The 56,548-nt window shown below is 66.5% G+C and carries 49 protein-coding genes and 1 riboswitch (1 of these 50 cut by a window edge); of the genes, 20 read left to right on the forward strand and 29 right to left on the reverse strand.

The features are described from left to right. Positions 1-157 precede the first annotated feature (157 nt). The 9 genes from recO to rpoE all read right to left on the reverse strand — a co-directional run bounded on the left by recO (position 158) and on the right by rpoE (position 8,826). A complete protein-coding gene (gene recO / locus AC0Z6F_RS13765; protein WP_012511807.1) occupies positions 158-877 on the reverse strand; it encodes a DNA repair protein RecO in 720 nt (239 codons plus the stop codon). 18 nt (positions 878-895) lie between these two features. Continuing rightward, positions 896-1,792 (reverse strand): GTPase Era, encoded by an 897-nt coding sequence (gene era, locus AC0Z6F_RS13770; RefSeq protein ID WP_006382863.1) that lies wholly within the window; start codon positions 1,790-1,792, stop codon positions 896-898. After that, the gene (rnc, locus tag AC0Z6F_RS13775; RefSeq protein WP_012511808.1) at positions 1,789-2,469 is read right to left on the reverse strand and encodes a ribonuclease III; all 681 of its coding nucleotides are present in this window, start codon (positions 2,467-2,469) and stop codon (positions 1,789-1,791) included. The genes era and rnc overlap by 4 nt, the downstream gene beginning before the upstream one ends. Continuing rightward, positions 2,459-2,842 carry a DUF4845 domain-containing protein gene (locus AC0Z6F_RS13780; protein ID WP_006382889.1) on the reverse strand — a complete coding sequence of 128 codons (384 nt, stop codon included), beginning with the start codon at positions 2,840-2,842 and terminating at the stop codon, positions 2,459-2,461. Before AC0Z6F_RS13780 ends, rnc begins: the two co-directional genes overlap by 11 nt. Positions 2,843-2,894: 52 nt before the next feature. Further along, positions 2,895-3,689 carry a signal peptidase I gene (gene lepB / locus AC0Z6F_RS13785; protein WP_006382890.1) on the reverse strand — a complete coding sequence of 265 codons (795 nt, stop codon included), beginning with the start codon at positions 3,687-3,689 and terminating at the stop codon, positions 2,895-2,897. A gap of 54 nt (positions 3,690-3,743) precedes the next feature. After that, complete coding sequence (lepA, locus tag AC0Z6F_RS13790) at positions 3,744-5,537, reverse strand: translation elongation factor 4 (protein WP_485617380.1); 1,794 nt, start codon at positions 5,535-5,537, stop codon at positions 3,744-3,746. Positions 5,538-5,717: 180 nt separating this feature from the next. Then, positions 5,718-7,253, reverse strand: coding sequence for a DegQ family serine endoprotease (locus tag AC0Z6F_RS13795; protein WP_012511810.1), 1,536 nt, complete (start codon positions 7,251-7,253; stop codon positions 5,718-5,720). 74 nt (positions 7,254-7,327) lie between these two features. Then, positions 7,328-8,209 (reverse strand): sigma-E factor negative regulatory protein, encoded by an 882-nt coding sequence (locus AC0Z6F_RS13800; protein ID WP_485617308.1) that lies wholly within the window; start codon positions 8,207-8,209, stop codon positions 7,328-7,330. Further along, complete coding sequence (gene rpoE, locus AC0Z6F_RS13805) at positions 8,206-8,826, reverse strand: RNA polymerase sigma factor RpoE (protein WP_006383094.1); 621 nt, start codon at positions 8,824-8,826, stop codon at positions 8,206-8,208. The genes AC0Z6F_RS13800 and rpoE overlap by 4 nt, the downstream gene beginning before the upstream one ends. Before the next feature lie 234 nt (positions 8,827-9,060). Here rpoE and AC0Z6F_RS13810 point away from each other — a divergent pair, with 234 nt between their 5' ends. The 4 genes from AC0Z6F_RS13810 (at position 9,061) to AC0Z6F_RS13825 (ending at position 14,130) form a co-directional block, all read left to right on the forward strand. Continuing rightward, a complete protein-coding gene (locus tag AC0Z6F_RS13810; RefSeq protein WP_485617310.1) occupies positions 9,061-11,124 on the forward strand; it encodes a 3-hydroxyacyl-CoA dehydrogenase NAD-binding domain-containing protein in 2,064 nt (687 codons plus the stop codon). 646 nt (positions 11,125-11,770) lie between these two features. Further along, complete coding sequence (locus AC0Z6F_RS13815; protein WP_006383170.1) at positions 11,771-12,634, forward strand: pirin family protein; 864 nt, start codon at positions 11,771-11,773, stop codon at positions 12,632-12,634. A 121-nt stretch (positions 12,635-12,755) separates the two neighbouring features. Then, complete coding sequence (aqpZ, locus tag AC0Z6F_RS13820; RefSeq protein ID WP_006383172.1) at positions 12,756-13,475, forward strand: aquaporin Z; 720 nt, start codon at positions 12,756-12,758, stop codon at positions 13,473-13,475. 196 nt (positions 13,476-13,671) lie between these two features. Next, positions 13,672-14,130 carry a hypothetical protein gene (locus tag AC0Z6F_RS13825; RefSeq protein WP_012511813.1) on the forward strand — a complete coding sequence of 153 codons (459 nt, stop codon included), beginning with the start codon at positions 13,672-13,674 and terminating at the stop codon, positions 14,128-14,130. Positions 14,131-14,258: 128 nt separating this feature from the next. Here AC0Z6F_RS13825 and AC0Z6F_RS13830 read toward each other — a convergent pair whose 3' ends face one another. Then, entirely contained in the window at positions 14,259-15,110 is an 852-nt protein-coding gene (locus AC0Z6F_RS13830) for a pirin family protein (protein ID WP_485617313.1), read from the reverse strand. 215 nt (positions 15,111-15,325) lie between these two features. On the opposite strand from AC0Z6F_RS13830, the gene AC0Z6F_RS13835 reads away from it, so the two are divergent. Further along, the gene (locus AC0Z6F_RS13835; protein ID WP_006383178.1) at positions 15,326-17,407 is read left to right on the forward strand and encodes a carbon starvation CstA family protein; all 2,082 of its coding nucleotides are present in this window, start codon (positions 15,326-15,328) and stop codon (positions 17,405-17,407) included. Continuing rightward, the gene (locus AC0Z6F_RS13840) at positions 17,407-17,631 is read left to right on the forward strand and encodes a YbdD/YjiX family protein (RefSeq protein WP_006383180.1); all 225 of its coding nucleotides are present in this window, start codon (positions 17,407-17,409) and stop codon (positions 17,629-17,631) included. Before AC0Z6F_RS13835 ends, AC0Z6F_RS13840 begins: the two co-directional genes overlap by 1 nt. Before the next feature lie 375 nt (positions 17,632-18,006). Here the strand turns inward: AC0Z6F_RS13840 and AC0Z6F_RS13845 are convergent, their stop codons facing one another. Further along, complete coding sequence (locus AC0Z6F_RS13845) at positions 18,007-19,257, reverse strand: DUF819 family protein (protein WP_006383182.1); 1,251 nt, start codon at positions 19,255-19,257, stop codon at positions 18,007-18,009. Positions 19,258-19,390: 133 nt separating this feature from the next. Between AC0Z6F_RS13845 and AC0Z6F_RS13850 the strand changes: the two genes are divergently transcribed. Then, positions 19,391-19,780, forward strand: coding sequence for a VOC family protein (locus AC0Z6F_RS13850; protein WP_485617316.1), 390 nt, complete (start codon positions 19,391-19,393; stop codon positions 19,778-19,780). 30 nt (positions 19,781-19,810) lie between these two features. Here the strand turns inward: AC0Z6F_RS13850 and AC0Z6F_RS13855 are convergent, their stop codons facing one another. Then, a complete protein-coding gene (locus AC0Z6F_RS13855; RefSeq protein ID WP_006383239.1) occupies positions 19,811-21,100 on the reverse strand; it encodes a sensor histidine kinase in 1,290 nt (429 codons plus the stop codon). After that, a complete protein-coding gene (locus AC0Z6F_RS13860; RefSeq protein ID WP_012511817.1) occupies positions 21,087-21,800 on the reverse strand; it encodes a response regulator transcription factor in 714 nt (237 codons plus the stop codon). Before AC0Z6F_RS13860 ends, AC0Z6F_RS13855 begins: the two co-directional genes overlap by 14 nt. A gap of 112 nt (positions 21,801-21,912) precedes the next feature. Here AC0Z6F_RS13860 and AC0Z6F_RS13865 point away from each other — a divergent pair, with 112 nt between their 5' ends. The 4 genes from AC0Z6F_RS13865 (at position 21,913) to AC0Z6F_RS13880 (ending at position 28,723) form a co-directional block, all read left to right on the forward strand. Further along, positions 21,913-23,634: an ArnT family glycosyltransferase gene (locus AC0Z6F_RS13865; RefSeq protein ID WP_485617382.1), complete on the forward strand. Its 1,722-nt coding sequence runs from the start codon at positions 21,913-21,915 to the stop codon at positions 23,632-23,634. Positions 23,635-23,745: 111 nt separating this feature from the next. Further along, complete coding sequence (locus AC0Z6F_RS13870; RefSeq protein WP_100435094.1) at positions 23,746-24,513, forward strand: phosphatase PAP2 family protein; 768 nt, start codon at positions 23,746-23,748, stop codon at positions 24,511-24,513. Beyond that, positions 24,510-26,159, forward strand: a complete 1,650-nt coding sequence (locus AC0Z6F_RS13875) for a phosphoethanolamine transferase (protein ID WP_012511820.1) — start codon at positions 24,510-24,512, stop codon at positions 26,157-26,159. The genes AC0Z6F_RS13870 and AC0Z6F_RS13875 overlap by 4 nt, the downstream gene beginning before the upstream one ends. Before the next feature lie 599 nt (positions 26,160-26,758). Further along, positions 26,759-28,723, forward strand: coding sequence for a M2 family metallopeptidase (locus tag AC0Z6F_RS13880; protein WP_012511821.1), 1,965 nt, complete (start codon positions 26,759-26,761; stop codon positions 28,721-28,723). 126 nt (positions 28,724-28,849) lie between these two features. On the opposite strand, the gene AC0Z6F_RS13885 is transcribed toward AC0Z6F_RS13880, so the two are convergent. From AC0Z6F_RS13885 to AC0Z6F_RS13895, 3 genes are all read right to left on the reverse strand, one after another. After that, positions 28,850-29,242, reverse strand: coding sequence for a hypothetical protein (locus tag AC0Z6F_RS13885; protein ID WP_065723943.1), 393 nt, complete (start codon positions 29,240-29,242; stop codon positions 28,850-28,852). Positions 29,243-29,311: 69 nt separating this feature from the next. Then, complete coding sequence (locus tag AC0Z6F_RS13890) at positions 29,312-30,208, reverse strand: siderophore-interacting protein (protein ID WP_046985106.1); 897 nt, start codon at positions 30,206-30,208, stop codon at positions 29,312-29,314. Between the two features lie 142 nt (positions 30,209-30,350). Then, the gene (locus AC0Z6F_RS13895; RefSeq protein ID WP_012511824.1) at positions 30,351-31,577 is read right to left on the reverse strand and encodes a multidrug effflux MFS transporter; all 1,227 of its coding nucleotides are present in this window, start codon (positions 31,575-31,577) and stop codon (positions 30,351-30,353) included. Between the two features lie 298 nt (positions 31,578-31,875). Continuing rightward, positions 31,876-31,978, forward strand: a riboswitch (glycine riboswitch). Positions 31,979-32,040: 62 nt separating this feature from the next. On the opposite strand from AC0Z6F_RS13895, the gene gcvP reads away from it, so the two are divergent. After that, positions 32,041-34,908, forward strand: a complete 2,868-nt coding sequence (gcvP, locus tag AC0Z6F_RS13900) for an aminomethyl-transferring glycine dehydrogenase (RefSeq protein WP_485617320.1) — start codon at positions 32,041-32,043, stop codon at positions 34,906-34,908. Between the two features lie 100 nt (positions 34,909-35,008). On the opposite strand, the gene AC0Z6F_RS13905 is transcribed toward gcvP, so the two are convergent. The 3 genes from AC0Z6F_RS13905 to AC0Z6F_RS13915 form a co-directional block, all read right to left on the reverse strand. Further along, positions 35,009-35,419: a VOC family protein gene (locus AC0Z6F_RS13905; protein ID WP_046985104.1), complete on the reverse strand. Its 411-nt coding sequence runs from the start codon at positions 35,417-35,419 to the stop codon at positions 35,009-35,011. A 106-nt stretch (positions 35,420-35,525) separates the two neighbouring features. After that, positions 35,526-36,893, reverse strand: a complete 1,368-nt coding sequence (locus AC0Z6F_RS13910) for an amino acid permease (RefSeq protein WP_100435096.1) — start codon at positions 36,891-36,893, stop codon at positions 35,526-35,528. An 82-nt stretch (positions 36,894-36,975) separates the two neighbouring features. Continuing rightward, positions 36,976-37,698 (reverse strand): AraC family transcriptional regulator, encoded by a 723-nt coding sequence (locus AC0Z6F_RS13915; protein ID WP_012511827.1) that lies wholly within the window; start codon positions 37,696-37,698, stop codon positions 36,976-36,978. A gap of 107 nt (positions 37,699-37,805) precedes the next feature. On the opposite strand from AC0Z6F_RS13915, the gene AC0Z6F_RS13920 reads away from it, so the two are divergent. Beyond that, positions 37,806-38,192 carry a hypothetical protein gene (locus tag AC0Z6F_RS13920; protein ID WP_485617323.1) on the forward strand — a complete coding sequence of 129 codons (387 nt, stop codon included), beginning with the start codon at positions 37,806-37,808 and terminating at the stop codon, positions 38,190-38,192. A gap of 9 nt (positions 38,193-38,201) precedes the next feature. On the opposite strand, the gene AC0Z6F_RS13925 is transcribed toward AC0Z6F_RS13920, so the two are convergent. Further along, positions 38,202-38,903, reverse strand: coding sequence for an alpha/beta fold hydrolase (locus AC0Z6F_RS13925; protein WP_006383527.1), 702 nt, complete (start codon positions 38,901-38,903; stop codon positions 38,202-38,204). A 132-nt stretch (positions 38,904-39,035) separates the two neighbouring features. Here AC0Z6F_RS13925 and AC0Z6F_RS13930 point away from each other — a divergent pair, with 132 nt between their 5' ends. After that, complete coding sequence (locus tag AC0Z6F_RS13930; RefSeq protein ID WP_153676015.1) at positions 39,036-39,323, forward strand: hypothetical protein; 288 nt, start codon at positions 39,036-39,038, stop codon at positions 39,321-39,323. An 86-nt stretch (positions 39,324-39,409) separates the two neighbouring features. On the opposite strand, the gene AC0Z6F_RS13935 is transcribed toward AC0Z6F_RS13930, so the two are convergent. Beyond that, entirely contained in the window at positions 39,410-41,533 is a 2,124-nt protein-coding gene (locus tag AC0Z6F_RS13935; protein WP_100435098.1) for a methyl-accepting chemotaxis protein, read from the reverse strand. A 235-nt stretch (positions 41,534-41,768) separates the two neighbouring features. Between AC0Z6F_RS13935 and AC0Z6F_RS13940 the strand changes: the two genes are divergently transcribed. Both AC0Z6F_RS13940 and AC0Z6F_RS13945 read left to right on the forward strand, forming a co-directional pair. Next, the gene (locus AC0Z6F_RS13940; RefSeq protein WP_485617326.1) at positions 41,769-42,731 is read left to right on the forward strand and encodes a L,D-transpeptidase family protein; all 963 of its coding nucleotides are present in this window, start codon (positions 41,769-41,771) and stop codon (positions 42,729-42,731) included. A 4-nt stretch (positions 42,732-42,735) separates the two neighbouring features. Next, positions 42,736-43,407 (forward strand): M23 family metallopeptidase, encoded by a 672-nt coding sequence (locus tag AC0Z6F_RS13945; RefSeq protein WP_485617328.1) that lies wholly within the window; start codon positions 42,736-42,738, stop codon positions 43,405-43,407. On the opposite strand, the gene AC0Z6F_RS13950 is transcribed toward AC0Z6F_RS13945, so the two are convergent. The 5 genes from AC0Z6F_RS13950 to hflK all read right to left on the reverse strand — a co-directional run bounded on the left by AC0Z6F_RS13950 (position 43,343) and on the right by hflK (position 48,095). Next, complete coding sequence (locus AC0Z6F_RS13950; RefSeq protein WP_485617329.1) at positions 43,343-44,011, reverse strand: hypothetical protein; 669 nt, start codon at positions 44,009-44,011, stop codon at positions 43,343-43,345. The two genes, AC0Z6F_RS13945 and AC0Z6F_RS13950, sit on opposite strands and share 65 nt — an antisense overlap. Positions 44,012-44,171: 160 nt before the next feature. Continuing rightward, the gene (locus tag AC0Z6F_RS13955) at positions 44,172-45,464 is read right to left on the reverse strand and encodes an adenylosuccinate synthase (RefSeq protein WP_485617331.1); all 1,293 of its coding nucleotides are present in this window, start codon (positions 45,462-45,464) and stop codon (positions 44,172-44,174) included. 384 nt (positions 45,465-45,848) lie between these two features. Then, a complete protein-coding gene (locus AC0Z6F_RS13960; RefSeq protein ID WP_005410640.1) occupies positions 45,849-46,034 on the reverse strand; it encodes a DUF2065 domain-containing protein in 186 nt (61 codons plus the stop codon). 67 nt (positions 46,035-46,101) lie between these two features. Next, positions 46,102-46,965, reverse strand: a complete 864-nt coding sequence (hflC, locus tag AC0Z6F_RS13965) for a protease modulator HflC (protein WP_006383787.1) — start codon at positions 46,963-46,965, stop codon at positions 46,102-46,104. Then, the gene (hflK, locus tag AC0Z6F_RS13970) at positions 46,962-48,095 is read right to left on the reverse strand and encodes an FtsH protease activity modulator HflK (protein ID WP_006383788.1); all 1,134 of its coding nucleotides are present in this window, start codon (positions 48,093-48,095) and stop codon (positions 46,962-46,964) included. The genes hflC and hflK overlap by 4 nt, the downstream gene beginning before the upstream one ends. A gap of 153 nt (positions 48,096-48,248) precedes the next feature. On the opposite strand from hflK, the gene AC0Z6F_RS13975 reads away from it, so the two are divergent. Both AC0Z6F_RS13975 and pilH read left to right on the forward strand, forming a co-directional pair. After that, positions 48,249-49,244 carry a YhdH/YhfP family quinone oxidoreductase gene (locus AC0Z6F_RS13975; RefSeq protein WP_100435101.1) on the forward strand — a complete coding sequence of 332 codons (996 nt, stop codon included), beginning with the start codon at positions 48,249-48,251 and terminating at the stop codon, positions 49,242-49,244. Positions 49,245-49,332: 88 nt separating this feature from the next. After that, a complete protein-coding gene (gene pilH, locus AC0Z6F_RS13980) occupies positions 49,333-49,704 on the forward strand; it encodes a twitching motility response regulator PilH (protein WP_005410644.1) in 372 nt (123 codons plus the stop codon). 88 nt (positions 49,705-49,792) lie between these two features. On the opposite strand, the gene AC0Z6F_RS13985 is transcribed toward pilH, so the two are convergent. Beyond that, positions 49,793-50,680, reverse strand: coding sequence for a DnaJ C-terminal domain-containing protein (locus AC0Z6F_RS13985; protein ID WP_197585419.1), 888 nt, complete (start codon positions 50,678-50,680; stop codon positions 49,793-49,795). A 261-nt stretch (positions 50,681-50,941) separates the two neighbouring features. Here AC0Z6F_RS13985 and AC0Z6F_RS13990 point away from each other — a divergent pair, with 261 nt between their 5' ends. Together AC0Z6F_RS13990 and AC0Z6F_RS13995 are read left to right on the forward strand one after the other, a co-directional pair. Continuing rightward, the gene (locus AC0Z6F_RS13990; RefSeq protein WP_006383828.1) at positions 50,942-51,424 is read left to right on the forward strand and encodes a peroxiredoxin; all 483 of its coding nucleotides are present in this window, start codon (positions 50,942-50,944) and stop codon (positions 51,422-51,424) included. Between the two features lie 29 nt (positions 51,425-51,453). After that, positions 51,454-52,029 carry a ferritin-like domain-containing protein gene (locus AC0Z6F_RS13995; RefSeq protein WP_485617337.1) on the forward strand — a complete coding sequence of 192 codons (576 nt, stop codon included), beginning with the start codon at positions 51,454-51,456 and terminating at the stop codon, positions 52,027-52,029. Positions 52,030-52,142: 113 nt separating this feature from the next. Here AC0Z6F_RS13995 and pbpC read toward each other — a convergent pair whose 3' ends face one another. Both pbpC and AC0Z6F_RS14005 read right to left on the reverse strand, forming a co-directional pair. Then, the gene (gene pbpC, locus AC0Z6F_RS14000; protein ID WP_100469279.1) at positions 52,143-54,524 is read right to left on the reverse strand and encodes a penicillin-binding protein 1C; all 2,382 of its coding nucleotides are present in this window, start codon (positions 54,522-54,524) and stop codon (positions 52,143-52,145) included. A gap of 64 nt (positions 54,525-54,588) precedes the next feature. After that, positions 54,589-56,548: the final stretch of an alpha-2-macroglobulin family protein gene (locus AC0Z6F_RS14005; RefSeq protein WP_485617339.1), read on the reverse strand. The gene runs 2,948 nt beyond the window's last position; 1,960 of the gene's 4,908 nt are visible here — the last part of the coding sequence; the start codon falls outside the window, past its right edge — the gene reads right to left on this strand; the stop codon is at positions 54,589-54,591.

A 56,548-nucleotide genomic window follows, 5' to 3' on the forward strand; every position in this document is an offset into this window, starting at 1 on the left:
GGGGGCGTGAGCCGCATGGATGCGGCGACCGAGCTTACATGGACGTACTTGCAGCGGCCCCCGCAACCGGACCCACCCCGCCTACCCACGGATAGCCAGCTTCTGCCGTTGACGTTGATTCGGCAGGTGCAGGGCTGCAAGCCCTGCCGAACACCCCTCAACGCTTGGGAGCGAGCTGCTCGAGCATTTCCCAGGACTTCAGTCCTCGTGGCCCGAGGTGATGGGCCAGCACCCGCCGCATCGGCAGGCGCAGGCTGGCCAGGTCGGCGGCATCGGGCTCTTCATCGGCGGCCAGCGCCAGCAGCGCCGAGCCGGTCGCGGCTGCGCGGCGTTCGCCAGCGCGCTCGCTGAGCAGGCGCTGCGCGCCCTCCTGTGGGTCCAGTTCGTAGCGCGCGGCCGGGTCGATCGGCTGACCGTCGCTGGCACTGTCCAGCTCAAAACCCAGGCCCAGCGAGGTCAGCAGCTCGCGTTCGAACCGGCGCAGGGTCCAGGCCAGGCCCGCCCCCACTCCCAGTCGCGCACGCGCTTCGCCGTAGGCCAGGTACAGCTCCGGCAGCGGGTCCTGGCGCGGGGCCAGGCGCAGGGTCAGTTCACTCAGGTAGAAGCCGGCCAGCATCGCCTGACCAACCAGACGCGGTGCCGCGTCCAGCGCCTCGGCGCCACGCAGCTGGGCCAGCTCACCGCGCTGCAATGCGCTGAAGCGGATCCACTGCAGTGGCTGCAGGGCGGCGCGCAGCACCTGGCCCTTGGCAGTGGACACGCCGCGCGCGAGCACGCCGATGCGGCCATGCTGCGCGCTCAATACCTCGACCAGCAGGCTGGTCTCACGGTAGGCCCGTGCATGCAGCACGAAGCCGGTGTCGTCCTCGATCAGCATCGAAGCGACCGTTCCGGGTTACTCGTAACCGAAGGCCTTCAGTGCGGCCTCGTCGTCGGACCAGCCTTCACGCACGCGTACCCAGGTTTCCAGGAACACCTTGGCCCCGAACAGACGCTCCATCTGCAGGCGGGACTTGGCCCCGATCTCCTTCAGGCGGGTACCACCCTTGCCGATCACGATAGCCTTCTGGCCCTCGCGCTCGACCCAGATCACCGCACCGATGCGCAGCAGGTTGCCATCTTCGGTGAAGCGTTCGATTTCCACGGTGGTGGCATACGGCAGCTCTTCGCCCAACTGGCGCATCAGCTGTTCACGCACCAGTTCGCCGGCCAGGAAGCGCTGGCTGCGGTCGGTGATCTCGTCTTCGCCGAACATCGGCGGCGCTTCCGGCAGCAGTGCCAGCACGTCGCGCACCAGCGCTTCCAGACCGTTGCGCTTCTGCGCCGAGATCGGATGCACGGAGGAGAAGTCGCGGCCGGCGGTGACTTCCTGCAGGAACGGCAGCAGCGCGCCCTTGTCCTTCAGTCGATCGATCTTGTTGACCACCAGCACCACCGGGATGCCGGCGTCACGCAGCACGTTGAACGCCAGGCTGTCTTCTTCGTCCCAACGACCCGCTTCGATCACCAGCAGGCCGGCGTCGACGCCTTCCAGCGATCCGCGCGCGGCGCGGTTCATCACCCGGTTCATCGCCCGCTTCTGCACCTTGTGCAGGCCGGGGGTGTCGACCAGCACCAGCTGGCCTTCCGGATAGGTGGCGATGCCCAGCAGGCGATGGCGCGTGGTCTGCGGACGGTTGGATACGATGCTGACCTTGGCGCCGACCAGGGCATTGGTCAGGGTCGACTTGCCCACGTTCGGGCGGCCGATGACGGCCACGCTGCCGCAATGATGGGGAGTTTGTTCGCTCACTTGGAATCCAGTTGTTCTAGGACGGCCGCAGCCGCCTGTTGTTCGGCAAGCCGCCGCGAGGCGCCTTCGCCCTCGGTGCTGGCGGCCGGGTCGGCTACGATGCAGCGTACCCGGAAGTGTTTGGCATGGTCGTCACCGGATTCTGACACCAGTTCATACTGCGGCAACGCCTTCTGTCGGGCCTGCAGCCATTCCTGCAGGCGGGTCTTGGGGTCCTTCTCGGGCCGGCCGGAGGCCGGCAATGCCTCGATCGAAGCGCTGAACCAGGGCAGTACCACCGCCCGGCAGGCCTCGAAGCCGGCATCCAGGTAGATCGCGGCCACCACGGCTTCCACCGCATCGGCCAGGATCGAGTCGCGACGATGACCGCCGGACTTCATTTCGCCCGGGCCCAGGGTCAGCCGTTCGCCCAGTTCCAGGGTGCGCCCGATCACCGCCAGCGCGCCTTCACGCACCAGCTCGGCACGGGCACGGGTCATCGCGCCTTCGTCAGCCTTGGGCCAGCGCCGGTACAACGCCTCGGCCGCCATCATGTTGACGATGCTGTCGCCGAGGAACTCCAGGCGCTCGTTGTGCGGCGCACCGGCACTGCGATGCGTCAGCGCCTGCTTGAGCAGGGCCGGGTCGCTGAAGGCATGACCGATCAGGTCGCCACGTTGGATGAATTTACTGGGCACCGCTTCGTGTCAGGTCCTGGGAAGAATCGAATTTGCCAACCACATCGAGGTTGCCGACCAGCGGCCGGCGCACTTCGTAGTTGACCTTGAGGGTCCAGCCATTGTCGCGACGATCAAACTTGACGTTGGCCGGCTTCACGTTGTCCGAGTAGTTGATGTACAGGCGCTTGAAGAACAGGTCCTGGATCCGCGACGGCTCCATGCTGCCCACCCCCGGCTCGTTGGCCAGGCTCTTCATCGCCGAGCGCACCGCGTAGTACTCCTGGTACATCGGGAACAGCTTCATGCCGATGTAGAGGAAGAAACCAACCACGATCAGGACCGCCAGGAACGAGGTCAGGGTCATGCCACGCTGCGTGTTCATCGTCTTCATTGCGTTCTCCCCAGATACGCGTTGGATGTGAAAATACTCAGTTGATGCCCGATCAGTTGATGCTCGAGCCGATCCGCGACGGCTCGAAGCCATCCTTGCAGAACCAGCCCTGGCAGTTGAGCCAGATCAGGAATGCCTTGCCGCGCAGGTTCTCTTCCGGCAGCAGGCCCCAGAAACGACCATCGTCGCTGTTGTCGCGGTTGTCGCCCATCACCAGATACTTGCCGGCAGGCACGGTCCACTGGCCCTGGCCGCGCGGATAGTCGGTCTCCAGCACGGTGTGGGTGCGGCCCGGCAGGTGCTCGACCAGCAGGTTGGCGCCTTCGCCCTGGCCCTTGTGGCCGGCGTAGATGCCCTTGTTGTCGTACTTCAGCGGCTCACCGTTGAGGATCACGCCGTCGCCTTCGAAGACCACGGTGTCGCCCGGCACACCGATCACGCGCTTGATGAAGTTCTCGCCCTTGGCCGGATCCTGGTCGCTGTGGCCCGGGAAGTGGAACACCACCACGTCGCCGCGCGACGGTTCACCGACAGGCACGAACTTGGTGTTGCTGATCGGCAGGCGCAGGCCATAGGAGAACTTGTTGACCAGGATGAAGTCGCCGATCAGCAGGTTCGGCATCATCGAGCTGGACGGAATCTTGTACGGCTCGGCGATGAAGCTGCGCACGATCAGCACGATCGCCAGCACCGGGAAGAACGCACGCGAGTAGTCCACCAGCACCGGCTCGGAATCGAGCAGGCCCGCGCGCTGGGCGCGGCGCTTGGCGAGGTACAGCTTGTCCGCGAGCAGGATCAGGCCCGAGGACAGGGTCAGCACGACCAGGAGGATCTCAAACAGTTTCATTCAGGGTCCTTTGCAACGTCACCAGACGACCGGCCCCGCAGGGCCGGTGCGGGCTTACTTGTTGTCCATCTGCAGCACGGCCAGGAACGCTTCCTGCGGGATCTCCACACGGCCGACCTGCTTCATGCGCTTCTTGCCTTCCTTCTGCTTTTCCAGAAGCTTCTTCTTGCGCGAAACGTCGCCACCATAGCACTTGGCCAGCACGTTCTTGCGCATGGCCTTGACCGTGGTACGGGCGATGATCTGCGAGCCGACGGCAGCCTGGATGGCCACGTCGAACTGCTGGCGCGGGATCAGGTCCTTCATCTTGTCGCACAGCTCGCGGCCGCGGCGATCGGCGTGACTGCGGTGCACGATCAGCGACAGCGCATCGACCTTGTCACCGTTGATCAGCACGTCCACGCGCACGAACGGGCCGGCATCGAAGCGCACGAAGTGGTAATCCAGCGACGCATAGCCACGGCTGACCGACTTCAGCTTGTCGAAGAAGTCCAGCACCACTTCGGCCATCGGCAGCTCATAGCTGATCTGCACCTGGCTGCCCAGGTAGTTGATGCCGATCTGGCTGCCACGCTTTTCTTCGCACAGCTTGATGATGTTGCCGATGTACTCCTCGGGGGTGAGCACGTTGGCACGGATGATCGGCTCGCGGATCTCCTCGACATGGTTCACCGGCGGCAGCTTGGCCGGGTTGTCCATGTTGATGATGGTGCCGTCGGTCTTCAGTACCTCGTACACCACCGTCGGCGCGGTGCTGATCAGGTCCAGGTTGTATTCGCGTTCCAGGCGCTCCTGCACGATCTCCATGTGCAGCATGCCGAGGAAGCCGCAGCGGAAACCGAAGCCCATTGCTTCGGAGCTTTCCGGCTCGAAGCGCAGCGCAGCATCGTTCAGGCGCAGCTTGTCCAGCGCTTCGCGCAGGTCCGGGTAGTCTTCGGCATCGACCGGGAACAGGCCGGCGAACACGCGCGGCTGCATTTCCTGGAAGCCCGGCAGCGGCTTCGGCGCCGGGTCGGCAGCCAGGGTGAGGGTGTCGCCGACCGGCGCACCGTGCACGTCCTTGATGCTGGCGGTGACCCAACCCACTTCACCGGCGCGCAGCGCCGGCAGCACCTTGCGCTTCGGGGTGAACACGCCGACGTTGTCGACCTGGTGGTTGCGGCCGGTGGACATCACCTGCAGCTTGTCACCGGCCTTGATCTCACCCTGCATCACGCGCACCAGCGAGACCACGCCCAGGTAATTGTCGAACCAGGAGTCGATGATCAGCGCCTGCAGCTTGTCGGTGTCACGCGGCCTCGGCGGCGGAATGCGGTGCACGATGGCTTCCAGCACGTCCTGCACGTTCAGGCCGGTCTTGGCGCTGACCGGCACGGCGTCGGCGGCATCGATGCCGATCACGGCCTCGATCTCGGCCTTGGCGCGCTCGATGTCGGCGGTGGGCAGGTCGATCTTGTTGATCACCGGCACCACTTCCAGGCCCTGCTCGACAGCGGTGTAGCAGTTGGCCACCGACTGCGCTTCCACGCCCTGGGCGGCGTCGACCACCAGCAGCGCGCCTTCGCAGGCGGCCAGCGAGCGGCTGACTTCATAGGAGAAGTCGACGTGGCCCGGGGTGTCGATGAAGTTCAGATGGTAGGTCTGCCCGTCCTTGGCCAGGTACGGCAGCGACACCGACTGCGCCTTGATGGTGATGCCGCGCTCGCGCTCGATCGGGTTGGAGTCGAGCACCTGCGCTTCCATCTCGCGGGCCTGGAGGCCGCCGCAGAGCTGGATGATGCGGTCGGCCAGCGTGGACTTGCCGTGGTCGACGTGGGCGATGATGGAGAAGTTGCGGATGTTCCGCATCGAATCAGAAGACATAGGTGGCGGCGGCGCGCGGCGTCGTCAGGGTAACGGTCGATTATCGCACGCCCGGGGCCCTGCCGCGAAAACGGCCTCATCGGGCCGGGGCCGGAATGGCCGAAGCCCCGCCAGGGCGGGGCTTCGGGGGAGCAGAGGTGGCCGCCAGGGCGGCCCCGCCAGGCCTTACTGGCCGGCCTTGACCGCCACGAAGGCACTGTTGCCGTTGCCGGTACGTACCAGCAGCATCACCACATCGTCCTTCTTGTAGCTGGACAGCGCGCGGTTCAGGGCATCCACGCTGCCGACCGTGGTACGGCCGACCTGCAGGATCACCATGCCCGGCGACAGGCCCGCGTCACGTGCCGCCTGGCCCTTGACCCCGGTGATGCGCACACCTTCGTTGCCGTCCAGGCCGAACTGCTTGCGCTGCGGCGCAGTCAGATCACTGACATCCAGGCCAAGCAGTGCATTGGCACCCGCCTGCGGCGCCGCATCGGGCTTGGGTCCTGCGGCCGTGCGGGCATTGCCCTGGCCGTCTTCGCTCAGCGCGGTCAGCGTGGCGCTCAGGTCACGCGGCTTGCCGTCGCGGATCACGCCCAGCGTGACCCGGCTGCCCGGCGCCATCGCACCGATCAGCGGCGGCAGGTCCGACCAGCTGTTGACCGGGCTGCCATTGACCGAGCGCACCACGTCACCGATCTGTACGCCGGCCTTTTCCGCCGCGCTGCCGGCCACGATCTGGTTGACCAGCGCGCCACGGCTGTCCGGCAGGCCCAGGCCCTGCGCCTTCAGCGCATCGATCGGCTCGACCACCGCGCCCAGCTGGCCACGGGTGACCTTGCCACTCTTCTTGATCTGCTCGACCGCGCTCATCGCCAGGTCGATCGGAATCGCGAAGCTGATGCCCATGTAACCGCCCGAGGCGGAGAAGATCTGCGAGTTGATGCCGACCACTTCGCCGCGGGTGTTCAGCAGCGGGCCGCCGGAGTTGCCCTGGTTGATCGCCACGTCGGTCTGGATGAACGGCACGTAGCGCTGATCAGCGCCACCGGTGCTGCGGCCCAGCGCGCTGACGATGCCGGCGGTGACCGAGTGGTCCAGGCCGAACGGCGAGCCGATCGCGACAACCCACTGGCCCGGCTTCAGGGTATTGGAATCGCCCACCCGCACGGTCGGCAGGTTCTTGCCGTCGATCTTCAGCAGGGCCACGTCGTACTGCTGGTCACTGCCCACCACCTTGGCGTTGAATTCGCGGCTGTCACCCAGCTTGACCTTCACCTCGCTGGCGTCAGCCACCACGTGGTAGTTGGTCAGCACGTAGCCGTCGGGCGAAATGATGAAGCCCGAGCCCATGCCGCGGCCCTTGATGCTGGGGCCACCGTCCTGCCCGCCCGGCCCCTGCCCCGGCATCGGGAAGTCAGGCCCGAAGAAGCGACGGAAGAATTCCGGCATGTCATCGTCGCCGCCCATCGGGCCACGCGAGGCCTGGCGGTTGTTGCGCACGATGGTGGTGTCGACGTTGACCACGCCCGGCCCGACCTGTTCGACCAGATGGGTGAAATCGGGCAGGCCGCTGACCAGCGGCTGCGCCGGCGCGCGCGGGGCTGCTGCAGCGGCGGCCTGGGGCTGGGCGGCAGGCGGCGCTGGCTGGGCACAGGCCACCAGCGGCAGGGTCAGGGCGAACAGGCCAATGGCCTGCGTGCGGAGTCGGGGAGTCATCGGACGGCAACCTCCGGGTCGGATGGAAAGAGGAATACGGGCCCCGCCGACGGCGGGGCGTGAAAGCGTCCGGCTCAGTCGCGCGGGCGCGGCGGCACCGGCAGGTCATCCTGCAGGCGCGGCTCGAACGGGTAGAACGCGGCACCACCGGCGTGGGCCGGGAAGCTGGCATTGAGCGCGCCACCGGCGGCGGGCGCCAGGCTGGAGCGCGGCCACGGTCGCGCCTGCAGGCCACCGACCTCACCGAACGGCAGGTTGCGGCTGGCGTTGGCCGGCACGCTCGGGGTCAACGGCGCCTGCGCGGCAGCCACGGCACGCTGCGGTACATCGTCACGCTGCGCGGCACGCGCGGCCTGCTGGCTGCGGGTCGCACTGGCACGGCGGGTGTCCTGGCGGCGGCCGGCAGCGGCCATCGCCACCGCCGGCGCAGCAGCCACCGCCATCGCTGCGGTATCCACCGAGGCTTCGGTGACCGGAGCCGGGGTGCCCGGTGCCGGCGCCAGCTCGGCCTGACTGGCGATCACCTGCGGCGCCAGCGGCTCGCCCGGCGTGGCCTCCTGCAGCTTCTCGCCGCCCATGAAAAGGGCCACTGCCGCCACCGAGGCGGCCAGTGCAGCACCACCGCCCCAGGCCCGCCAGCCGCTACGCCGCACCTGACGGCGCGGCTCGGCCTGTGGTGCGGGTTCGGCAGCAATGGCGGTGGCCACAGCGGCACCGAAGCCGACAGGCGCCAGCAGCGAGGCCTGGCCGCGCATCACGTCGCCGAGCAGCTGCCAGCGTTCCTGGCAGCCTGCCAGTTCGGGGTCATGTTCCATGCGGCGCAGCAGGAAGCGCGCTTCATCTGCGCCCAGCTCGCCATCGACCAGCGCCGACAGCTGCTCGCGGTGGCGCTGGTCCAGGCGCTGCCCGGCAGGGGATTGATGGTTCTGCGATTCGTTGAACGGATTACTGGTCATACGCGGCTCTTCTCACGGGTGGCGCTGCCGATGTCCAACAGCGGCCGGAGTTCGGTGTCGATCGCCTCGCGCGCCCGGAAGATCCGTGAACGCACGGTGCCGATCGGGCACCCCATTTTCTGCGCGATTTCGTCGTAACTCAGTCCTTCCACCTCGCGCAGGGTGATCGCCAGCCGGAGTTCTTCCGGCAGCGCGTTGACGGCCTTCATCACCGTCTGTTCCAGCTCCTGGCGCATCAACTCGCGTTCGGGCGTGTCGGTGTCGCGCAGGCGCGTCCCGCTGTCGAACTGTTCAGCATCGCCGATGTCGATGTCATCGGTCGGCGGGCGGCGATTGTGTGAAGCCAGGTAGTTTTTGGCGGTATTCACGGCGATTCGATGCAACCAGGTTGAGAACTGGGCATCGCCACGGAAACTTCCGATCGCGCGGTAGGCACGGATGAAAGTGTCCTGGGCGACGTCCTGACATTCGCTCCAGTCGGCGATGTAGCGACCGACCAGGGCCACGACCCGATGCTGGTACTTGCGCACCAGGACATCGAAGGCGGCACTCTCGCCGTGCTGCACGCGCCGGACCAGTTCCAGATCCAGCTCCTGAGGTGTATCAACATCGGCCATGAGGGGCCGCACTCCTGTCAGCCCAACCGACGTCGGGCAATGAGACTGCCAATCCCGGGAAAAGTTCAGTCGCCGATCACCTGGCGCCGCACCAGCTTTTAACCACCGTTCCGTTAGCGTCCCGGTTCCAGGCTCTGGATCCGGGGGCTCCACCCCCTGCTATTGGGATTTGACGCGGGGGAAACAACCTCTGGATCATAGCCGCTTCTCCATACACAACCGGATGGAACGTCCATGCTCTCAGGCTTCGATGGTCTCCGCTTCAGCCACTGGCTCCCCGAGATCCGCGACGACGGCGTGGTGGTCCTCTCCCTGGATCGTCAGGACAGCAGCGTCAACGCAATGTCGCAGGACGTGCTGCTGGAACTGGGCGACCTGCTTGAGCGCATCGCCATGGACCCGCCCAAGGGCGTGGTGATCCAGTCCCTGAAGAAGGCCGGCTTCATCGCCGGTGCCGACCTGAAGGAATTCCAGGAATTCGACCGCCGCGGCACCGTCAACGATGCCATCCGCCGTGGCCAGTCCACCTACCAGAAGCTGGCCGAGCTGCCCTGCCCGACCGTGGCGGCGATCCATGGCCACTGCCTGGGCGGCGGCACCGAGCTGGCGCTGGCCTGCCGCTACCGTGTGGCTTCGAATGACAGTTCGACCCGCATCGGCCTGCCGGAAACCCAGCTGGGCATTTTCCCGGGCTGGGGCGGCAGCGCGCGCCTGCCGCAGCTGGTGGGCGCACCGGCGGCGATGGACATGATGCTGACCGGCCGCACCCTGTCAGCCTCGGCTGCACGTGGCATCGGCCTGGCCGACAAGGTGGTGGCACCGGCGGTGGTGCTCGACACGGCCGTAGCGCTGGCGCTGTCCGGCACCACCCGCCCGTTCAAGCAGCGCGCGACGGCATGGGCGACCAACACCTGGCTGGCACGCACGCTGCTGGCGCCGCAGATGGTCAAGCAGGTCGCACGCAAGGCGAAGAAGGACCAGTACCCCGCGCCGTATGCGCTGATCAGCACCTGGCAGCGCAGCGGTGGCAAGCCGGTGCAGGCACGCCTGGATGCCGAACGTCGCGCCGTGGTGAAACTGGCCAGCACCCCCACCGCGCGCAACCTGATCCGCATCTTCTTCCTTACCGAGCGCCTGAAGGGCCTGGGTGGTGGTGATTCGGGCATCCGCCACGTGCACGTGGTCGGTGCCGGCGTGATGGGCGGCGATATTGCTGCATGGGCCGCCTACAAGGGCTTCGAAGTGACTCTGCAGGACCGTGAGCAGCGCTTCATCGACCCGGCCATGGAACGCGCGCAGGCGCTGTTCGCCAAGAAAGTGCGCGACGAAAGCAAGCGTCCGGCGGTGGCCGCGCGCCTGCGGGCCGACCTGGAAGGCAACGGCGTGGCTGAAGCCGACCTGGTGATCGAAGCCATCATCGAGAACCCGGAAGCCAAGCGTGCGCTGTACCAGACGCTGGAACCGAAGATGAAGCAGGACGCACTGCTGACCACCAATACTTCGTCGATTCCGCTGCTGGAACTGCGCGACCACATCCAGCGCCCGGCGCAGTTCGCCGGCCTGCACTACTTCAACCCGGTGGCGCAGATGCCGCTGGTGGAAATCATCCATCACGACGGCATGGCGCCTGAAACCGAGCGTCGACTGGCCGCGTTCTGCAAGGCACTGGGCAAGTTCCCCGTGCCGGTGGCCGGCAGCCCGGGCTTCCTGGTCAACCGCGTGCTGTTCCCGTACATGCTGGAAGCCGCCACCGCCTATGCCGAAGGCATCCCGGGCCCGGTGATCGACAAGGCCGCTGTGAAGTTCGGCATGCCGATGGGCCCGATCGAACTGATCGACACCGTCGGCCTGGACGTGGCCGCTGGCGTTGGCCGCGAACTGGCACCGTTCCTCGGCCTGCAGATTCCGGCCGCGCTGCAGACGGTGGAACCGGACAAGCGCGGCAAGAAGGATGGCCAGGGCATCTATACCTGGGAAAACGGCCGTGCGAAGAAGCCGGACGTGGCCAGCGATTACCAGGCACCGGCCGATCTGGAAGACCGCCTGATCCTGCCGCTGTTGAACGAGGCAGTGGCCTGCCTGCACGAAGGCGTGGTGGCGGATGCGGACCTGCTGGATGCCGGGGTGATCTTCGGCACTGGCTTCGCACCGTTCCGTGGCGGCCCGATCCAGCACATCCGCGCGGTGGGTGCCGATGCAATCGTGGAGCGGCTGAAGGCACTGCAGCAGCGCCACGGCGATCGTTTCGCCCCGCGCCCGGGCTGGGACAACCCCGTCCTGCGTGAACCGGTGGTGTGAGTTGATCGGCCGGGCCTGCGGCCCGGCACCCGCGGTAGTGCCGGCCGCTGGCCGGCAACCTCAAAAGCCAGAGCCGGAGCAACAGCCGGCTCTGGCTTTTCTGTTTGTTGGGCGGGGCGGTGTGGGCAGGCAGGACACGCCGTAAACCCGTCCATGGGGGCTCGATGGCGCCATCCATGGCGCCAACGGTCCTGCCCACCCACACCGCCCCACCCCTGACAGTTTCCCGATGACGGTCGGTGAACTGCGATTCTGGTGGGAATCGCTACGAACTGGTGGGTGGCTACCTTGGTTGCCACAAGGAGCGAAGCGACCGGCGTTTGATTTTGACTTTGATTTTCTTTTTTCTTCTCCGTGGCTGGACGCACACGGAAACTGTCAGAGGCCGGGCGGGTGGGTGGCGCAGGGGCGTGAGCCGCATGGATGCGGCGATCGAGCTTACATGGACGTACTTGCAGCGTCCCCTGCGCCACCCACCCGCACGGCCAAGCGCAGCTTTTGATCTTGCTTCTGCCTTCAGCGACCAACCCACAGCCACGAGGGGCTGCGCCGTTGGCTGGAACAACCTGTTACCCATACGGGGCATGTCCCCGTCACAGCTGCATGCGATGCTGATCACCTGATCCCTGCCAGCGAGAACGCCCGCATGACCACCATCATCGCCCCGCGCGTGCACGACATCGGCGGACTCGAAGTCCGTCGCGCCGTCCCCACCCTGCAGGCGCGCAGCATCGGCTCGTTCGTGTTCGTCGACCAGATGGGCCCGGCACTCATGCATCCCGGCACAGCCATCGACGTGCGCCCGCATCCGCATATCGGCCTGGCCACCGTCACCTACCTGTGGTCGGGCGCCATCGGCCACCGCGACACGCTGGGCTCGGACCAGGTGATCCGCCCCGGTGACGTCAACTGGATGACCGCTGGCCGCGGCATCGCCCATTCCGAACGCACGCCGCAACCAGACCGCGATCACGACAACCCGATCCACGGCATGCAGACCTGGGTCGCACTGCCGAAGTCGCATGAGGAAATCGAGCCGGCGTTCTACCACCATGCCGCGGCCACCCTGCCCGAGCAGCGCCGCAATGGTGTCTGGCTGCGGGTGATCGCCGGCCGCGCCTATGGCGAGGAATCGCCGGTGAAGGTGTTCGCCGACACCCTCAACGTAGCGATCGACCTCGACCCGGATGCGGAGATCGATATCGACAATGGCCACCGCGAGCGCGCGCTGTACATCCTCGAGGGCGAGGCGCAGCTGGACGGCGTTGACATCCCCGCCCAGCACCTGGTGATCCCCGAAGCCGGTGCGACAGGCCGCCTGCGTGCGAAGACGCCGGTGAAGGCGATGTTGTTCGGTGGCGAGCCACTGGATGGCCCACGTCACCTGTGGTGGAACTTCGTCTCCAGCTCGAAGGAGCGTATCGAGCAGGCCAAGCACGACTGGGAAGCCGGCCGCTTCGGCACCATTCCGGGCGACGACAAGGAATTCATCCCGCTGCCGCAGTACTGAACATCGCGTGTTGCACACATCCGAAGGTGTATCCCTGCACCCGGCATTGACACTACAGTCACCCGCTGATCATTGAAATGTGACATAAATCACACTTTCGACCGTCAAAGGAGTGCAACACATGAGCATGGGTAAACGCTTGTCCGCCGAGTTCCTCGGCACGTTCTGGCTGGTTCTGGGTGGCTGCGGCAGCGCGGTGCTTGCCGCCAAGTTCGGTGGTGACGGCAATCCGCTGGGTATCGGCTTCCTTGGCGTGGCCCTGGCCTTCGGCCTGACCGTGGTGACCGGCGCCTATGCGTTCGGCCATATCTCCGGCGCGCACTTCAATCCGGCGGTCAGTGTCGGCCTGTGGGCCGGCGGTCGTTTCCCGACCAAGGACCTGATCCCGTACATCATCGCCCAGGTCGCCGGCGGCCTGCTGGCCGGCTTCATCCTGCTGCAGATCGCATCGGGCGCCAGCGGCTTCGCCATTGATGGCAGCCAGGCCGGTGCATTCGCCAGCAACGGCTACGGCGCGCTGTCCCCCGGCGGCTACAGCGTGGCCGCGGCCTTCCTGTGCGAAGTGGTGCTGACCGCCGTGTTCCTGATCGTGATCATGGGCGCCACCCACGGCAAGGCACCGGCCGGGTTCGCCCCGCTGGCGATCGGCCTGTCGCTGACCCTGATCCACCTGATCAGCATCCCGGTCACCAACACCTCGGTGAACCCGGCCCGTTCCACGGCGGTGGCCTTCTTCGCCGGCAGCGGCGCGGTCAGCCAGCTGTGGCTGTTCTGGGTCGCCCCGCTGCTGGGCGGCGCGATCGGCGGCATCATCTACAAGTGGCTCGGCAACGACCGCTGAGTCCTGTGCGGACCATTGCGGCCGACCATCGGCCGCAATGGTTACGCGTGTAACCGCGATTTGTGCGATCGCTCACGTTCCGTTAAGGTTGAGTTGACCGTCCGTGCACATGCCGGCCGGGGCGGCATCCGGGGATGGGATGCCAAGGCTGCCGGTCCATCCGGCGGAGCCAACGACACACCACCTTGGGGGATGCATGAAGTTCGCGCCTGTAGTGTTGTCGAGCCTGCTGTTCGCTGCGGCCCACGCCGCCGCACAGGCTCCCACCGAATGCCCTTCGCTGCCTGCCAGCAGTGGCCTGCAATGGCAGCAGCTGGCGCAGACCGATTTCCTGGTCTGCCGCGCCAGCACTGGCGATGGTCGTGAAGTGTTGAGCCTGATGCTCAGCGCACGTGACCCATCCATTCCGCTGAACCGTTCGCTGCGCCAGGAAAAGGGCAGCTTCGGCGGTGAATCACTCTACTGGTACCAGCCGGACCTCGGTGGCCAGCAGCCTCCGGGCTATGCCGAGCGCCGCATCAGTGTGGTCAAGCTCGACAAAGGACGTTACGCGCAGATTTCGCTGTATCCGGACAGCCCTCAGGAACTGGGCTCGCTGCAGCAGCTGGCGCAAGGCATGAGCCTGACCCCGTCGGCCGTGGCCGCCGGTCGCTGACCGTGACGGGGATGACTGCCTGGCAGCATCCCCGCAATGCGAGCCGATCCGGCGGTAGTGCCGGCCGCTGGCCGGCACCCCGATCCGCCTTTGTCCGAGGCTGCTGCCGGCCAGCGGCCGGCACTGCCTCAGAACTTGCCTTCCTGGAAATCGACGAAGGCCTGCATCAGTTCCTGCCGCGTGTTCATCACGAACGGGCCGTGCCGCATCACCGGCTCGCGCAGCGGACGGCCGGCCACCAGAATCAACCGCGCACCCTCGCTGCCGGCCGAGATGTGCAACTGCTCGCCGCCGCCCAGCACCGCCAGTTCCTGACGTGCAACGTCGCGCGCGGCGTCCTGCTCACCCACGGTCATTGCACCTTCGAACACATAGGCAAAGGCGTTGTGCCCTTCCGGCAGCGCGTAGGTCCAGGCTCGATCCGGTGCCAGCGTGATATCGAGGTAGAGCGGATCAGTGGCCGGCTGCACGATCGGGCCGTGGGTGCCGTCCACGCTGCCGGCAATCACCTTCACTTCCACGCCGGTTTCCGGCTTCACCACAGGGATGCGCTCCGGCGCGAATTCCTGGTACTTCGGGTCGGTCATCTTCTCCTTCGCCGGCAGGTTCACCCACAGCTGGAAGCCGCGCATCTGCCCGCTTTCCTGCTCAGGCATCTCCGAATGCACCAGGCCGCGGCCGGCGGTCATCCACTGCACGCTGCCCGGGGTCAGCAGGCCTTCGTTGCCATGGTTGTCGCGATGCCGCATGCGCCCGTCGAGCATGTAGGTGACGGTCTCGAAACCGCGGTGCGGGTGTTCCGGGAAGCCGGCGATGTAGTCCTCGGCGCGGTCGGTGCCGAATTCATCGAGCAGCAGGAACGGATCCAGGTCGGGCAGCGTCGGACCACCGATGACGCGGGTCAGGCGCACACCGGCACCGTCGGAGGTGGGCATGCCACGGATGGTACGCAGCACGCGGACCGGTTCGGGAAGGCTCATGGCGACTCCTGTTGGATGGATGCCAGTGAAGATGGACGCCACATGGCCGTACGCCAATGGATGGCACCGCAACCGATTGTTCCATCCCTGATGTTCGCTGCACGTCAGCGCCCCCTGCGTACGACCAAAGTACTAACGCTGATTCGTCCTGTGCCAATTGACCCTGTCGAGGGCACGCGGGACTCTTTGTCTGTCTTTCCGGGAGAGAGCACCTCATGAAAGGGTTTTCCAAAATAGGCTGGGCGGCCCTCGCCCTGCTTGGCGCATTCTGTCTGGGCACCGTGGCCCTGCGCCGCGGTGAACACATCAACGCACTATGGATCGTGGTGGCAGCGGTTTCGCTGTACCTGGTCGCCTACCGCTTCTACAGCCTGTTCATCGCCAACAAGGTGATGCAGCTCGATCCGACCCGGGCCACTCCGGCGGTGATCAACAACGATGGCCTGGACTACGTCCCGACCAACAAGCACGTGCTGTTCGGCCACCACTTCGCCGCCATTGCCGGTGCCGGTCCGCTGGTCGGCCCGGTCCTGGCCGCGCAGATGGGCTACCTGCCCGGCCTGCTGTGGCTGGTGGTGGGCGTGGTATTGGCCGGCGCGGTACAGGACTTCATGGTCCTGTTCCTGTCCAGCCGCCGCAACGGCCGCTCGCTGGGTGACCTGGTCCGCGAAGAGATGGGCCAGGTGCCGGGCACCATCGCGTTGTTCGGTGCGTTCCTGATCATGATCATCATCCTGGCGGTGCTGGCGATGGTGGTGGTCAAGGCGCTGGCGGAAAGTCCGTGGGGCATGTTCACGGTGATCGCAACAATGCCGATCGCCATCCTGATGGGCGTGTACATGCGCTACATCCGCCCCGGCAAGATCGGCGAGATCTCGGTGGTCGGCCTGATCCTGCTGCTGGCAGCAATCTGGTTCGGCGGCAAGGTAGCGGCGGACCCAACCTGGGGCCCGGCGTTCACCTTCACCGGTACCCAGATCACCTGGATGCTGATCGGCTACGGCTTCGTCGCCTCGGTGCTGCCGGTGTGGCTGCTGCTGGCCCCGCGCGACTACCTGTCGACCTTCCTCAAGATCGGCACCATCATCGCGCTGGCCATCGGCATCCTGGTGGTGATGCCGGAACTGAAGATGCCGGCACTGACCCAGTTCGCCGCCAGCGGCGACGGCCCGGTGTGGAAGGGCGGCATGTTCCCGTTCCTGTTCATCACCATCGCCTGCGGTGCGGTCTCCGGCTTCCATGCGCTGATTTCCTCCGGCACCACACCGAAGCTGCTGGCCAATGAAGCGCACATGCGCTACATCGGCTACGGCGGCATGCTGATGGAATCGTTCGTGGCGGTGATGGCACTGGTGGCCGCATCGATCATCGATCCGGGCATCTACTTCGCGATGAACAGCCCCGCCGCCGTGATCGGTGCCGATGCGGCCTCCGCCGCGCACTACATCACCAACACCTGGGGCTTCACCATCACGCCCGAGCAGCTGACCGCGACCGCAGCGGCCATCGGCGAACCCACGATCCTGCATCGCGCCGGTGGCGCGCCAACGTTGGCGGTGGGCATCGCGCAGATCCTGCACGAGGCGATTCCGAGCAGCAGCGACGCGATGATGGCCTTCTGGTACCACTTCGCCATCCTGTTCGAAGCACTGTTCATCCTGACCGCCGTGGACGCGGGCACCCGCGCTGGACGCTTCATGCTGCAGGATCTGCTCGGCAACTTCGTGCCAGCGCTGAAGAAGACCGAGTCGTGGACCGCCAACATCATCGGCACCGCCGGCTGCGTGGCGCTGTGGGGCTACCTGCTGTACACCGGCGTGGTCGATCCGTTCGGCGGCATCCAGACCTTGTGGCCGCTGTTCGGCATCTCCAACCAGATGCTGGCCGGCATCGCGTTGATGCTGGGCACGGTGGTGCTGTTCAAGATGAAGCGTGACCGCTATGCGTGGGTCACTGCCGTACCCGCCGTGTGGCTGCTGATCTGCACCACCTATGCCGGCTTCATCAAGATCTTCGACAGCAACCCGGCACAGGGCTTCCTGGCGCAGGCACACAAGTTCCAGGCCGCGCTTGCCAGCGATACCATCACCGCGCCGGCCAAGTCGGTGGCGCAGATGAAGCAGATCGTGGTCAACGCCTACGTCAACACCAGCCTGACCGCGCTGTTCCTGCTGGTGGTCGGTGCGGTGCTGGTGTATTCGATCAAGACCATCCTCGCGGCTCGCCGCAATCCGCAGCGCAGTGACCGCGAAACCCCGTACGTGGCACTGAAGCCGCACGAAATGGTGGATCTGTGATGAGCACCCAACTGGTTCCCGTCGGCCAGTACCAGGCACACCGCCGCATCTGGCGGCGCCTGGTGCAGACCGCACGCCTGTGCTGTGGCATTCCTGATTACGACAACTACGTCCGGCACATGCTGGAAAAGCATCCGGACCAGCAGCCGATGGACTACAAGACGTTCTTCCGCGAGCGTCAGGAAGCGCGTTACGGTGGCCGTAACGGTGGCCGCTGCTGTTGAGGTGTGAGGTGGGTGCCGGGCTTGCAGCCCGGCGCCCGCAGAGGCAACGGCAACGGCAACGGCCGAAGCATCAGCTCTGGTTTTCCGTGGATTTGGCGGGGTGGTGTCGGATGGCGGGGACGCCGCCATCCGACACCACCCCACCTTCGACAGATTTCCGGTGACGGCAGGAAGCATCAGGGGTCAGATCCGTTTCCTCTGGGAAACGGATCTGACCCTTCTTTGTTCATGGATACCCATGAACTGCATCCGCGCACGGCGTGGTTCTACCCGGTGGCAGGCAAAAAGAAAGCCGAGCGTGGGCACGGCTCTACACGGGAACAGCGGGTTCACGGCAATTGCCGTGAACCCGCAACATGTTCGTCAGGTCAGAACTCAGGCACCGGCCATCCATTTCAGGATCAGGCCGGTGACATAGGCCAGCCCGGTGCCTGTGGCATAACCAACCGTACCCAGCAGCACGCCCACCGGCGCCAGCGTCGGATGGAAGGCCGCTGCCACCACCGGCGCAGATGCCGCCGCACCGATGTTGCCCTGCGAACCAATCGCGAAGAAGAACAGCGGTGCGCGCAGCAGCTTGGCCACCACCCACAGCACCAGCACGTGGGTCGCCATCCAGATCGCACCGAGCAGGAACAGCCACGGCCGATCCAGCAGCGACAGCAGGTTCATCTGCATGCCGATGCAGGCGATCAGGAAGTACAGGAACACCGTGCCCAGTCGCGAAGCACCGGCGGCTTCCAGGCGGCGGGCGCGGGTGAAGCTGAGCGTCAGGCCCATCGCGGTGGACAGCAGGATCACCCACACGAACTGACTGTCCAGGCTGAACTGGCTGGCCCAGCTGACGTTGGCCTTGAACCAGCCCGACAGCGGCGCGGCGATCGCATGCGCAAGGCCGACACCTCCCAAAGCCACACCGACAATCACCATCAGGTCGGTCATGCTGGGAATGCGTGCGTTCTGCGCCTCGTAGGCACTGATGCGTGCCTTCATTTCGTCGATGGCACGGGTGTCGGCACCGTTGCGGGTGTCGATCTGCTGCGCGCGGTTGGCCATGAACAGCAGGATGGCCATCCACAGGCTGGCGCAGGCCACATCGACCACGGCGAACTGGCCGAAGGTGGTGGCATCGGTGCCGAACACTTCGCGCATGGCGACCATGTTGGCGCCGCCACCGATCCAGCTGCCGGCCAGTGCGGCCATGCCGGCCCAGGTGTCACCGGCCACCGTTTCCGGATGGATCAGCTTCATCAGCTGGAACGAGACGATGGCGCCCAGCATGATGCCGGCGGTGCCGGCGCAGAACACGATCAGCAGCTTGGGACCAAGCTTGGCGATGCCCTTCAGGTCGATCGACAGGGTCAGCAGGACCAGCGCGGCAGGCAGCAGCACATCACGCGCGACCGGGTTGTACAACGACGTGTTGTGGCCATCGATGACACCGGCGGTGTTGTAGATGGCCGGAACGAAGTAACACAAGAGCAGTGCCGGCACCCAGGCGAAGATCTTCTTCAGCAGGGGCGTCGGACCACTGGCAGCCCAGAAGATCAGGGCCAGGGTGGCGGCAATCAGGCCCAGTCCAACGATGTCGTTGCTGATCAGGGCAGTAGCGGGTTCGGTCGGCATGGGATCCTCTGTCGATCGAAAGAGCGGAAAAAAAAGCGCCGCATAGAGCGGCGCAGGGTGAGATTAACATTGTCTTCACGCCGGGTCATGCTGCAGTGCCGACCACGCCCACATTCCCTCAGGGAGCCCACTCATGCAGCTTGGCGCCTATTCGGTCAGCCTCTCGGTGAAGGATCTCGCGGTTTCCCGCAGCTTCTACGAGGCCCTCGGCTTTTCGGTCACCGGCGGTGACCCGGCGCAGAACTGGCTGGTGATGCGCAGCAACGGCACGGTGATCGGGCTGTTCCAGGGCATGTTCGAAGGCAATCTGCTGACCTTCAACCCCGGCTGGGACCAGCACAAGCAGGAACTGCCCCGCTTCCAGGATGTGCGTGAGCTGCAGGCAGAGCTGGATGCCAAGGGCATCGAACTGGCGGTCCGCACCGATCCCGATGGCCAGGGTACGGGCTATCTGCAACTGGCCGATCCCGACGGCAACGTGATCCTGATCGACCAGCATGTGGCCCGCCCCACGGGCACCTAGCGTTGCAGGGTTGCCGGCCAGCGACCGGCACTACCGCGATGTGGGACGCGAGGCGCTGAAGTCCAGGCTCGCCCGCGTGCCACGCGGTTCGCAGGGTTGCAGCTGCAGGGTCCAGCCCAGGTGTTCGCACAGCCGCGCGATCAGGTCCAGGCCGATGCCACCGCGGTCGGCTCGCTCGCCCCGCGCCATCCGCGCATGGATCGCCGCGATCTCCTCGGGGCTCATGCCATGACCGGGATCCTGCAGAGTCAGCACCGCCGACGAACTCAGCCGTAGCTCAATATGGCCACGCCCACTGTTCTCGATGGCATTGCGCAGCAGGTTGCCGATCGCCGCCTGCACCACCGCCAGCGGCGCAACGATGTCCACCGGTGCCGCCTGGATACCGATGCTCAGGTCCTTGTCCCCAAGCAGGTGGCGATGGTCGTCGACGATCTCCGGCAGCAACTGGTCCAGCGCGATGCGTTCGGCACGCGAGGCCAGGCGATCGGGGTCGCGGGCCAGTACCAGCAGCAGCTCGATCAGCTGTTCAACGCCCTGTGCGGTGCGCAACACGCGCTGGATCTGCTGGCGCGCACGTTCGGGCAGGCCCGGCTGCTCCAGCGCCAGCTCGGCGGCACCGGTCATCACCGCAATCGGCGTGCGCAGTTCATGGCTGGCGGTGCTGATGAAGACCCGCTCGCGTTCGACGAACTGCTCGTTGCGATCCAGGTAGTCGTTCAGGGCATCGGCAATCGTGTGCAGCTCGGAGCTGCCACGCGGATCAACATCGATGCGCTGGCCCTGCGCCCCCGGCCGCAACGTGGCAATGTGCTGGGCCAGCAGGCTCAGCGGGCGCACCATCCGTTCCATGCCGAACGAGGCCATCAGTACGGTAACGAAGATCATGATCACGCCGGCCAGCATCACCCAGCGGGTCGCGAACTGCTCCAGGTCGTGGAAGTCGGAGATGTCCAGCGCCAGCGCCACCCGTCCCATCGACTGGGTCTCACGCACCATCACCGCCATCTCGCGGCCCTTCACCATCACCCCGTCATGCAGCCCGGGATGCAGGGTGCGCAGGCTGTCGGGCAGGTTGATCGCATCGAAGCGGTAGAGGCTGAGCGTGTCCGAATCCTGCCAGCGGTAATGCGGCTCGTGTTCGACATGCTCGACGATGCTGTCCAGCTCGGAATTGAGCAGCGCGCGCCAGGCCGCGTGCTCGGCATGCTCATGCACGTAGTTGCCAACGCTGAACACCGCCAGTGACAGCAGCGCCAGGTACCCCAGCAACCACCACAGCACGCGCCGGTACAGCGGGCCGGGCTTACGCACCTTCATCAGGATCCTTGCCGGCGTCGCTGCCGGTGGTCACGGCCAACCGATAACCAACCCGCGGCAGGGTATGGATCAGCTTTTCGCCAAACGGCCCATCGACGCTGCGGCGCAGCTCGTAGACATGCGAGCGCAGCAGGTCGCCGTCCGGCGGCTCGTCGCCCCACAGGGCAAATTCCAGCTGCTGGCGGGTGACCGCACCGGGACTGGCCCGCATCAGCACCTCCAGCAACTTGCGGCAGGCCGGATACAGGTGCAGCACCTGGCCCTCTCGCTGGGCCTCCAGGGTCGCCAGGTCCAGCACCAGGTCGCCGACCTGCAGCCGCTTGCGCGGGTTGCGCCCCTGAGCGCGCAGCAGCAGGGCCTCCAGCCGCACCTCCAACTCGGGCAGCGCGAACGGCTTGGTCAGGTAGTCATCGGCTCCAGCGCGGAAGCCTGCGATCTTGTCCGGCAGCTCATCGCGCGCGGTCAGCATGATCACCGGCACCTCCGACGCGTGCTCGGCGCGCAGCCGGCGCAGCACCTCGGGGCCCTCCATGCGCGGCAGCATCCAGTCCAGGATCACCGCATCGTAGGGGTGGCTGCCGGCCAGATGCAGGCCGGTGATGCCATCCGGAGCCACGTCGAGCACGTGCCCGCGCGACTCGAAATAGTCGAACAGGTTGGCCACCAGCTGGCGGTTGTCCTCGATCACCAACAGACGCATGCACGAAACATCCACGGAAGTTCGTAGCATGGTAGCGCTGCTCATGTCGGAATGCGGTCGCCCTGTCCCGTTCTGACGCTTTTTCCACCTTCGTCACCTCAGAGTGGCTGTTTTGCTCCCGGAGCCTGCCGTGCCCGTAGCCTTGCCCCGCCAATGGCGCCTGCCCCTGTTGTGGCTGCTGATCATCGCTGCGCTGGCAGCGGGTATCGGCCTCCGGCAGCCACAACCGCCGGACGAGCCGCGATTCGTGCTGGCAGCCAGGACCATGGTCGAGAGCGGGCAGTGGCTGCTGCCGCACCGTGGCAGCGAGCTGTACGCGGAGAAGCCGCCGGTGTTCATGTGGCTGCAGGCGGCCGCCTACGAAATTGTCGGCAGCTGGCGGTGGTCGTTCCTGTTGCCCTCATTGCTGGGTGCCCTGCTCAGTCTGTGGCTGGTGTCGGATCTGGCGCGGCGGCTGTGGTCGCCCCGGCATGCGATGTACGCGCTGGCAGCGCTGTTCTGCACCCTGCAGTTCGGGCTGATGGCCAAGCGCGCGCAGATCGACATGGTGCTGGTGGGCATGACTACCGTGGCCCTGTGGGGGCTGATGCGTCATCTGTGTGAACGTCGCAACCTTCCCGCACTGTGGCTGGCCGGTTTTGCTGCCGGGCTGGGTACGGTGACCAAGGGCGTCGGCTTCCTGCCGCTGCTGATGGTGCTGCCCTGGTTCGGCTGGTGGCTGTTCCAGCGCCGTCGCGGGTACACCGTGGACGGCCCGCATCCTGCCACCCTGCTGTGGCTGATTCCCGCGTTCCTGCTGGGCGTGGGCGTGTGGCTGGCGCCGCTGGGCTGGGCCCTGCTGCATTCACCCAGCGCCGAACTGCAGGCCTACGCACATGAGCTGTTGTTCAAGCAGACCGGCACCCGCTACGCCAATGCCTGGCACCACCGGCAGCCGGCCTGGTACTACCTGCAGGTGATCCTGACCCTGTGGCTGCCGGGCAGCCTGCTGCTGCCGATGCTGTTCAAGCCCTGGTGGCGCCGCCTGCGTCGTGGCGACCGCCGGCAGTGGCTGTTGCTGGGCTGGGCCGTACTGGTGCTGGTGTTCTTCAGCGCCAGCCCGGGCAAGCGCGAGGTGTACCTGTTGCCGATGCTGCCGGCGCTGGCCCTGGCCGTCGCGCCGCTGCTGCCGGGCCTGCTGCGTCGGCTGTGCGTACGCCGCTACCTGTTCGGCTACAGCATGGTGCTGATGCTGGCCACCGGCGTGCTCGGCGTGATGTTGATGACCGAGCATCCCTGGGCGGTGGCCCAGCTGGAACGCCGTGCAATGCCGGACACCCTGCTGCCGGTGCTCGGTGATGGCCTGCTGACCTTCGCCATCGCCCTGGCCACGCTGATCGTGTGGTTGCGGGTACGTCGTGCTGCAACGCTGGTACTGCTCACCCACGGCATGCTGTGGATGCTCTACGGCCTGGTGTTGATTCCAGCGCTGGATCCCTACGCCTCGGCCTCGGCGCTGATGCGCAGGGTTGGCGCGCGGATCGGCCCGGACGCCGAACTGGCCCTGGTCGCCTGGCGCGAACAGAACCTGTTGCAGGCCGACCGCCCGGTGCGCGAGTTCGGCTTCAAGCGACCGTGGGCAGAGCAGTGGCACGACGCCGGCCCATGGCTGGCTCAGGCGCCCGAGAAACGTTGGCTGCTGGTACTGGACGATGCGATGAGCCCCTGCGTGGACCCAGCCAAAGTGATTGATATCGGTGTTGCCAATCGCAATCGTTGGCAACTGCTTCCCGGTACCGCGTGGGACGCGGAATGCCATGCCGAACGCACCGGGTCGACTGCCGAAGAAGACTGAACGTAGGCGCGTGCCGGGCAAGCATTAACCCGGCACGAACGAGCGTCCGACCCTTCTCCGACATCCAGGTGACGAGCATGACCGCGGATTCCCGAACCGCCCCTTCCCCACATGCCCGTCCAGCCCATTGATTCGGTAGCACCGCTTGCGACATCGCCACTGGCGTCAAAATTTGCCGTAACTCACCTCTGGCTGCCTGTTGCAATCGGTCTGCCCGTGTTTACGCTGCTGATGGGTTTCGGCGGCGACCAGTGGGTAGCCGATCATCTGTTCCGCCTCGAAGGCGGCCATTGGGCACTGCAGGACGCATGGGTCACCCGCACACTGGTGCACAAAGCCGGCAAATGGCTGAGCACGGCAGCAGCCCTTGTGGCGATTCTGCTGTGCTTCCACCACTGGCGTAAGGGTCGCGATCGCACCCTGCGGTGGGCGCTGCTTTATGTCGTAATTGCCATGGCGCTGGGCACCGGTGTGATCTCTCTGCTGAAATCACTGGTGCCGATGGAATGCCCCTGGGACCTGCTGCGTTATGGCGGCAACCAGCCCTTCATCGGGCTGCTCACCGTGCGCCCAAGCGGCATGTCGCCCCAGGCCTGCTTCCCCGCTGGCCACGCCAGCGCCGGCTACGCCTGGCTGTGCCTGTACTTCTTCGCGCTGTTGTGGCGTCCTGCCTGGCGCTGGGCCGGACTGTGGATCGGCCTCGGCGCCGGGCTGGTGTTCGGCATCGGCCAGCAACTGCGCGGCGCCCATTTCCTTTCCCATGACATCGCCACTGCAATGATCTGCTGGCTGCTTTCGCTGGGCCTGTACCTGATCGTCAAACGCGTCCTGATCCGCCATCAGCTGGACCGTCCCAACCGCCAGGAGGCGAACGCATGAGTGCATCGGTCCAACGCCCCGCCCGCCTCCCTGCATTGGCGGGTCTTCTGCGCTGGCGTCCGCAGCTGTCCACCGAAGCATTGATCACGCTGACCAGCCTGTTCTTCGCGGTGGCCGGCAACGGCCTGTTCTGGCACAGCGCGATGGCCAGCCATCCGGGCAGCCTGCGCTACGCGCTTTCGTTGCTGCTGTTGCTGCTGGGCGCGCACGGCCTGCTGCTGGGCATCCTGGTCTGGCGCTGGAACGCCAAGGTGGTGATCAGCGTGCTGCTGCTGGTGACCGCGTTCGCTGCGCATTACATGAGCCGTTACCACATCTATCTGGATGCGGACATGCTGCGCAATGTGCTGGCGACCGATCCCAAGGAAAGCCGCGAGCTGATGACCGTGTCGCTGCTGTGGCCGCTATTGCTGCTGGCAGTGCTGCCGATGGTGGTGCTGTGGCGCGTGCAGCTGCGCCGCCGCAGCTGGGGCCACAGCCTGTTGTGGCGCATCGGCTTCCTGGTGGTGGCGGCGGTGACCGCACTCGGCGGTGCGCTGATTTCGTTCCAGGATGTTTCGGCACTGATGCGCAACCAGCGCGAAGTGCGTTACCTGGCCACCCCGGCCAATGTGCTGCTGGGCCTGCCGCGTGCACTGCGTGGCGACAACCCGGTGCAGCGCGCACCGAAGCTGCCGATCGGCACCGACGCCAAGGCCACCCCACGCGCCCCGGCCAGCAAGCCGCGGCTGCTGGTGATCGTCATGGGCGAGACCGTGCGCGCGCAGAACTGGGGCCTCAACGGCGGCCGCAACACCACCCCGGAACTGGCCCAGGCCAGCGTGGTCAATTTCCCCGACATGCATTCGTGCGGCACCAGCACCGAGGTTTCACTGCCGTGCCTGTTCTCGCCGTGGGGCCGCCACGACTACGACGAGAAGAAGATCCGCGCGCACCAGTCGCTGCTGCACGTACTGAACCGCGCCGGCATCGCCCCGTTGTGGCGTGACAACCAGTCCGGCTGCAAGGGCGTGTGCGAGGGCCTGGATTTCCAGTCGCTGTCCGACGCGACCACCCCGGGCCTGTGCGCCGATGGCCGCTGCATGGACGAGATCCTGTTGCAGGACCTGGCCACCCAGGTACGTACGAAACCGGGTGACCGGGTGGTGGTGCTGCATCAGCTGGGCAACCATGGCCCGGCCTACTTCGAGCGCTACCCACCTGCGTTCCGACGCTTCACCCCGACCTGCGACACCCGTGACATCGGCCGCTGCTCGCGCGAAGAGATCACCAACAGCTACGACAACGCCGTGCTGTACACCGATCACTTCCTGACCAAGACCATCGGCACGCTGCAGGGCATGCAGGAATACGACACGGCGATGATCTACCTGTCCGACCACGGCGAGTCGCTGGGCGAGAAGGGTCTGTTCCTGCACGGCGTGCCTTACGCCATCGCCCCGGCCGAGCAGACCCGGGTGCCGATGACGATGTGGTTCTCGCAGGGCTTCGCCAGCAGCCGCGGATTGAACCTGCAGTGCCTGCGTGCACGATCGGCAGCGTATACCGACCACGACAACCTGTTCCCGTCGGTGCTGGGCCTGATGCAGGTGAAGACATCGCTGTACGAGCGCGATCGCGACGTGTTCGCCAACTGCGAGGGTTGAGGGTTGTTCGGCAGGGCTTGCAGCCCTGCACCTGCAGAGGCAACCGCAACCGCAACGGCCGAAGCAACAGCAACAGCGTGCATTCCGTGGGATGGCGGGGTGGGTCCGGTGGCGGGAGACGCCGTAAACCCATCCCTGGGGGCTTGGCCGCGGCATCCATGCCGCGGACACTCCCGCCACCGGACCCACCCCGCCTTCGACAGTTTTCCGCGACCTGATGAAACGACCTTGGGGTCAGATCCGTTTTCCTCCGGAAAACGGATCTGACCCCATTTTGATTGTCGATACCTGACAGATGTGTCGACCAAGGTCGACACCCACCAACAGCCGCAGCGATCTGTCAGAGGTGGGGCGGTGTGGGCTTGCAGGACCGTTGGCGCCATGGATGGCGCCATCGAGCCCCCATGGATGGGTTTACGGCGTGTCCTGCAAGCCCACACCGCCCCGCCATCCAACGGAATCCCCGCTTTTGAAGTTGACGTTGCCGTTGCTTGAAGGCCTCTGCGGGTGCCGGGCGCCGCCCGGCCGACTTCCGCCACTTGCGGTGGCGGCGACTGCCCACTAGCCTTCGGCCGTCGTTCACCACCCAAGGACCGCCCGTGAAACACCGTCATCTCCTGCTGGCCTCGGCAATCGCCGCCGCCACGCTGGCCCTGGCCGCCTGCAAGAAGGAAGCTGCGCCAGGCACCGACACCGCCAGCAGCAGCGCCCCGGCCGGCGAAACCGCCGACCAGTTCGTGGCCCGCATCAATGCCGAATTCAAGGCCGCCTACCCGGAGATGACCTCGGCGCAGTGGCTGTCCTCCACCTACATCAACAGTGATTCGGAACGCATCGCGGCCAAGGCCAACGAGCGCTCGCTGACCCAGCTCAACAGCTGGATCGAACAGGCCGCCAGGTTCGATGGCAAGCCGATGAGCGAGGACAGCAAGCGCGCGATCCACCTGCTGAAGCTGATGTCCTCGATGCCGGCACCGCGTGACCCGGCCAAGCTGGCCGAGCTGACCCAGATCGCCACCCGCATGGAAGGCAGTTACGGCGCCGGCAAGTACTGTACCGATGCCAACGATCCGAACTCCTGCCGCCAGCTGGGCGAACTGGAACAGGTGCTGGCGCGCAGCCGCGATTACGACAAGCAGCTCGACGCATGGCAGGGCTGGCACAGCACCACCAAGAGCATGCGCGGCGACTACCAGAAGTTCGTCGGCCTGGTGAACGAAGGCGCCAAGGGCATGGGCTTCACCGATGCCGGCCAGATGTGGCGCAGCGGCTACGACATGCCGCCGGAGCAGATCGGCCCGGAAACCGACCGCCTGTGGGAGCAGGTCAAGCCGATGTACGAGCAGCTGCACTGCTATGCACGCGGCAAGCTGGACAAGACCTACGGCAAGGACAAGGCCGAAGTGGGCAACGGCCTGATCGCGGCGCATCTGCTGGGCAACATGTGGCAGCAGGACTGGTCCAACCTGTGGGACCAGCTGGAACCGTACCCGGGTGCCGGCAGCCTGGACATCACCGCTGCGCTTGAAAAGCAGTACCAGACCAATCTGAGCGCGGCGCTGGCCAAGGCCGGCAAGGATGCCAACGTAGCGGCGCAGTACAAGGCGCAGCGCGAGGCCGAACTGCGCACCGCCAAGCAGATGACCGAGCGCGCGCAGGACTTCTATGTGTCGCTGGGCATGCCGTCGCTGCCGCAGTCCTACTGGGAAAAAACCCAGTTCATCAAGCCCGATGACCGCGACGTGGTCTGCCACGCCAGCGCCTGGGACATGAACATGGAAGGCGATGTGCGCACCAAGATGTGCATCAAGCCGAACGAAGAGAACTTCACCACCATCTACCACGAGCTGGGCCACATCTATTACGACCTGGCCTACAACCCGCTGCCGCCGCTGTTCCAGGGCGGTGCCAACGATGGCTTCCATGAAGCAATCGGCGACACCATCGTGCTGGCGATGACGCCCAAGTACCTCAGCTCGATCGGCCTGGTCGATGCGCCGACCGAAAGCCGCGAGGCGGTCATCAACAACCAGATGCGCATGGCGCTTTCGGGCGTGTCGTTCCTGCCGTTCGGGCTGATGATCGACCGCTGGCGCTGGGGCGTGTTCGATGGCTCCATCACCGCCGACAACTACAACAAGGCGTGGTGGGACCTGAAGGCCAAGTACCAGGGCGTGGCGCCGGCCAGCACCCGTGGCGAAGAGTTCTTCGATCCGGGCGCGAAGTACCACGTGCCGGGCAACACCCCGTACACCCGCTACTTCCTGGCGCGCATCCTGCAGTTCCAGTTCTACAAGGGCCTGTGCGATGCCTCCGGCTACAAGGGTCCGCTGCATGAGTGCACCTTCTACGGCAACAAGGAAGCCGGCCAGAAGTACTGGGCGATGCTGAGCAAGGGTGCCAGCCAGCCGTGGCAGGCCACACTGAAGGAACTGACCGGCACCGACAAGCTCGATGCCGGCCCGATGATCGAGTACTTCAGCCCGGTCAATGAATGGCTGAAGCAGCAGAACGAAGGCCAGATGTGCGGCTGGCAGGCCAACGCGGCCCCGGCGGCGAAATGAAAAAAGGGGCGGATCCGCGAGGATCCGCCCCTCTTTACGTTGTAGAGCCGAGCCATGCTCGGCTTGCCGCGCGCAGCGCGGTGGAAAAACAGCCGAGCATGGCTCGGCTCTACAGTTTGGCCGCGATCAGCTGTTCTTCTTCGCGGCCATCGCGGCGGCCAGTTCGGCCTTGAATTCCTCGAAGGTCTGGCCCTTTTCCTTCGCTTCGGCCTGCGCAGCATCACGCAGTGCATCCGAGTACACCAGGCGCACCGGCGTGCCGTTGCGTTCGTGCAGTTCACCGGCCTGCATGATCAGGGCCAGCACCTGGGCAGCACTCTCGCTCTGGCCGGCGATGCGGCCATCCATGCCCAGCACCCATTCGCCATCACGGCGCACGACACCGGCCAGCAGGGTGCGCTGCGCATCGCGCAGTTCGGCATGCGGCTCCACCGGCGAGGCCTGCGCGGCTGCCTTGTTGGCGGCCTGCTTTTCCTGGCGACGGCGCTGGTCGCGGCGGATCTTGGAGCTGGTGGACATGGTGCGGTACCGCTGCGAGGGGGGCGCAAGGATAACGCACCCCGCCCACAGCACCGCTTCACGCTCCGCTCAGTCCAGCACTTTTCCGTGCCGCCAGTAGCCCATGAAGGTGATGGCGCGGCGGTCCAGTCCGCAGTCACGCACCAGATGGCGGCGGATCGCCATCACCGCACCCGCCTCGCCGGCCACCCAGGCATACAGCGGTCCGGCCACGCTGGCATCGGCCTGCTCCCACAGGATCTGAGCGTCGACATCGATCTCTTCCAGCGCATCGCCGGCAGCCACGCTCGAGGTCGCTGCCAGCCGTTCCTGCACCGCCTGCAGCAGCGGCTGGCCATAGGCGGCCTGCCCGCGCGGCAACCACACCAGCTCGGCCGTGCCCGGCGCTTTCAACGGCACCGCATCGCCGGCCTGGGCCACTTCCAGCAGCGCCAGCGTGCGCGGCGGATCAGGCATGGCCGCCAGTTCCTCCAGAATGCCCGCCACCGCAGGCAGCGCCGTTTCATCGGCCACCAGCAGCACCTGGCCGACGCCGGCCGGCGGCTTCCATTCCCAACCTTCGCTGCTGTCGGCACAGTCGGCATCGGGGGCCAGCAGCACGACGCGGTCACCCGGCCGCGCATGCATGGCCCAGCGCGAAGCGGGCCCGGTCACGCCGTGGATGACGAAATCAACGTCGACCTCGCCCTGCTCGGCGCGCAGCTGGCGGATGGTGTAGGTGCGCATCGGCGGCCGCAGCTCATCAGGCAGGGCCCGGTAGCGCGGATACCAGTCCTCGCCGCTGGGCACCTGTGGCACCTCCTGGCCGGGCAAGGGGAAGAACACCTTGATCCGCTGGTCCGGGCCTTCGGTCTTCATCCGCGCCACGTCGGCACCGGTGAACACCATGCGGTCCAGGGAAGGGGAAAGAACGCGGCGCTCCTTCAGCGCCACCTCGAACAGGCGGTAGGTCTGCTGCGCAGCCATGGGGGTACCTCATGCGACGACATCGGATTGGCTGGCTGTCGTGCATCCACGCACCGGCTGGCTGGAATGCCCAGCCTAGTCCGGTTGTCCGCGGCTGCAAGGATGTGCCGGCATCCCCGTCCGCCCTACCCCTGCGCGCTGCTCAATGGCCCGTGCAGGCTGCCTGCGCCGCGCGCTCGCGCTGGTGTTCCCAGTACCAGAACACGAAGCCGGCGCCGAAGAACGCGGCCTGGCCCAGTGCCAGGTGCAGCGGGCTGGCGCTGAGCAGCGGCGACACCACGCCGGCCACCACGGTGCTGATCATCAGCTGCACGAAGGCCTGCAGCGAGGACGCCAGGCCACGCTGGTGCGGATACATGTCCAGCACCGCCAGCGCCAGGATCGGGAAGATCAGCGCCATGCCCATGCCGCCCAGGAAGATCGGCATCACCGCCCACGGCAGTGCGAACTGTGGCGCCAGGCCGACGTAGCCGATGTTCAGCAGCACCGACAACGCACACAGGCCGAAACCGATGGCGACCTGTCGCGTGGGGCTGCTGTGCCCGGCCATGCGCCCGGACAGGAACGAGCCGGTGGTCATGCCGCCGATGGTGGGAATGAACAGCCAGGCGAAACCGCCCTCGCCCAGGTGCAGGTGCTGCATCACGAACACCGGCGCCGAGGAGATGTACAGGAACACGCCACCGAAGCCGATGCTGCCGGCCAGCGCCAGGCGCAGGAAACGCGGATTGAAGCCGATGCGAACGTAGTCGCGCAGCAGCACGCGCGGTGACAACGGCACGCGCGCCTCGACCGGATGGGTTTCCGGCAGGTAGCGTGCAGTGGCCGCCAGCAGCACCAGCGCGAACACCACCAGGAACCAGAAGATCAACGGCCAGCCAGCGCCGCTGAGCAGGATCCAGCCACCGATGATCGGGGCGATCGCCGGGGCGATGCCGAACAGCATCGACACCTGGCTCATCAGCCGCTGTGCGTCATGGCCGTGGTACAGGTCGCGGATCACCGCTCGGCCGACGATCATGCCGACACCTGCCGACAGGCCCTGCAGTGCGCGGAAGCCCAGCAGCGTGGTCAGGTCAGTGGACAGCGCACAGCCGACTGAGGCGCCGACGAATATCACCAGGCCGCCGAGGATCACCCGCTTGCGGCCCCAGGCGTCGGACAGCGGTCCATGGGCCAGGCTCATCAGGCCGTAGAACAGCAGGTACACGCTGATGGTCTGCTGCACCGCCACTTCGTCCACCGCCAGGCGCTGGGCCAGCTGCGGGAACGCCGGGAAGATGGTGTCGATTGAGAACGGACCAAACATGGCCAGGCCGGCAAGCAGCAGGGCCATGCGGCGGGTGGAAGGAGCAACAGCGGCGGTCATGGAGAGGCGTCCGGCAGGGCCATGCGCGGCACGCACGGCGGGCGCCAGTCCCCTGAAACAGGGACAGCGCCAGATGAATTCGGGTATCCACCCATCATAGGTGGGGATTGCGCCCCGCGCCATGCACGGATGCACAAAACGCACGGCCGGGCCATCGGCCATTCAGGCGCAGCGGCGCCCCCCGGGAGCGGCCGGCCGGCGCGCAACGGGCTATAATCGGCGGGCAACACGGTGGGAGAAGCGGAACACCGCTGCCGAAGGCGCAACGCCCGTAATCGCTCAGGCCCGATACCACCCGTAACAGAACTCTGGAGAGACCGGTTCAATCCGGCGCCGAAGGGGCAAGAAGCTGCGGTCCGCCGCGCTTTCAAACTCTCAGGCAAAAGGACAGAGGGGCGCCCCGCAGACCGCCGACCGGCGGCTTGTGCCCGTGCGTGTGCCCTTTCCTGACGGATCCTTCGCCATGTCCCAGAACACCCCTTCCCTGCGTGAGCTCGAGCATCATTCGGCCTTCGTCGAGCGCCACATCGGCCCCAACGATGCCGAGATCGCGCAGATGCTCGGCGTCATCGGCCACGCCTCGCTGGATGCGATGACCGATACCATCGTGCCGGCCAAGATCAAGTCGCCGGCCCCGCTGGCGCTGCCGGAGTCGATCACCGAAGTGCAGGCGCTGGCGAAGATCCGCGCGATCGCCGACAAGAACACCGTGCTGCGCAGCTTCATCGGCCAGGGCTACTACGGTACCCACACGCCGAACGTGATCCTGCGCAACATCCTGGAAAACCCGGCCTGGTACACCGCCTACACCCCGTACCAGGCGGAAATCTCGCAGGGCCGCATGGAAGCGCTGATCAACTTCCAGACCCTGTGCGCCGACCTGACCGGCATGGAAATCGCCAACGCCTCGCTGCTGGACGAAGCGACCGCCGCCGCCGAAGCGATGACCCTGGCCAAGCGCTCGGCCAAGTCGAAGTCGGACACCTTCTTCGTGCACGACGCCGTACACCCGCAGACGCTGGAACTGTTGCGCACCCGCGCAGAACCGATGGGCATCGTGCTGCGCGTTGGCACGCCGGCCGAAGCCCTGGAAGCGGACAGCTTCGGCCTGCTGCTGCAGTACCCGGACACCTTCGGCCAGGTCGGCGACTACAAGGCGCTGGTCGATGCCGTGCACGCACGCGGCGGCCTGGTGGCCGTGGCCACCGACCTGCTGGCGCTGACCCTGCTGGCCGCCCCCGGCGAATGGGGCGCGGACATCGTGGTCGGCAACAGCCAGCGTTTCGGCGTGCCGTTCGGCTTCGGTGGCCCGCATGCGGCGTTCATGGCCTGCCGCGATGCCTACAAGCGTTCGATGCCGGGCCGCCTGATCGGTGTGTCGATCGACGCACAGGGCAACCCGGCCTACCGCCTGACCCTGCAGACCCGCGAGCAGCACATCCGTCGCGAGAAGGCCACGTCCAACATCTGCACCGCGCAGGTGCTGCTGGCGGTGATGGCCTCGATGTATGCCGTCTACCACGGCCCGGAAGGCCTGACCCGCATCGCCCGCCGCACCCACCGCCTGGCCTCGATCCTTGCCAGCGCGCTGCGCAGTGCCGGCGTGCAGGTCGGTGGTGACTTCTTCGACACCCTGCACGTCACCGGCGTGCACGCCGATGAGATCCACGCCAAGGCCCGTGCCGCCGGTTACAACCTGCGTGCGATCGACAGCGACTCGGTCGGCATCAGCCTGGACGAAACCACCACCCGCGCCGACATCGTGGCCGTGGCTTCGGTGTTCGGTGCTTCGCTGGATGTGGACGCACTGGATGCCAGCACCGCCGACGCGCTGCCGGCCGGCCTGCTGCGCCAGTCTGAATTCCTGACCCATCCGGTGTTCAACACCCACCACAGCGAGCACGAACTGCTGCGCTACCTGCGTTCGCTGGCCGACAAGGACCTGGCGATGGACCGCACGATGATCCCGCTGGGCTCGTGCACCATGAAGCTCAACGCCACCGCCGAGATGATCCCGGTGACCTGGCCGGAGTTCTCGCAGATCCATCCGCTGGTGCCGGCCGACCAGGCGCTGGGCTACAAGGAACTGATCGACTCGCTGGAAGCGATGCTGGTGGAATGCACCGGCTACGACGCGGTGAGCCTGCAGCCGAACTCCGGCGCGCAGGGCGAGTACGCCGGCCTGCTGGCGATCCGTGCCTACCACCGCTCGCGCGGCGAAGACCATCGTGACATCTGCCTGATCCCGGATTCGGCGCACGGCACCAACCCGGCATCGGCACAGATGTGCGGCATGAAGGTGGTGGTGACCAAGACCGATGCCAACGGCAACGTCGACGTCGAGGACATCCGCCTCAACGCCGAGAAGTACAGCGACCGCCTGGCCGCGATCATGATGACCTACCCGTCCACGCACGGCGTGTTCGAGGAAGAGGTGGTGGAGATCTGCGAGATCATCCACAAGCACGGCGGCCAGGTGTACACCGACGGTGCCAACATGAACGCCCTGGTCGGCGTGGCCAAGCCGGGCAAGTGGGGTTCGGACGTTTCCCACCTGAACCTGCACAAGACCTTCTGCATCCCGCACGGCGGCGGCGGCCCGGGCGTTGGCCCGTGTGCGGTCAAGGAGCACCTGGCGCCGTTCCTGCCGGGCAAGCTGGGCGACCACGGCCCGGTCGGTATGGTCAGCGCAGCCAGCTTCGGCAGCGCGTCAATCCTGCCGATCAGCTGGATGTACATCGCGATGATGGGTACCGAAGGCCTGCGCAAGGCCACCCAGGTCGCCCAGCTCAACGCCAACTACATCGCCAAGCGCCTGGCTCCGCACTTCAAGACCCTGTACACCGGCCGCAACGGCCTGGTGGCACACGAGTGCATCCTGGACGTGCGCCCGCTGGAGAAGACCAGCGGCATCGGCGCCGAGGACGTGGCCAAGCGCCTGATCGACTTCGGCTTCCATGCCCCGACGCTGAGCTTCCCGGTGGCCGGCACGCTGATGGTCGAGCCGACCGAGAGCGAGTCGCTGCATGAGCTGGACCGCTTCATCGACGCGATGATCCAGATCCGCGAAGAGATCACCGCGATCGAAGACGGCCGCCTGGACCGCGAGGACAACCCGCTGAAGAACGCGCCGCATACCGCGACCGCGGTGACCGCCAGCGAGTGGACCCACGCCTACCCGCGCGAAATGGCTGCGTTCCCGCTGCCGAGCCTGAAGCTGCAGAAGTACTGGCCGCCGGTGGCGCGCGTCGACAACGTGTACGGCGACAAGAACGTGATGTGCGCCTGCATCCCGGTCGATGCCTACAAGGATGACGAAGTCGAGGCGTAAGCCATCGCGGCATCGGAAATGAGAACGGCCCGCGCAAGCGGGCCGTTTTTGTTTTCCGGTAGCGCCGGGCCATGCCCGGCGAGCGCAGCGACAGAACGCATCACGGATCCGGCATCTGCCCCAGGCTCAGCTGCCACGACACGCCGAAGCGGTCCTGCACCCAGCCGTAGCGGTTGCTGAAATCGTAGTCACCCACCGGCATCAGCCAGTGGCCCCCCTCGCCCAGCACCCGCGCGGCACGCTCGAACTGCTCGGCGCCGGAACACTCCACGAACAGCGAGATCGACGGCGAGAATGTGAAATCGTGCACATCCAGGCTGTCAAAGCACAGGTAATGGGTGCCGCCGAGCAGGAAGATGGCCTGGCGCACCTGCCCCGGCACGCCCGCCCCCGGGCCTTCCGGGTGGCGCTGCAGTGCCAGCAGGCGGAAATCGGCGAAGGCTTCGGCATACAGGGCCAGGGCGGCCTCGGCCTGGCCGGTGAACATCAGGAAGGGGCGACTGCGCAACATGCGGTACTCCTGGTCGACGGGCCGCTGACGGCCCATAGGGTCAGGATGGCATGCCGCATGTGCGCAGGGTGTATCGGTAGCGCCGGGCCATGCCCGGCGACATCAATCACGCCTCGCGCATACGCCGGGCGATGGCGCTGCTGGCGGCGATGGTGGCAGTCAGCGCAACCATCGACAGGAACTGCAGGCGCGTATGCGCTTCGCTCAGCAGCAGGCCGAAGATCAGTGCCAGGATCGCCAGCGCACAGACGGTCAGCCACGGGAATCCGGCCATGCGGAACGGCAGGCGGGTACCCAGTCGGTCGGCACGGCGGCGCAGCACCAGCTGCGAAACCAGCGACAGCGTCCACACCAGCAGACAGGTGGAACCGACGATGTTCAGCAGCACCGGCAGTACCCGGTCCGGGAACAGCAGCTCCATCACCGTGGCGGCAAAGCCGAACAGCACGCTGGCCAGCACGGCGATCACCGGTACCTGGCGCGGGTCGGTCCAGCCCAACACGGCCGGGGCTTCGCGGCGCTGCGCCAGCGAGTACATCATGCGCGAGGCGCCGTAGAGGTTGGCGTTGAGCGCCGACAACAGCGCGATCACCGCGATCAGGGTGATGGCCGTACCCGCGCCCGGGATGCGGGCGATATCCAGCACCGCAGCGAACGGCGACTTCAGCGCCTCGCTTGTCCACGGCACCACGGCGATGATCACGCTCAGCGAGCCGATGTAGAACACCAGGATGCGCCAGGCCACGGTACGAATGGCACGGGCAATGCTGCGCTCGGGATCTTCGGTCTCGGCCGCCGCAACGGCCACGATCTCGGTGCCACCGAAGGCAAAAACGACAACCAGCAACGCCGCACCGATCCCGGCCAGGCCCTTCGGGGCGAAGCCACCGTGTTCGGTGAAGTTGCTCAGGCCCGGCGAGGTCACCTGCGGCAGCCACCCCATCAGCAGCGCCACGCCGATGGCGATGAAGGCCAGGATCGCCGCCACCTTGAGGATGGCGAACCAGAATTCGAACTCGCCGAAGTTCTTCACTCCCAGCAGGTTGATCGCGGTGAAGAACAGCATGAAGGCCAACGCCGCCATCGGCACCGGTATCACCGGCCAGACCGAGGCCAGCAGCCCGGCCGCGCCGACGGCTTCGGCGGCGATCACGATCACCAGCTGCACCCACCACAGCCAGCCCACGGTGGCGCCGGCGGTAGCGCCCATGGCGTCGGCTGCATATACCGAGAACGCACCACTGGTTGGTTTGGCCGCCGCCATCTCGCCCAGTGCGTTCATCACGATGATCACCAGCGCACCAGCGACCAGATACGACACCAGCACCGCCGGGCCGGCCGCCTGCACACCTACGCCCGAGCCGAGGAACAGGCCGGCGCCGATGGCGCTGCCCAGGCCCATCATGATCAGCTGGCGGGGCTTGAGCGAATGTCCGAGGCGGGACGGCGAAGCGGTCGGAATCGAGTTGGGCATCGGCAGGGCTGGCGGCGGGCTACAGGGGCGACACCTTACCCTGTCCCATGCCCGCGGGGATAGGCACAGCGCAGCAGGCGGCTCAGGCCAGTGCGGGCTCGCCGACGCTGCCACCAATACGGGCGCGGTAGGCACGCGGCGAGAAACCGGTTTCAGCCTTGAACTTGCGGGTGAAGGCACTCTGGTCGCTGAAACCGCAGGCCTGGCCGATGCAGGCGATGCTGTCGTCGCCGTGCAGCAGGTGCATGGCCATCTGGATCCGCAGCCGGGTCAGCACCTGCTGCGGGGTCATCTGGAACACCTTGCGGAAGCTGCGCTCCAACTTGGACAGCGAGAAACCGGTGATGTCCAGCAGGGTCTGCATGCGCACGTTTTCGGCGTAGTGCGCGTTGAGATGGGCCAGCGCCAGCCGCAGCTGCTCGTACTGCGTGCCCAGGCTGTCCTTCTGGCCAAGGTCGCGGGAAATGCCGATCAGGCCCTCGATCGCCCCGTCGACCACCAGCGGGCGCTTGCAGGTCAGGCACCAGCCCGGTTCGCGGTTGGCGAACAGGTGCAGCTCCATCAGGTTCTCGATCACCTCGCCGGACAGCACACGGGCGTCCTGGTCGACGTAGTCCGCACTGAGGCCGGTCGGGTAGATCTCAGCCGCGGTGCGCCCGATCACGTCCTTGCGCGCGCGCAGGCCCAGCCGCCGCAGCATGGTCTGGTTGACGTGGGTGTAACGCCCCTGCCGGTCCTTGATGAAGAACAGCACATCCGGGATGGCGTCGAACAGGGCTTCGATGTCGGCGGGCTCGACTCGCATGCGGCAAGCATAGCCGAGGCACCTTGCCGGTGCGATCACCCTTGCGGGACTTGCGCTTAACGCCGCAAGGCCCACCGTGGGGGCAAGCCCCCACCGGAGAACCGGCCATGCCCCGCGGTGACAAGTCCGCCTACACCGAAAAGCAGAAGCGCCAGGCCGAGCACATCGAGGACAGCGAGCGCAAGCGCGGTGCCAGCGAGGGGACGGCCGAGCGCATAGCGTGGGCGACCGTGAACAAGCAGGACGGTGGGGGCAAGCGCAGTGGTAGTGGGCGCAAGGTGGCGAAGAAGGCACCGGCGAAAAGGGCCGCCATCAAGACCGCTGCAAAGAAAACAACGGCGAAGAAGGCAACAAAGAGGACGGTGGCCAAGAAGGCCAGCACTCCTGCCTCGCGTAGTGCTGCCGCGAAGAAGGCAGCGAAGACCCGTGCGGCAAAGAAGACCGTGCGCAAGGTGGCGGCGAAGAAAGCAGCACGTACCCGCGCGCGCGGCTGAGCCCTTCGATCAGGGCGACAGCGTCCTCATCCACGCGGCAACTTCGGCTGCAGCTGCGTCGGCGCGCGCCTGCAGCAGCAGATGTGGCCCCTCCAACGACACATGGCGGGCATCGGGCAACAGGGCCTGCAGCTCGGCCACGCTGGGCGGCCACAGCAGGCGGTCCTGCAGGGCATGCAGGCACAGCGTCGGCAACACGAGTTCCGGCAGCAGTGCACGAACGTCCACCTGCAGCGTCGCCGCAGCACGCTGGCGCAGGGTTGCAGCCGGCACCTGCGCGATTGCGAGGCGCAGCTCATGCAGGTTCGCGCGCGTCCGCCATTGCCCCAGCAACAACCGGGCCATCAATGCGAGCGGCGGCAAGGGCCACGCCGGAGCCAGTATCCGTGCGCTCGCCGCTGGCAGCGGTACCGGCCGCCGTGCGAAGGTCGTACTCAGTACCAACCCATGCAATCCAGGCTGCCCGGCCACCGCCAGTTCGATGGCCAGTGGCCCGGCGAACGATTCGGCCAACAGCACAAAGGGAGATGCAGGAAGCCGCGGGCGCAGAGTCGACGCCAACGTGGTGTAGTCCTGTGGCCCCTGCGCGGGCATCGGCAGTACCTGCATCTGCATGCCCCGCGCCTGCATCGCCTCTACGAAGTGCGCCGACAGCAGGCCGGTGCCATCCAGTCCTGGCAGCATCACGACCGGCAGCATCACGGCATTCATCACGTTGATCACCCATCAGGTTTCTTCGCACGGCTCCCCGCCTGCAGCTTCACTCATTGGCTCGGCCCAAGGAAGTGCACGGCGGCGCACGCGGCGCTACGCTGGTAGTCCCGACGGAACGGAGAAGGCGGCATGCGCAAGCCACGCTGGCTCAGCTGGACCGGCCTAGCCGTATGCGCACTCTATCTCGCGTTGACCACTTGGCTGGTGCTCGATGCCCAGGCCAACAGCGACCCCAAGAGCGCCTACATCCTCATGCAGCTGCCGGTGATGCTGCAGACCGCAGCACTCAACGTCATCGGCATGGGTGGGTGGCTATCCGGAAAGACCTGGACGACCGTCTACCTGCTGGTGATGCCCCCTACCCTGGTCGTGCTGTATGCGGTGGGGGCCATGCTCGGCAGTGTTCTTGAACAATGATGGCGGTGTGTCGGCCTGTCTGAGCAAGCAATGGGAATACGGCCGCTCAGGGCGGCCGTATTCCTGTCACGGGTTCAGCAGTCTGCTCAGGCTGCGCGACGCGTCACGGCGGAAGCTGCTGCGCCTTCCACCTTGAACACCGACACCGACGTGGTCAGTGCATGCGCCTGTTCTTCCAGTGCGCGGCTGGCGGCAGTGGCTTCTTCCACCAGCGCGGCGTTCTGCTGGGTCACCTGGTCCATCTGCACCACCACCTGGTTGACCTGCTCGATACCGGCGGCCTGTTCCTTGCTGGCCGCAGCGATATCGCTCATCAGCTGGGTGGTTCGCGAACTTGCCTGTGCCACGCGCGCGATCGCGGCTTCGGATTCAACGGTCACTGCCAGGCCACTCTTCACCTTGGCAGCGGCGTCTTCGATCAGTTCCTTGATCTCCTTGGCGGCGACACCGGCACGCTGTGCGAGCGTGCGCACTTCGCTGGCAACCACGGCAAAACCACGGCCCTGCTCGCCTGCACGCGCGGCTTCCACTGCAGCATTCAGCGCCAGGATGTTGGTCTGGAACGCGATGCCGTCGATCACCGTGGAGATTTCCGAGATGCGTGCCGAGGACTGGTCGATCTCGCCCATCACCGATGCCATCTGCGCCATCGCCTGCTCGGTCTCGCGTACGGCGGCACCGGCGGCATGCGCTTCACTGTCGGCCTGACGCGCCAGCTCGGCGTTCTGGCGCACGGTGGAGGTCAGTTCCTCCATCGATGCAGCAGCCTCTTCCAGATTGGCTGCCTGCTGCTCGGTGCGGCGCGACAGGTCGTTGTTGCCGGCGGCCAATTCCTGCGCCGCGTTGTTGATGCTGTCGGCAGCCACCTGGATGCCCTGCACGATGCCGGTCAGCTGTGCGGTGGTGGTGTTGGCATCGTCGCGCATGCGCGCGAACACTCCGTCGTACTCGCCGTCCATGCGTGCGGTCAGGTCGCCGTGCGAGATCGCGCGCAGCACGTCGGAGACATCGGCGATGCTGGCCTGCGAACTGGCCATCATGCCGTTGAGATGTTCGACCATCGCCTTGAACTGGTACTGGAACGCAGCGGCGTCGCCACGCATGCTGAAATCACCGGCGCGCGCGGCGCGAGCCAGCTCATCGATCTGCGCGTTGATCACCATCAGGCTCTGCTTCACTGCGGCCAGTGTACGGGTCAGCGTGCCCTTCTCGCCCGGGTAATCCGGCAGGTCGCGGCTGAGGTCGCCGATGGCGTAGCGCTGCATCACCTCGGCCATCAGCAGCTCCACCTGCACGTGCGATTCGACCAGACTGTTGGTGGCCTGCACCATGCGGCCGAAGTCACCGGGGAAGGCGCTGGCGTCCATGCGATAGCGGATCGCACCGGCCTCGTGCTGCTCGGCCATCTGCAGCTGTGCGCCGATCGCCGCCTGCACGCTCTGGCGCACGCTGGCCATGGCTTCACCCAGCTGAGTCAGTTCATCGCGGCCACCAAGGCGGAACTCCTGGTCCAGCTGTCCCTTGGACAGACGCTCGGCCAGGTTCACCGCGCGGGCCAGCGGACCGGTCAAGCTGCGGCCGATCATCACCGAGGCACCGATGCCCACCAACAGCGCGACGCCGCCCAGCACCAGCAGCTGCAGCAGGCTGCGCTCGCCCAGGCGGATTGCCTCGGCGGCGGCATCACGGCTTTCCTTCTCCTCAAAGTCCACGCCATCGGACAGCGCCTTGTTCCAGCCATTGGCCGCTTCCTGCACCGGGCCCAGGGTCAGCGCCACGGCGCCCGGGTAGTCACCCTGCTCCATCAGTTCGCTGGTCTGCTTGTTGAGCGGGCGCGCAATGGCACGCTTGGCGGCGATGGTTTCGGCAATGGCCTTGCCGTCGGCGTCGCTGGGCAGCGCCTGGTAGGCGGTCCAGCTGGCCTCGTAGCGCTTCACCAGATCAGCGATGCGCTGCTCGTCGTGGCCACGGTCTTCACCCTGGCGGATCAGCATCTCGCGGCGCACCACCATCATCTGGTTATTGGCATCGAGCATCTGCGACAACAGGCGCACCTTGGCCACGCTGACGTCGACCACCTGCTGCATCGCGCGCTTCTGCACGACACTGGCGGTGGCGCCGGTGGCCACCACGGCGGCAACCAGCAGCAGCAACAGGCCAAAGCCCAGCCCAAGACGCCAGGCAACCCTGACGTTCCTCAAGTAGTTCATGGGGGTATCCAAAACGGGGGGATGTGCCCTTATCGGCGGCCCGGCAGGCAATCTTGATCGCCGTCCGTCGACGGCGTCGGCCACCGTTCACCTTGGTGAGCCCCCGGCGCAGCAGCACCTGCGCGCTGGACACAGCTGCAATACCCATGGCTACTCATGCGGGCATCAGATCCCTTTCACGGTGGCTCGGCGGCTGCTGCGGGCAAGGTGGTGGCGTGACCTGCTGGAGATCCCAATGCCCTTGCTCGTGTCCCGATCCACCCTGCTCGCTCTCTCGCTGCTGGCGTCGCCAGCCTTCGCGCAGGCGCCGCCGCCCGAACTACCCGCCCCCATTGCCGAGAAAGCCGGGCCGGATGTGGCCCCGCGCTCCGCCCTGCACGCCCAGGTGCTGCTGGATCGCGCGAATTTCTCCCCTGGCCAGATCGATGGCGAAGTGGGCAGCAACCAGCGACGCGCGGTGTCGGGTTTTCAGGCGGCGCATGGGCTGACCGTAACCGGTGAACTGGATGACGCTACCTGGAAAGCTCTGCAGGCCGATACGATCGCGCCGCTGGTCAGCTACACGCTGACTGCTGAGGATGTCGCCGGCCCGTTCCAGCCCATACCGAAAGGACCCGCCGCCCAGGCCAAGCTCAAATCGCTGGGCTACGGCAGTGTGGAAGAAGCCCTGGGCGAACGTTTCCACTCCTCCCCTGAGCTGCTGAAGGCGCTCAATCCGGGCATAGATCTGGCCAAGGCAGGCAGCCGCATCCAGGTACCCAACATCGCCCCGGCGTCATTGCCGAAGGCGGCGAAGATCGTGGTCGACAAATCCGACTCCACGCTGCAGTTGCTCGATGCGCAGGGCAAGGTGATTGCACAGGTGCCGGTGTCGTCCGGCAGCCAGCACGACCCGTTGCCGATCGGCGAATGGAAGATTCTGGGCATGTACCGGGATCCGCCGTTCCACTACAACCCGAAGCTGTTCTGGGATGCCCGCAAGGGCGAAAAGAAGGCCACCCTGCCACCGGGTCCGAACAATCCGGTCGGGCGGGTCTGGATCGATCTGTCCAAGCCGCATTACGGCCTGCATGGCACGCCCGAACCCGGCCATGTGGGCAAGACCGAATCGCATGGCTGTGTGCGCATGACCAACTGGGATGCAGTGCGCGTGGCCGATGCAGTCGATACCTCGGTACCCGTGGTGATGCAGGAGTGAGCCGATGCGTCTTTCGCAGCTGATCGTGCTGGGTGTTCTGTTGGGATTGGGTGCAGGCTGGTGGTTGCACCGCGATGCGAGTGGGCCGGTAGCCGCCTCGCTTCCGGAAGCACCGCCGGGGGCCGCTGCGACGGTGAAGGAACCAGTAGCGCCTCGCGCAACAGCCCCACCCGCCGCCACCGCGCCGTCGGCCACGCAGACTGCGGAAGTACCGTCCGGGCTGGTGCTGCCCGTGCAGGGCATCCCAGCCTCCCAGCTGCGCGACACGTTCACCGATGCACGCAGCGAGGGCCGCGTGCACGATGCCATCGACATCATGGCCGATGCCGGTACGCCGGTAATCGCGGTGGCCGATGGCACGGTGGAAAAGCTGTTCGACAGCGAGCGCGGTGGCTTGACGATTTACCAGTTCGAGCCCAGCGGGCGCTGGTGCTACTACTACGCGCATCTGCAGCGCTATGCCGATGGCCTGGCCGAAAAGCAGATCATCAAGCGCGGTGAGGTGATCGGCTACGTCGGCAGCACCGGCAACGCCAATGCCGAGGCTCCGCACCTGCACTTCGAAATGCACGTGTTGGGCCCGGAGAAGCAGTGGTGGAAGGGCGAATCGATCAATCCGTATCCGCTACTGAAATCGGCTGCTTCGATGCCCGACGCTGCCAACGCCGCAAGCTGATGGTGAATACCGCCAAGGCAGCCCCCGGAATCAGCAGGAACAGCGCGGCCACCTTCCAGAAAAAGAACGGCCACAGCCACACATAGTCCAGGTCGGTCAGCTTCAGCACGTCCATCGGCGGCAGCAGTTCCACCGAGGCCGCGCGACCGGCCAGCGCCGGGTCGACCTCCAGCACAGTCAGCCGCAGCCAGGAACGGCCGCGCGGCAGCGCATCCCCTCGGCCATAGCCGAAGTACGAGGCGGCAAATCCAGCAGGCTCAACCGATTCCAGCGCGCGGGTGATGCCGGAGCCCGGCGCACCCGAACGCGTGTCGGCGCGGAAGTCGGTCTGATCTGTCGGGGTTTCCGCGCGCAGGAGTACCTCAGGATCGATCACCGTAGCAGTACCGTCATCCGCATAACGCAGGCGCAGCCTCAGTTGGTCATCAATGAAACGGTAGACCTTGATCTCGGACGTAGTACCCGGGTTCAGCACCAGAGGCAGGACCTGCGTGCGTGAGGCCATGTGGTTGGCGATGGCGCCCAGCGCCAGCACCATGCAGGCGATGCCCCACAGGCTCCACAGCACCCACAGGGTGATCCGCACTACTGTCTCGCCCTTCACGCTGACATCCTGGTTATCGCTCTGCTTCTCGCTGGCTGTGCCGACACACTAACGAAAAAGCCCCGCGTTGGCGGGGCTTCTTCTTTCAGCGACGCCGGGCATGGCCCGGCGCTACCAGTGCGGCAGCGTTGCCAGGCAGAGCCTGGCACCGCCGCATCACTCAGGCGAACGGATCCTGCAGGACCATGGTGTGGTCGCGGTCCGGGCCGGTGGAGACGATGCTGATCGGGCAGCCGGCCAGCTCTTCCAGCGAACGCAGGTAGGCACGTGCGGCCGGCGGCAGGTCGTCCCAGTTGGTGATGCCGTGGGTGTTCTCGCTCCAGCCTGGGAACTCCAGGTACACGGGGGTGCACTCTTCCCAGCCCTGCGCGTCCAGCGGCGCGTACTCGGTGCGCTTGCCGTTGTATTCGTACGCGATGCAGACCTTCAGCTTTTCCATGCCATCCAGCACGTCCAGCTTGGTGATGCACAGGCCGCTGATGCCGTTGATAGCCACGGCGCGCTTCAGCGCGACGATGTCCATCCAGCCGCAGCGACGCGGGCGACCGGTCGAGGCACCGTACTCGGCACCGCGGTCACGGATGCCCTGGCCGATTTCGTCGTCCAGCTCGGTCGGGAACGGACCACCGCCAACGCGGGTGGCGTAGGCCTTGGCGATGCCCAACACGTAGTCGATCGAATCTGCGCCCACGCCGGCACCGGCCAGCGCACCACCCACGGTGGTGTTGGAGCTGGTGACGTACGGGTAGGTGCCGTGGTCGATGTCCAGCAGTGCGCCCTGCGCGCCTTCGAACAGCACGCGCTTACCCTGCTTGCGCAGGTCGTGCAGGATGCCGGCCACGTCGGACTTCATCGGCTGCACGTACTCCCCGAAGGCCAGTGCTTCATCGAAGGTCTTCTGGAAATCGACGGCGTCGGTCTTCAGGTAATTGGTGAGCACGAAGTTGTGGTAGTCCAGCGCGGTGCGCAGGAGCTCTTCCAGCTGCTTCGGGTAGTGCAGGTCGGCGATACGGATACCGCGGCGCGCCACCTTGTCTTCGTAGGCCGGGCCGATGCCGCGACCGGTGGTGCCGATCGCCTTGCCACCGGCAGCGCGTTCGCGCGCCTGGTCCAGGGCGATGTGGTACGGCATGATCAGCGGCGCGGCCGGCGAGATCTTCAGGCGCGAACGCACTTCCACGCCGGAGGTTTCCAGCTCGGCGATTTCCTTCTGCAGCGCGGCCGGCGAGATCACCACGCCGTTGCCGATCAGGCACAGCGCATCGTCACGCAGGATGCCCGACGGGATCAGGTGCAGGACGGTCTTCTTGCCGTTGATGACCAGAGTGTGGCCGGCGTTGTGGCCGCCCTGGAAGCGCACGACGGCGCCGATTTCCTCAGTGAGCAGATCGACGATCTTGCCCTTGCCTTCATCGCCCCACTGGGCACCCAACACTACGACAGACTGACCCATGACGGGCTCCTCGATTTTGTAGCGGCCATCGGGGCCGCGGACGGGTAAACCGTGGCGGGGCTGCCCAGCACCTGGATGGCGGCTCCAAACGGGGAGCAGCCGGCGATGGAAGGCCCAGACACAGAAAAAGCCGAACGGGGAGGCCCGTCCGGCTTTTGTGCATTATCCGGGTTTCCGGGGTCCGGTGCCACCTTTCCGACGGGCGGCTTCACCGGCCGGTCAGGCGCCCCGCCCGGTGGTGCCGGCCGCTGGCCGGCAATGCCAACCAAGGTTGGCATCTACCAGAGCCGGGCCACGCATGTGCCGGCCAGTCAGACGCCTCCCGGTAGTGCCGGCCGCTGGCCGGCAATCCCAGGTTGCCGGCCAGCGGCCGGCACTACCCTTTCAATGACGCGCCCACCACAGCAGGCTCAGGCCGGCCAGCAGCACCAGCCCGCCGAAGCTGCGCAGGGCCGGGCTGGGCAGGTCAAGCAGGCGCTCGGCCATGCGCTTCCAGGCAAACGGTGCGACGAACAGGAACAGGCCTTCCAGCACCGCCACCAGGCAGACAGCGGCGAACAGATCTTTCATGGGGGACTCCAGAAAAAGCACGGGGCCCGGCATCTGGCCGGGCCCCGTGGGGTACTGCCCTGCGACCTCAGCGGTCGTTCTTCAGGTACTGCAGGAACGGGTCGTTCTTGTCCAGCACGATCACGCCGTTGCCGTCGGTCATGGAGCCACGGTAGGCCTCCAGGCTGCGGTAGAACGCATAGAACGACGGATCGGCCGAGCCGGCCTTGCCATAGATCCGGGCCGCATCGGCATCGCCTTCACCGCGCAGGCGCTGCGCATCACGCTCGGCTTCGGCGATCAGCACGGTGCTGTCACGGTCGGCCTGGGCGCGGATGGTCAGCGACTGCTCCTCGCCCTCCGCGCGCAGCTTGGCGGCTTCCTGCTTGCGCTGGGCGCGCATGCGCTCGTACACGTCGTTGATCACCTGGCTGTCGGTCGGCAGGTCCACCTGCTTGATGCGCAGGTCGATCATCTGCATGCCCAGCCCGGCCACGGCCTCGTTGATCCCCTTCAGCTGCTCGGCGATCAGCTCGCTGCGGTCGCCGGAGACCAGCTGCTGCAGGGTGCGCGAGTTGATCTGGTTGCGCAGCGAGTCGGTGATGATCGGGGCCAGGCGGGCGTTGGCCACGCGCGGATCGCCACCGGTGGCACGGAAGTAGTCACCCACGTTGGAGATGTAGCCGATGGCGAAGAAGTCGACGCTGACGTCCTTCTGCTCGGCGGTGAAGTAGCGCGCCGGGGCGGTGTCGAGCACCTGGAAGCGGCGGTCGAAGACCTTCACCGTTTCCACCACCGGCACCTTGAAGTGCAGGCCCGGCTTGATGTCCGAACGCACCACCTTGCCCAGGTTCAGGACCATGGCGGTCTGGTCCTCACGGACCACGTACACCGAGCCGAGCAGGCCCAGCACCACCGCCACGATCACGGCGATCCAGATAGGACTCTTCATCGGCTGCCCTCCTCACGGCCGCTCGGTCGCCCGGTCGGGCGGCCCACCGGCCGGCCCGGATCACGGGAAGCTTCCACCGCTGCACCCGGCAGCGACGGCATCACCACCTCCGGATTGGTCACCCCCGGCGGGGCCGAGGTAGTGGGACGGGTATCGCCGGTCATCGGCACATAGATCAGCTGGCGACCATCGCCACCGATCACCTTGCGGTTCTCGCTCAACACCTGCTGCACGGTCTCCAGCCACAGGCGCTTGCGGGTCACTTCCGGGGCGTCCTTGTACTGGGCCTGCAGCAGGCTGAAGCGCTGCGCGTCACCCTCGGCCTTGGACACCACGGCCTGCTTGTAGCCTTCGGCGGTGGTACGGGCACGCGAGGCCTGGCCTCGGGCTTCCGGCACGACCTTGGCGGCATAGGCCTGGGCTTCGTTGATCAGGCGTTCCTTGACCTGCTGGGCACCGTTGACCTCGTCGAAGGCCGGCTTCACTTCCTCCGGCGGACGGGCGTCCTGCAGGGTCAGGCCGGTCACGGTCAGGCCGGTCTTGAACGCCTTCAGCAGCGCCTGCAGGCGCTCCTCGGCGGCCACGGCCAGCGGGCCACGGTTGTTCAGTACCGCGTTGAGGTCGGCACGGCCGACTTCCTCGCGCACCGCGCTCTGCGCCGACTGCTCCAGCACCTGGTTGGCATCAACCGTGCCGAACAGGTACTGCTGCGGGTCGTCGATGCGGTACTGGACGTTCAGCGAGACGTTGACGATGTTCTCGTCGCGGGTCAGCACCGGCACCTGGATCGAGAACGTCTTGATCTCGGTGGCGTTGACCTTGGTGACCGATTCGATCGGCCACGGCAACTTGAAGTTCGGACCAGGGGTGAGGATGCGCGAGAACTGGCCGAAGCGCAGCACCACGCCACGCTGTTGTTCGCCGATCAGCTGGAAGCTGGAGAACAGCACCAGCAACACCACCGCTGCCGCCACCCAACGCAGGATGCCACCGTCGAACAGATCCTTCAGCGGCCCGGGCAGTCCGCCCCAGCCACCGCCATTGCCACCGCCGCGCGTGCCGAAAGGCCCACGTCGCTTGTCCTCGGGGCCTTGTCCGCCCTTGTTGCCGCCGGGTGTATTCCAGGCCATGCACGCTCCATCAAGATTTGGGCTGCGGCGCGGGCCCTTCCCGCAACGCCAGCCGTGAAACCATTACCGATCATACAAGATGGGGCGGACCGGCAGGATTGAAAGGGGCTCGACGGGGTAAGGTGGCGTTTTCCTCGAAGTCAGGCAGCGCCGATGGCCCCCACCACCCCGTTTACCGCCTTCCGCATCGAAAATGACGATGCCGGTTACCGCGCCGGCCTGGCCCACATCACTGTCGACGACCTCAACCCCGGCCAGGTGCTGATCCGCGCCCAGTGGTCTTCGGTCAACTACAAGGACGCGCTGGCGGGCACCGGCAAGGGCAGGATCCTGCGCCGCTTCCCGCTGGTCGGCGGGATCGATGTGGCCGGCACCGTGGTGGCATCCACCGACCCGGCCTGGCGTGAAGGCGATGCGGTACTGGCCACCGGCTGCGGCCTCAGCGAAACCCGGGATGGGGGCTACAGCCAGTACGTGCGGCTGCAATCGAGCGCGGTGATCGCGCAGCCGGCCGGGCTGAGCCCGCGCGAGGCGATGGTGCTGGGCACCGCCGGCTTCACGGCAGCGTTGGCCCTGCTGCGCCTGCAGGACAACCGGCAGACCCCGGAGCTCGGCCCGCTGGCGGTCACCGGCGCCAGCGGCGGTGTGGGCGCGTTGGCGCTGTCCATCTTCAGCCGTGCCGGCTACACGGTGCACGCGGTCAGCGGCAAGCCTGAGCAGTCGGACTTCCTGCGCGGCATCGGCGCCGCCGAGGTGCTGCCACGCTCGGCGTTGGCCGATACCGGCCCACTGCAGTCGGCCCGCTTCGGCGGGGGCCTCGACAATGCCGGAGGCGACATGCTGGCCAGCCTGCTGGCGCAGACCGTGCCCTATGGCAGCGTGGTCAGCGCCGGCCTCGCTGCGAGCCCGAAACTGGACATGACGGTGATGCCGTTCATCCTGCGCGGCGTGTCACTGCTGGGCGTGTCCTCGGCCAATGCACCGCGCGGGCTGCGCGAAGCCGTGTGGGCGCGGCTGGGCAATGAGTGGAAGCCGCAACACCTGGACCGCATCTGTACCGCCGAAGTCGGCCTGGACGGCCTGCCGGCGGTGTTCGAGCGGATGCTGGCCGGCGGTTCGCTGGGCCGCACCGTGGTGCGGATCGACTGAACGTTGCAGGCAGGCGACGGACGGCAGATGCGGCCCTCCCACCGGTAATGAGCCCGCACTACACTGCGGGCATTACATGGGGAACAACATGGCACGCATTCTGATCGTCGACGACTCACCGTCGCAGCTGTTGGGGATACAGCGCATCGTCGAGAAGCTCGGGCACCAGATCCTGACCGCCACCGATGGCGCCGCCGGGGTCGAAACCGCCAAGGCCGAGCTGCCCGACCTGGTCCTGATGGACGTGGTGATGCCCAACCTCAATGGCTTCCAGGCCACCCGCACGCTTGCCCGCGACGAGGCGACCCGGCACATCCCGGTGATCCTGGTGACCACCAAGGACCAGGACACCGACCGCATGTGGGGCATGCGCCAGGGTGCCAAGGCCTACATCACCAAGCCGTTCTCGGAAGACGAGCTGTCCGAGGTGCTGGAGCGGGTGTTCGCCGGGCAGGGCTGAGACACGCGCGGTAGTGCCGGCCGCTGGCCGGCAACCACGCATCACCGTCCCGGGCAATGAAGTTGCCGGCCAGCGGCCGGCACTACCTTCAAATGGTCTCGCCGAAGGCCTTGGCCAGATTCCGGTAGGCCTTCTTCTGCGCCTCGTCGGTCGCGGCCGGGGCCACGATCTCGATCTCGACGATCTGGTCGCCCTCCGGATTGCCCGGCAGGCCGCGGCCACGCAGGCGCAGCTTGCGGCCGGCATCGGAATCGGCCGGAATCTTCAATTCCACCGCTCCACCCAGGGTCGGCACGCTGATGCTGGTACCCAGCGCGGCCTGCCACGGGGTCACCGGCAGCGTATAGAGGATGTTGCGGCCATCGACCTCGAACTGTGGGTGGGCGGCATATTCCACTTCCAGCAGCAGGTTGCCGCCATGGTTGCCCTGCCCGGCCAGCCGGATCACCTGGCCCGGGCGGATACCCTTGGGCACGCGTACATCCAGCTGCTTGCCGTTGACCGTGATGCGCAGGCTGTCGCCGCTGTAGGCCGCTTCCAGCGGCACCGACAGCTTGGCGCGGGTATCACGGTTGGGCGCATGGCCCTGGCTGCTGAAACCCGGCCCCGGACCGGCACCGCCACGCTGGCGCGCGAACAGGCTCTCGAAGAAGTCACTGAAGCCGCCATTGGGGCCGCCACCGCCGAACACTTCCTCGAAGTTGAAGCCACCGGCACCACCGTAGTTCGGCGGTACGTTGAATTCCTCGCCCGGGCGATAGCCCTGTGCGCGCAGCTGGTCGTAGGCCGCGCGCTTCTCCGGGTCACGCAGCGCCTCGTAGGCCTCGTTGACCGCCTTGAACTTGTCTTCGGCCCCGGCCTCCTTGCTGACGTCCGGGTGGTACTTGCGTGCCAGCCGGCGGTAGGCGGTCTTGATTTCCGCCTCGCCCGCGCTCGGTTCCACCCCCAGGGTGGCGTAGTAATCCTTGAATTCCATCCAGCTACCTCGATCTGCTTCGGCCGCGCCGGTGGCGCCGCCCCGGGTTCATTCTACGCGCCGGCGATGCTACGCCGCCCCTCGTGCGGCCCCGGTGAGGCCGACTGATCCTGCGCAATGCGGCTGCCATCCCCATGCGCCACGCTGTGGCTGGAAGCCCCTGCCGCAAAGCCTGAAGATGGGGCCTGCACACGGGTTTTCCAATGTCTTGACGCCCCTGTCCCATCCGGCCCACTAGCCTGCCCCAGCAAGGAGTTCCCCATGACCATCCATGTCGGCGACCGCATTCCGGAAGTGACCCTCAAGCGCATCCGCGAGGGCATCGAAACGCTCGATACGCATTCGCTGTTCGACGCGCGCAAGGTGGTGCTGTTCGCCGTGCCCGGCGCGTTCACCCCGACCTGCTCGGCGCGCCACCTGCCCGGCTACGTCGAAAAGTTCGAGGCGTTCCGTCAGCGCGGTATCGACGTCTACTGCGTGGCAGTCAACGACCCGTTCGTGATGAAGGCTTGGGCGGCCGAACAGGACGTGCCCGCCGGCCTGATGATGCTGTCCGACGGCAACGCCGAACTGACCCGCGCGCTCGGCCTGGAACTCGATGCCAGCGCCTCGGGCATGGGCATCCGTTCGCGCCGCTTTGCCCTGTACGTGGTCGACGGCGTGGTGCGCGCGGCCTGGATCGAGCAGCCCGGCCAGTTCGAGGTGTCTTCGGCCGAGTACGTGCTGGAGCATCTGCCAACCTGATCTTTCACCGCAAGAGGAAACGGCCAGCCATGTCCACCAAGCCAGCCAAAGCCGCAAAGCCTGCCGCAAAGATGCCCGGCATCAGTGACCGCAAGACCCTGCGCGAACGCGCGCGGCGCAACATCGAAGACGGGGCGATCACCGACAGCTACAGCGCCGACCGCAAGGTCGTGATCAAGCTGCTCAACGATGCACTGGCCACCGAGTACGTATGCGTGCTACGCTACTACCGGCACTACTTCATGGCCAAGGGCATGTTGGCCGACGCGGTGAAAGCCGAATTCCTCGAGCATGCACAGCAGGAACAGGCGCACGCCGGCAAGCTGGCCGAGCGCATCGTCCAGCTCGGCGGCGAGCCGGACTTCAACCCCGACACGCTGACCGCGCGCTCGCATGCCGAGTACAAGGAAGGCAGCGACCTGCGCGACATGGTCCGCGAGAATCTGGTGGCCGAACGCATCGCCATCGACAGCTACCGCGAGATGATCAACTTCATCGGCGACCGCGATACCACCACCAAGCGCGTCCTTGAAGAGATCCTCGCGCAGGAAGAGGAACACGCCGACGAATTCGCCGACCTGCTGGATGGGTGGATCGGGGAATGATCCGGTAGATGCCCACCTTGGTGGGCGCTTCGCCGCGTGCCAACCAAGGTTGGCACCTACCAGAGCACAAAGGTGTTGTTGGCGCTGGACCGAGTGCCGACCAAGGTCGGCATCTACCTGAGAACGTTGAACCGCACCTGCGTCCACGCGCCATCGGCCGCCAGCGCGGTCAGGGTGTGTGCGCCCGGCTCGGCGAATTCGCGCTGCATCAACTGCGCGCCATGGGTCTGCGCGATCCAGCGTCCATCCAGCAACCAGTCCACTGCCTGCTCGCTGCCCAGCGCGCGCAGTTGCAGGCGCACGCCATGTTCGGCATTGGGTGCGCGCGCCAGGGTAGCGCCGTTGTTGAGACCGTCGATGTGCAGCGCCACGCTGGCATCGCGTCCGTCTTCGCGGCAATCCGGTGACAGCGCTGGCAACTGCGAGGCCTCGCGCGTGGCCTTGGGTAACCATGGCGACAACAGCGCCGGCCAGCGCGCGATCTCACGCGCGACTTCCTCATGCGGCAAACGGCAATCAGCAGATACACGCAGACCGGTCCGCGCATCGGCCAGGTAACGCTGCCGGCCCGGCTGCCAGCGCCGCGCCTCGCGCTCGGGGAAGGTCGGTGGTGCTGCGCCGTCCAGCAGGTAGGCCGACATCCGCCGCTGGCACAGTGCCGCGGGCAGCCCCTCGGCACGTTCGCCGGTCGGCCAGCAGATGTCTTCCTGGCTGACACTGGTCGGCATCGGCGCAGCAGCGGAATCGCCACGCTGGCGCGGCAGGCTGTCGACCACTTCGAACATCAGCGGCAGTGCAGTGACCGCACCGTACTGGCCCGGCAACGGCGTGCCGTCCGGTCGGCCCACCCACACGCCTACCGTGTAGTGGCGGGTGCTGCCAATCGCCCACGCATCGCGATAGCCATAGCTGGTACCGGTCTTCCAGGCCACGCGCGGGCGGCCACCGATATCGAAGGTACCGACGCTGTAGCCCGGTCGTGGGTTCGATTCCAGCATCTCGCGCACGATCCAGCTGGCGCCCGGCGACGCCAGGCGCCGCTCGATCATCGGTTCGTCATCGGTGTAGCGCACGCGTCCGGCAATGCCGTTGCGGTTCAGCGCCGCGAACGCGCCGACCAGATCTTCCAGCCGCGCGCCGGTGCCGCCCAGAATCAGTGACAGGTTGGGCGTGCTGCCCGGCGGGAAGCGCAGCTGGATGCCGGAGTGCGAAAGCCGTGCAGCAAAGCGCGCGGCCCCGACCCGCTGCAGCAGGTCCACCGAGGGCACGTTGAGCGACAGGCGCAATGCGCTGGACGCGCCGATCGGCCCATTGAAGGCCATGTCGAAATTGCCGGGCCGGTAGCTGCCGAAACTCTGTGGCGCATCGACCAGCAGGCTTTCCGAATGGATCAAGCCATCGTCCAGCGCCATCGCATACAGGAACGGCTTGAGCGTGGAGCCCGGCGAGCGCCAGGCCTGCACCATGTCGACGTGGCCGAGCCGCTGGCGGTCACCAAAGGACAACGTACCGACGTAGGCACGCGCCTGCAGGGTCTGGTTGTCGACCACCAGCAAGGCCGCCGAAGTACGCTCGGGCAGCGTCGAGAAATAGCTGGCCACGCGCTCTTCCAGCGTGCGCTGCAGGCCGATGTCGATGCTGCTCTGGATGCGCGCCTGTCCTGGATGCGCCGAATGCAGTCGCTGCGCAAGCAATGCGGCATGCAGCGGCGGCCGCAACGAGCGCGCCACTACGTTCTCGATACGCGCGTCCTGCACTTCTTCCGGCGTCCACGCGCCCAGTTCGGCCATGCGTGACAGCACCTTGTCCCGCGCCTTCTGCGCGGCTTCCGGGTGGCGGTCCGGGCGCAGCCGGCTTGGTGCCTGTGGCAGTACCGCCAGCAACGCGGCCTCGGCATGTGACAGCTGCGCCGCCGGCTTGCCCAGATAGGCCCAGCTGGCCGCTTCCACGCCCTCGATGGTGCCACCGTAGGGCGCGCGCTCCAGATACAGGGCCAGGATCTGCCGCTTGCTCAGGTGAACTTCCAGCTGCACCGCGCGCAGCATCTGCTTGAGCTTTCCCCAGGGCGTGCGCGTATGCGGGTCGAGGATGCGCGCGACCTGCATGGTCAGGGTCGAGCCGCCGGAAACGATGCGACCACCGCGCAGCAGCTGGCCGCTGGCACGCAGGATCGCCAGCGGGTTGATGCCCGGATGGCGCCAGAACCAGCGGTCTTCGTAGGTCAGCAGCGCCTGCAGGTACAGCGGCGAGACGCTGTCGATCGATGCCGGATAGCGCCACACGCCCTCGGCATCGGCGAACGCACGCAACGGCGTGCCGTCGGCGGCGACCACCAGGGTGCTGGTATCGCGTTGCTTCGGCAGCGGTGGCGGGAAGGCGAAATCCAGCACCAGCAGCAGTGCCAGCAGGGCCGCCGTACCCCAGCGCAGCCACGGCCACAGCGGCCGCAGCCAGCGGCGCAGGGCCGCCAGCCGGGTCGACATCGTCTTCTTCATTGCAGCGTGCCGGATTGGAGCTTGCCAGCGGGACGGGCCGCGCCCTCGCGGCCCGTCCGCGCGGTCACGGCTGTACCACCGTGATCGTGGTCGGGTTGCTGCGGCCGACGCCACGCAGCTGCGGCCGGTACATGTCCTCCACCAGCGGCGGCGGCACCGAGTAAGTACCCGGGGTCACCGCGCGCACCAGATAGAACACGTTGGCCTTGCTGCCACGCGAGAGCTTCAGCGCGGCCACATAGCGGTCGTCGCGGAACTCCTCATGCTTGGTGTCGGCGGCTTCACCGCGGTCGCTGATGGTGATGCCATCAACCACCACATCGGCCCACTGCTTGGCGTCGCCCAGATTGAAGTTCTCGATCTCCAGACCCGCCGGCAACAGGTCGGTCAGCAGGGCATCGGGCATCGTGGTGTCGGCGGTGACCGTCACGCGCACGATCAGGGCTTCGCCTTCCTTCAGCGGACGCGGCGACCACGGCTTGCCATCGGTGCCGTAGTAGCTGCGCTCAATGCCCAGCACACTGTTGTCCGGTGCCGGCGCGCTGCGCGGGATGCCGGCCACGTCGATGCTGGCGAACATCGGCGGCTGGCCCTGCGGGGTGAAGCGCACGCCGCTGGCCAGCTCACTGGCGCTGAAGTTGCGGCCGAACAGCTTTCGCTCGCCGATGGCTTCGGTGTTGCCACCAATCACCAGTTCACCGGCCACCAGTGCCTTCTGGTTGGCGGCCAGGGCCTTGCCAAGACGGGCGATGGCCACCTGCTCCTGCGTACTCAGCCACATCCAGCCGGCATTGCGGCGCGCATCCAGGCCACGGCCGAGATCCACCGCACGCGCGTCCCACGCGGGCTTGGCCAGCTTGTTTTCGTGGGTCAGCGCGATCATCAGCGCGTCATCACGGATCGCACTGCCGTAGTCGCCGAAGTACGACGGGCGTTCGCTGCTGGACTTGGCGAAGGCCGCGGCCAGCGCGGCCTGACCGCGCTTGGCATCGCCCTGCAGCGACAGCGCCACGCCCAGATGGACCAGCGACAGGCCGCCGACCGCCTTGCTGCGCTCGTTGTCGTACAGCGTGCGCAGGGTACCCAGCGGCGCACGGTTGACCCGGGCCAGTACGTAGCCCGAATACGCCTGGTTGGCGAACTTCAGCTTCTCGCGGTCGTCCTGGCCGTAGAACTGGTTGCCGCCGGACAGCAGGTCCTCGCTGAGCCGGTTGAGCGCCTTCTGCAGCACGTTGTCGGGCACCGCGAAACCGGCGTCCTTGGCATCGAGCAGGAACTCGGTGATGTACGGGGTCAGCCACGGGTTCACGTAGCCGTCGTCACCCCACATCGAGAAGTTGCCGTTGGCCACCTGCATCGACGCCAGGCGACCGAACGCACCTTCCATGCGTTCGCGACGGGTCTTGGCATCCAGGCCATCGGCACCGAGCATCGACGACGTCGCCTGGTCCAGGATCAGCGCGGCGTAGCCCTTGCTGGTGGTCTGCTCGGCACAGCCGTACGGGTAGTTCAGCGCGCCCTGCAGCGCACTGGCGAACGGGATCGGCGGCAGCGGGCTGACCAGCAGGCGGGCATTCACCGACTCGGACATCAGGCCATCGGTCAGGCTGTTGTCGAGACTGACCGCTGCCAGCGGATCCAGCGTGCGCACCTGCGAACGCAGCACCTGCGGCCACGCCGCACGCACCGGCAGCTCGTAGCGGCGATCGGCCTTGAAGCCGTTGCCGTCCACCCGCACCCGCACCTTGGCCACGCTGTGGCCCTCACGTGCCGACAGCGGGAAGCTCAGCGTGGTCTTGGCATCGGCATTCAACTGCACGCTGCGGCTGCCCTCGGCCAGGTTCAGCGGGCCCTCGGTGTCCACCTTCACGTTGAACTGCCCCGGCTTGCCGGTGAAGTTCTGCACGTCCAGGGTCACTGTGCTGCGGTCGCCCGGGGCCAGCACGCGCGGCATGCTGGCTTCGGCCAGGATCGGAGCGCGCACCACGGTTTCCACATCGCGCTTGCCATACTGGTCATCGCTG

The organism is Stenotrophomonas sp. 1L-E-5-B-C3 (genome assembly GCF_057292075.1).

Excerpts from the sequence above, each read along its gene's own strand:
- recO (WP_012511807.1), bottom strand. The coding sequence starts at position 877 with ATGCTGATCGAGGACGACACCGGCTTCGTGCTGCATGCACGGGCCTAC.
- AC0Z6F_RS13780 (WP_006382889.1), bottom strand. The coding sequence starts at position 2,842 with ATGAAGACGATGAACACGCAGCGTGGCATGACCCTGACCTCGTTCCTG.
- lepB (WP_006382890.1), bottom strand. The coding sequence starts at position 3,689 with ATGAAACTGTTTGAGATCCTCCTGGTCGTGCTGACCCTGTCCTCGGGC.
- lepA (WP_485617380.1), bottom strand. The coding sequence starts at position 5,537 with ATGCGGAACATCCGCAACTTCTCCATCATCGCCCACGTCGACCACGGC.
- AC0Z6F_RS13795 (WP_012511810.1), bottom strand. The coding sequence starts at position 7,253 with ATGACTCCCCGACTCCGCACGCAGGCCATTGGCCTGTTCGCCCTGACC.
- AC0Z6F_RS13800 (WP_485617308.1), bottom strand. The coding sequence starts at position 8,209 with ATGACCAGTAATCCGTTCAACGAATCGCAGAACCATCAATCCCCTGCC.
- rpoE (WP_006383094.1), bottom strand. The coding sequence starts at position 8,826 with ATGGCCGATGTTGATACACCTCAGGAGCTGGATCTGGAACTGGTCCGG.
- AC0Z6F_RS13810 (WP_485617310.1), top strand. The coding sequence starts at position 9,061 with ATGCTCTCAGGCTTCGATGGTCTCCGCTTCAGCCACTGGCTCCCCGAG.
- AC0Z6F_RS13815 (WP_006383170.1), top strand. The coding sequence starts at position 11,771 with ATGACCACCATCATCGCCCCGCGCGTGCACGACATCGGCGGACTCGAA.
- aqpZ (WP_006383172.1), top strand. The coding sequence starts at position 12,756 with ATGAGCATGGGTAAACGCTTGTCCGCCGAGTTCCTCGGCACGTTCTGG.
- AC0Z6F_RS13825 (WP_012511813.1), top strand. The coding sequence starts at position 13,672 with ATGAAGTTCGCGCCTGTAGTGTTGTCGAGCCTGCTGTTCGCTGCGGCC.
- AC0Z6F_RS13830 (WP_485617313.1), bottom strand. The coding sequence starts at position 15,110 with ATGAGCCTTCCCGAACCGGTCCGCGTGCTGCGTACCATCCGTGGCATG.
- AC0Z6F_RS13835 (WP_006383178.1), top strand. The coding sequence starts at position 15,326 with ATGAAAGGGTTTTCCAAAATAGGCTGGGCGGCCCTCGCCCTGCTTGGC.
- AC0Z6F_RS13840 (WP_006383180.1), top strand. The coding sequence starts at position 17,407 with ATGAGCACCCAACTGGTTCCCGTCGGCCAGTACCAGGCACACCGCCGC.
- AC0Z6F_RS13845 (WP_006383182.1), bottom strand. The coding sequence starts at position 19,257 with ATGCCGACCGAACCCGCTACTGCCCTGATCAGCAACGACATCGTTGGA.
- AC0Z6F_RS13850 (WP_485617316.1), top strand. The coding sequence starts at position 19,391 with ATGCAGCTTGGCGCCTATTCGGTCAGCCTCTCGGTGAAGGATCTCGCG.
- AC0Z6F_RS13855 (WP_006383239.1), bottom strand. The coding sequence starts at position 21,100 with ATGAAGGTGCGTAAGCCCGGCCCGCTGTACCGGCGCGTGCTGTGGTGG.
- AC0Z6F_RS13860 (WP_012511817.1), bottom strand. The coding sequence starts at position 21,800 with ATGCGTCTGTTGGTGATCGAGGACAACCGCCAGCTGGTGGCCAACCTG.
- AC0Z6F_RS13870 (WP_100435094.1), top strand. The coding sequence starts at position 23,746 with ATGCCCGTCCAGCCCATTGATTCGGTAGCACCGCTTGCGACATCGCCA.
- AC0Z6F_RS13875 (WP_012511820.1), top strand. The coding sequence starts at position 24,510 with ATGAGTGCATCGGTCCAACGCCCCGCCCGCCTCCCTGCATTGGCGGGT.
- AC0Z6F_RS13885 (WP_065723943.1), bottom strand. The coding sequence starts at position 29,242 with ATGTCCACCAGCTCCAAGATCCGCCGCGACCAGCGCCGTCGCCAGGAA.
- AC0Z6F_RS13890 (WP_046985106.1), bottom strand. The coding sequence starts at position 30,208 with ATGGCTGCGCAGCAGACCTACCGCCTGTTCGAGGTGGCGCTGAAGGAG.
- AC0Z6F_RS13895 (WP_012511824.1), bottom strand. The coding sequence starts at position 31,577 with ATGACCGCCGCTGTTGCTCCTTCCACCCGCCGCATGGCCCTGCTGCTT.
- gcvP (WP_485617320.1), top strand. The coding sequence starts at position 32,041 with ATGTCCCAGAACACCCCTTCCCTGCGTGAGCTCGAGCATCATTCGGCC.
- AC0Z6F_RS13905 (WP_046985104.1), bottom strand. The coding sequence starts at position 35,419 with ATGTTGCGCAGTCGCCCCTTCCTGATGTTCACCGGCCAGGCCGAGGCC.
- AC0Z6F_RS13910 (WP_100435096.1), bottom strand. The coding sequence starts at position 36,893 with ATGCCCAACTCGATTCCGACCGCTTCGCCGTCCCGCCTCGGACATTCG.
- AC0Z6F_RS13915 (WP_012511827.1), bottom strand. The coding sequence starts at position 37,698 with ATGCGAGTCGAGCCCGCCGACATCGAAGCCCTGTTCGACGCCATCCCG.
- AC0Z6F_RS13920 (WP_485617323.1), top strand. The coding sequence starts at position 37,806 with ATGCCCCGCGGTGACAAGTCCGCCTACACCGAAAAGCAGAAGCGCCAG.
- AC0Z6F_RS13925 (WP_006383527.1), bottom strand. The coding sequence starts at position 38,903 with ATGAATGCCGTGATGCTGCCGGTCGTGATGCTGCCAGGACTGGATGGC.
- AC0Z6F_RS13930 (WP_153676015.1), top strand. The coding sequence starts at position 39,036 with ATGCGCAAGCCACGCTGGCTCAGCTGGACCGGCCTAGCCGTATGCGCA.
- AC0Z6F_RS13935 (WP_100435098.1), bottom strand. The coding sequence starts at position 41,533 with ATGAACTACTTGAGGAACGTCAGGGTTGCCTGGCGTCTTGGGCTGGGC.
- AC0Z6F_RS13940 (WP_485617326.1), top strand. The coding sequence starts at position 41,769 with ATGCCCTTGCTCGTGTCCCGATCCACCCTGCTCGCTCTCTCGCTGCTG.
- AC0Z6F_RS13945 (WP_485617328.1), top strand. The coding sequence starts at position 42,736 with ATGCGTCTTTCGCAGCTGATCGTGCTGGGTGTTCTGTTGGGATTGGGT.
- AC0Z6F_RS13955 (WP_485617331.1), bottom strand. The coding sequence starts at position 45,464 with ATGGGTCAGTCTGTCGTAGTGTTGGGTGCCCAGTGGGGCGATGAAGGC.
- AC0Z6F_RS13960 (WP_005410640.1), bottom strand. The coding sequence starts at position 46,034 with ATGAAAGATCTGTTCGCCGCTGTCTGCCTGGTGGCGGTGCTGGAAGGC.
- hflC (WP_006383787.1), bottom strand. The coding sequence starts at position 46,965 with ATGAAGAGTCCTATCTGGATCGCCGTGATCGTGGCGGTGGTGCTGGGC.
- hflK (WP_006383788.1), bottom strand. The coding sequence starts at position 48,095 with ATGGCCTGGAATACACCCGGCGGCAACAAGGGCGGACAAGGCCCCGAG.
- AC0Z6F_RS13975 (WP_100435101.1), top strand. The coding sequence starts at position 48,249 with ATGGCCCCCACCACCCCGTTTACCGCCTTCCGCATCGAAAATGACGAT.
- pilH (WP_005410644.1), top strand. The coding sequence starts at position 49,333 with ATGGCACGCATTCTGATCGTCGACGACTCACCGTCGCAGCTGTTGGGG.
- AC0Z6F_RS13985 (WP_197585419.1), bottom strand. The coding sequence starts at position 50,680 with ATGGAATTCAAGGATTACTACGCCACCCTGGGGGTGGAACCGAGCGCG.
- AC0Z6F_RS13990 (WP_006383828.1), top strand. The coding sequence starts at position 50,942 with ATGACCATCCATGTCGGCGACCGCATTCCGGAAGTGACCCTCAAGCGC.
- AC0Z6F_RS13995 (WP_485617337.1), top strand. The coding sequence starts at position 51,454 with ATGTCCACCAAGCCAGCCAAAGCCGCAAAGCCTGCCGCAAAGATGCCC.
- pbpC (WP_100469279.1), bottom strand. The coding sequence starts at position 54,524 with ATGAAGAAGACGATGTCGACCCGGCTGGCGGCCCTGCGCCGCTGGCTG.